At 65.2% G+C, this 55,673-nt stretch carries 53 protein-coding genes, 3 tRNA genes and 1 pseudogene (2 of these 57 only partly in view); 29 read left to right on the top strand and 28 right to left on the bottom strand.

What is annotated here, in order from left to right; genetic code table 11:
* The 4 genes from hutI to hutU all read left to right on the top strand — a co-directional run.
* Positions 1-508, top strand: the 3' end of a protein-coding gene (hutI, locus tag V7066_RS08290; RefSeq protein WP_334182580.1) for an imidazolonepropionase. Its footprint begins 692 nt before the window's first position; only the last 508 of its 1,200 coding nucleotides appear in the window; its start codon lies off the left edge, out of view; it ends in the stop codon at positions 506-508.
* Positions 505-2,034 carry a histidine ammonia-lyase gene (hutH, locus tag V7066_RS08285; RefSeq protein WP_334182579.1) on the top strand — a complete coding sequence of 510 codons (1,530 nt, stop codon included), beginning with the start codon at positions 505-507 and terminating at the stop codon, positions 2,032-2,034. Before hutI ends, hutH begins: the two co-directional genes overlap by 4 nt.
* 133 nt (positions 2,035-2,167) lie before the next feature.
* A complete protein-coding gene (gene hutG, locus V7066_RS08280; protein WP_334182578.1) occupies positions 2,168-2,974 on the top strand; it encodes an N-formylglutamate deformylase in 807 nt (268 codons plus the stop codon).
* A gap of 14 nt (positions 2,975-2,988) precedes the next feature.
* A complete protein-coding gene (gene hutU, locus V7066_RS08275; RefSeq protein ID WP_334182577.1) occupies positions 2,989-4,653 on the top strand; it encodes a urocanate hydratase in 1,665 nt (554 codons plus the stop codon).
* Positions 4,654-4,833: 180 nt separating this feature from the next.
* On the opposite strand, the gene V7066_RS08270 is transcribed toward hutU, so the two are convergent.
* Positions 4,834-5,874: a patatin-like phospholipase family protein gene (locus tag V7066_RS08270; protein ID WP_334182576.1), complete on the bottom strand. Its 1,041-nt coding sequence runs from the start codon at positions 5,872-5,874 to the stop codon at positions 4,834-4,836.
* Between the two features lie 76 nt (positions 5,875-5,950).
* A complete protein-coding gene (locus V7066_RS08265; protein ID WP_334182575.1) occupies positions 5,951-6,700 on the bottom strand; it encodes an SDR family oxidoreductase in 750 nt (249 codons plus the stop codon).
* 103 nt (positions 6,701-6,803) lie between these two features.
* Here V7066_RS08265 and V7066_RS08260 point away from each other — a divergent pair, with 103 nt between their 5' ends.
* Positions 6,804-7,184: a winged helix-turn-helix transcriptional regulator gene (locus tag V7066_RS08260; protein ID WP_334182574.1), complete on the top strand. Its 381-nt coding sequence runs from the start codon at positions 6,804-6,806 to the stop codon at positions 7,182-7,184.
* Between the two features lie 128 nt (positions 7,185-7,312).
* On the top strand, positions 7,313-7,978 hold the full coding sequence (gene mtgA, locus V7066_RS08255) for a monofunctional biosynthetic peptidoglycan transglycosylase (RefSeq protein ID WP_334182601.1): 666 nt from the start codon (positions 7,313-7,315) through the stop codon (positions 7,976-7,978).
* A 6-nt stretch (positions 7,979-7,984) separates the two neighbouring features.
* Here the strand turns inward: mtgA and V7066_RS08250 are convergent, their stop codons facing one another.
* Positions 7,985-8,377 carry a DUF1801 domain-containing protein gene (locus tag V7066_RS08250; RefSeq protein WP_334182573.1) on the bottom strand — a complete coding sequence of 131 codons (393 nt, stop codon included), beginning with the start codon at positions 8,375-8,377 and terminating at the stop codon, positions 7,985-7,987.
* A 116-nt stretch (positions 8,378-8,493) separates the two neighbouring features.
* Positions 8,494-10,962, bottom strand: a complete 2,469-nt coding sequence (locus tag V7066_RS08245; protein WP_334182572.1) for a TonB-dependent receptor — start codon at positions 10,960-10,962, stop codon at positions 8,494-8,496.
* A 346-nt stretch (positions 10,963-11,308) separates the two neighbouring features.
* On the opposite strand from V7066_RS08245, the gene V7066_RS08240 reads away from it, so the two are divergent.
* Entirely contained in the window at positions 11,309-12,301 is a 993-nt protein-coding gene (locus V7066_RS08240) for a cation diffusion facilitator family transporter (protein WP_334182571.1), read from the top strand.
* A 126-nt stretch (positions 12,302-12,427) separates the two neighbouring features.
* On the opposite strand, the gene clpX is transcribed toward V7066_RS08240, so the two are convergent.
* The 4 genes from clpX to V7066_RS08220 all read right to left on the bottom strand — a co-directional run bounded on the left by clpX (position 12,428) and on the right by V7066_RS08220 (position 16,406).
* The gene (gene clpX / locus V7066_RS08235; RefSeq protein WP_147215686.1) at positions 12,428-13,690 is read right to left on the bottom strand and encodes an ATP-dependent Clp protease ATP-binding subunit ClpX; all 1,263 of its coding nucleotides are present in this window, start codon (positions 13,688-13,690) and stop codon (positions 12,428-12,430) included.
* Between the two features lie 151 nt (positions 13,691-13,841).
* The gene (gene clpP, locus V7066_RS08230) at positions 13,842-14,510 is read right to left on the bottom strand and encodes an ATP-dependent Clp endopeptidase proteolytic subunit ClpP (protein ID WP_334182570.1); all 669 of its coding nucleotides are present in this window, start codon (positions 14,508-14,510) and stop codon (positions 13,842-13,844) included.
* Positions 14,511-14,686: 176 nt separating this feature from the next.
* Entirely contained in the window at positions 14,687-16,246 is a 1,560-nt protein-coding gene (tig, locus tag V7066_RS08225; RefSeq protein WP_334182569.1) for a trigger factor, read from the bottom strand.
* 76 nt (positions 16,247-16,322) lie between these two features.
* Positions 16,323-16,406 (bottom strand) — tRNA-Leu (locus tag V7066_RS08220).
* Positions 16,407-16,549: 143 nt separating this feature from the next.
* On the opposite strand from V7066_RS08220, the gene V7066_RS08215 reads away from it, so the two are divergent.
* Positions 16,550-16,711, top strand: coding sequence for a hypothetical protein (locus V7066_RS08215; protein ID WP_334182568.1), 162 nt, complete (start codon positions 16,550-16,552; stop codon positions 16,709-16,711).
* A gap of 63 nt (positions 16,712-16,774) precedes the next feature.
* Here V7066_RS08215 and sppA read toward each other — a convergent pair whose 3' ends face one another.
* On the bottom strand, positions 16,775-18,670 hold the full coding sequence (gene sppA / locus V7066_RS08210) for a signal peptide peptidase SppA (protein ID WP_334182567.1): 1,896 nt from the start codon (positions 18,668-18,670) through the stop codon (positions 16,775-16,777).
* A gap of 146 nt (positions 18,671-18,816) precedes the next feature.
* Here sppA and V7066_RS08205 point away from each other — a divergent pair, with 146 nt between their 5' ends.
* Both V7066_RS08205 and V7066_RS08200 read left to right on the top strand, forming a co-directional pair.
* Entirely contained in the window at positions 18,817-19,797 is a 981-nt protein-coding gene (locus tag V7066_RS08205; protein WP_334182566.1) for an aspartate carbamoyltransferase catalytic subunit, read from the top strand.
* Entirely contained in the window at positions 19,794-21,035 is a 1,242-nt protein-coding gene (locus V7066_RS08200; RefSeq protein ID WP_334182565.1) for a dihydroorotase, read from the top strand. The genes V7066_RS08205 and V7066_RS08200 overlap by 4 nt, the downstream gene beginning before the upstream one ends.
* Before the next feature lie 297 nt (positions 21,036-21,332).
* On the opposite strand, the gene V7066_RS08195 is transcribed toward V7066_RS08200, so the two are convergent.
* Positions 21,333-22,598 carry a tetratricopeptide repeat protein gene (locus V7066_RS08195; RefSeq protein WP_334182564.1) on the bottom strand — a complete coding sequence of 422 codons (1,266 nt, stop codon included), beginning with the start codon at positions 22,596-22,598 and terminating at the stop codon, positions 21,333-21,335.
* A 2-nt stretch (positions 22,599-22,600) separates the two neighbouring features.
* Positions 22,601-23,326, bottom strand: a complete 726-nt coding sequence (locus V7066_RS08190) for a ParA family protein (RefSeq protein ID WP_334182563.1) — start codon at positions 23,324-23,326, stop codon at positions 22,601-22,603.
* Positions 23,327-23,566: 240 nt separating this feature from the next.
* Here V7066_RS08190 and V7066_RS08185 point away from each other — a divergent pair, with 240 nt between their 5' ends.
* From V7066_RS08185 to V7066_RS08165, 5 genes are all read left to right on the top strand, one after another.
* Positions 23,567-24,610, top strand: coding sequence for an SPOR domain-containing protein (locus tag V7066_RS08185; protein ID WP_334182562.1), 1,044 nt, complete (start codon positions 23,567-23,569; stop codon positions 24,608-24,610).
* A gap of 75 nt (positions 24,611-24,685) precedes the next feature.
* Entirely contained in the window at positions 24,686-25,987 is a 1,302-nt protein-coding gene (locus tag V7066_RS08180; RefSeq protein WP_334182561.1) for a DUF418 domain-containing protein, read from the top strand.
* 69 nt (positions 25,988-26,056) lie between these two features.
* Positions 26,057-26,251, top strand: coding sequence for a (2Fe-2S)-binding protein (locus V7066_RS08175; RefSeq protein ID WP_086493477.1), 195 nt, complete (start codon positions 26,057-26,059; stop codon positions 26,249-26,251).
* A 113-nt stretch (positions 26,252-26,364) separates the two neighbouring features.
* The gene (gene bfr, locus V7066_RS08170; protein WP_334182560.1) at positions 26,365-26,850 is read left to right on the top strand and encodes a bacterioferritin; all 486 of its coding nucleotides are present in this window, start codon (positions 26,365-26,367) and stop codon (positions 26,848-26,850) included.
* A gap of 33 nt (positions 26,851-26,883) precedes the next feature.
* On the top strand, positions 26,884-27,936 hold the full coding sequence (locus V7066_RS08165; RefSeq protein WP_334182559.1) for an NAD(P)H-dependent flavin oxidoreductase: 1,053 nt from the start codon (positions 26,884-26,886) through the stop codon (positions 27,934-27,936).
* On the opposite strand, the gene V7066_RS08160 is transcribed toward V7066_RS08165, so the two are convergent.
* Positions 27,929-30,007 (bottom strand): S9 family peptidase, encoded by a 2,079-nt coding sequence (locus V7066_RS08160; RefSeq protein WP_334182600.1) that lies wholly within the window; start codon positions 30,005-30,007, stop codon positions 27,929-27,931. The genes V7066_RS08165 and V7066_RS08160 overlap by 8 nt on opposite strands.
* A gap of 170 nt (positions 30,008-30,177) precedes the next feature.
* On the opposite strand from V7066_RS08160, the gene V7066_RS08155 reads away from it, so the two are divergent.
* Positions 30,178-31,332, top strand: coding sequence for an AI-2E family transporter (locus V7066_RS08155; RefSeq protein WP_334182558.1), 1,155 nt, complete (start codon positions 30,178-30,180; stop codon positions 31,330-31,332).
* A gap of 42 nt (positions 31,333-31,374) precedes the next feature.
* Here V7066_RS08155 and der read toward each other — a convergent pair whose 3' ends face one another.
* Entirely contained in the window at positions 31,375-32,751 is a 1,377-nt protein-coding gene (gene der / locus V7066_RS08150; protein WP_147215707.1) for a ribosome biogenesis GTPase Der, read from the bottom strand.
* Positions 32,752-32,914: 163 nt separating this feature from the next.
* On the opposite strand from der, the gene V7066_RS08145 reads away from it, so the two are divergent.
* A complete protein-coding gene (locus V7066_RS08145) occupies positions 32,915-33,520 on the top strand; it encodes a CHAP domain-containing protein (protein WP_334182557.1) in 606 nt (201 codons plus the stop codon).
* A 110-nt stretch (positions 33,521-33,630) separates the two neighbouring features.
* Here the strand turns inward: V7066_RS08145 and V7066_RS08140 are convergent, their stop codons facing one another.
* Complete coding sequence (locus V7066_RS08140) at positions 33,631-33,918, bottom strand: DUF3297 family protein (protein ID WP_147215711.1); 288 nt, start codon at positions 33,916-33,918, stop codon at positions 33,631-33,633.
* 90 nt (positions 33,919-34,008) lie between these two features.
* On the opposite strand from V7066_RS08140, the gene V7066_RS08135 reads away from it, so the two are divergent.
* From V7066_RS08135 to V7066_RS08115, 5 genes are all read left to right on the top strand, one after another.
* A tRNA-Val gene (locus tag V7066_RS08135) sits at positions 34,009-34,083 on the top strand.
* A gap of 131 nt (positions 34,084-34,214) precedes the next feature.
* A complete protein-coding gene (gene serS / locus V7066_RS08130; protein WP_334182556.1) occupies positions 34,215-35,495 on the top strand; it encodes a serine--tRNA ligase in 1,281 nt (426 codons plus the stop codon).
* Between the two features lie 140 nt (positions 35,496-35,635).
* Positions 35,636-36,400, top strand: coding sequence for a 5'/3'-nucleotidase SurE (gene surE, locus V7066_RS08125; RefSeq protein WP_334182555.1), 765 nt, complete (start codon positions 35,636-35,638; stop codon positions 36,398-36,400).
* A complete protein-coding gene (locus V7066_RS08120) occupies positions 36,397-37,551 on the top strand; it encodes a LysM peptidoglycan-binding domain-containing M23 family metallopeptidase (protein WP_334182554.1) in 1,155 nt (384 codons plus the stop codon). The genes surE and V7066_RS08120 overlap by 4 nt, the downstream gene beginning before the upstream one ends.
* A gap of 126 nt (positions 37,552-37,677) precedes the next feature.
* Positions 37,678-38,754 (top strand): potassium channel family protein, encoded by a 1,077-nt coding sequence (locus tag V7066_RS08115; protein WP_334182553.1) that lies wholly within the window; start codon positions 37,678-37,680, stop codon positions 38,752-38,754.
* On the opposite strand, the gene V7066_RS08110 is transcribed toward V7066_RS08115, so the two are convergent.
* Positions 38,746-39,138: a DUF1761 domain-containing protein gene (locus V7066_RS08110; protein ID WP_334182552.1), complete on the bottom strand. Its 393-nt coding sequence runs from the start codon at positions 39,136-39,138 to the stop codon at positions 38,746-38,748. The two genes, V7066_RS08115 and V7066_RS08110, sit on opposite strands and share 9 nt — an antisense overlap.
* Before the next feature lie 159 nt (positions 39,139-39,297).
* On the opposite strand from V7066_RS08110, the gene rimO reads away from it, so the two are divergent.
* The 3 genes from rimO to V7066_RS08095 all read left to right on the top strand — a co-directional run bounded on the left by rimO (position 39,298) and on the right by V7066_RS08095 (position 42,577).
* Positions 39,298-40,680 carry a 30S ribosomal protein S12 methylthiotransferase RimO gene (rimO, locus tag V7066_RS08105; RefSeq protein WP_334182551.1) on the top strand — a complete coding sequence of 461 codons (1,383 nt, stop codon included), beginning with the start codon at positions 39,298-39,300 and terminating at the stop codon, positions 40,678-40,680.
* A gap of 588 nt (positions 40,681-41,268) precedes the next feature.
* Complete coding sequence (locus V7066_RS08100; protein WP_334182550.1) at positions 41,269-42,030, top strand: competence/damage-inducible protein A; 762 nt, start codon at positions 41,269-41,271, stop codon at positions 42,028-42,030.
* The gene (locus V7066_RS08095; RefSeq protein WP_334182549.1) at positions 42,020-42,577 is read left to right on the top strand and encodes a hypothetical protein; all 558 of its coding nucleotides are present in this window, start codon (positions 42,020-42,022) and stop codon (positions 42,575-42,577) included. Before V7066_RS08100 ends, V7066_RS08095 begins: the two co-directional genes overlap by 11 nt.
* Positions 42,578-42,584: 7 nt before the next feature.
* On the opposite strand, the gene V7066_RS08090 is transcribed toward V7066_RS08095, so the two are convergent.
* The 3 genes from V7066_RS08090 to rplK form a co-directional block, all read right to left on the bottom strand.
* The gene (locus V7066_RS08090) at positions 42,585-43,433 is read right to left on the bottom strand and encodes a TauD/TfdA dioxygenase family protein (RefSeq protein ID WP_334182548.1); all 849 of its coding nucleotides are present in this window, start codon (positions 43,431-43,433) and stop codon (positions 42,585-42,587) included.
* 175 nt (positions 43,434-43,608) lie between these two features.
* On the bottom strand, positions 43,609-44,310 hold the full coding sequence (gene rplA / locus V7066_RS08085) for a 50S ribosomal protein L1 (protein WP_132469337.1): 702 nt from the start codon (positions 44,308-44,310) through the stop codon (positions 43,609-43,611).
* Positions 44,311-44,314: 4 nt separating this feature from the next.
* On the bottom strand, positions 44,315-44,746 hold the full coding sequence (gene rplK, locus V7066_RS08080; RefSeq protein WP_021232774.1) for a 50S ribosomal protein L11: 432 nt from the start codon (positions 44,744-44,746) through the stop codon (positions 44,315-44,317).
* A 205-nt stretch (positions 44,747-44,951) separates the two neighbouring features.
* Here rplK and V7066_RS08075 point away from each other — a divergent pair, with 205 nt between their 5' ends.
* Positions 44,952-45,674 carry a GNAT family N-acetyltransferase gene (locus V7066_RS08075; RefSeq protein WP_334182547.1) on the top strand — a complete coding sequence of 241 codons (723 nt, stop codon included), beginning with the start codon at positions 44,952-44,954 and terminating at the stop codon, positions 45,672-45,674.
* 48 nt (positions 45,675-45,722) lie between these two features.
* On the opposite strand, the gene nusG is transcribed toward V7066_RS08075, so the two are convergent.
* The 4 genes from nusG to V7066_RS08055 form a co-directional block, all read right to left on the bottom strand.
* A complete protein-coding gene (gene nusG, locus V7066_RS08070) occupies positions 45,723-46,259 on the bottom strand; it encodes a transcription termination/antitermination protein NusG (RefSeq protein ID WP_021232775.1) in 537 nt (178 codons plus the stop codon).
* Positions 46,260-46,289: 30 nt separating this feature from the next.
* Positions 46,290-46,484 carry a preprotein translocase subunit SecE gene (gene secE / locus V7066_RS08065; protein ID WP_086493495.1) on the bottom strand — a complete coding sequence of 65 codons (195 nt, stop codon included), beginning with the start codon at positions 46,482-46,484 and terminating at the stop codon, positions 46,290-46,292.
* A gap of 175 nt (positions 46,485-46,659) precedes the next feature.
* A complete protein-coding gene (locus tag V7066_RS08060; RefSeq protein ID WP_334182546.1) occupies positions 46,660-48,150 on the bottom strand; it encodes a hypothetical protein in 1,491 nt (496 codons plus the stop codon).
* Positions 48,151-48,410: 260 nt separating this feature from the next.
* Positions 48,411-48,486 (bottom strand) — tRNA-Trp (locus V7066_RS08055).
* Positions 48,487-48,694: 208 nt separating this feature from the next.
* Here V7066_RS08055 and aat point away from each other — a divergent pair.
* A complete protein-coding gene (aat, locus tag V7066_RS08050) occupies positions 48,695-49,501 on the top strand; it encodes a leucyl/phenylalanyl-tRNA--protein transferase (RefSeq protein WP_334182545.1) in 807 nt (268 codons plus the stop codon).
* A gap of 35 nt (positions 49,502-49,536) precedes the next feature.
* Here aat and V7066_RS08045 read toward each other — a convergent pair.
* Positions 49,537-49,719: pseudogene (locus tag V7066_RS08045) on the bottom strand (DUF2155 domain-containing protein); the annotation flags it as partial.
* Positions 49,720-49,964: 245 nt separating this feature from the next.
* The gene (locus V7066_RS08040; protein WP_147215739.1) at positions 49,965-50,372 is read right to left on the bottom strand and encodes an NADH:ubiquinone oxidoreductase subunit NDUFA12; all 408 of its coding nucleotides are present in this window, start codon (positions 50,370-50,372) and stop codon (positions 49,965-49,967) included.
* A gap of 224 nt (positions 50,373-50,596) precedes the next feature.
* On the opposite strand from V7066_RS08040, the gene V7066_RS08035 reads away from it, so the two are divergent.
* Positions 50,597-51,655, top strand: a complete 1,059-nt coding sequence (locus tag V7066_RS08035; RefSeq protein WP_334182544.1) for an extracellular catalytic domain type 2 short-chain-length polyhydroxyalkanoate depolymerase — start codon at positions 50,597-50,599, stop codon at positions 51,653-51,655.
* A 5-nt stretch (positions 51,656-51,660) separates the two neighbouring features.
* Here V7066_RS08035 and V7066_RS08030 read toward each other — a convergent pair whose 3' ends face one another.
* Positions 51,661-52,158: a DUF192 domain-containing protein gene (locus V7066_RS08030; protein WP_334182543.1), complete on the bottom strand. Its 498-nt coding sequence runs from the start codon at positions 52,156-52,158 to the stop codon at positions 51,661-51,663.
* A 4-nt stretch (positions 52,159-52,162) separates the two neighbouring features.
* Entirely contained in the window at positions 52,163-52,717 is a 555-nt protein-coding gene (locus V7066_RS08025; protein ID WP_334182542.1) for a regulatory protein RecX, read from the bottom strand.
* Positions 52,718-52,865: 148 nt separating this feature from the next.
* Between V7066_RS08025 and V7066_RS08020 the strand changes: the two genes are divergently transcribed.
* A complete protein-coding gene (locus V7066_RS08020) occupies positions 52,866-54,626 on the top strand; it encodes a fatty acyl-AMP ligase (RefSeq protein ID WP_334182541.1) in 1,761 nt (586 codons plus the stop codon).
* A gap of 116 nt (positions 54,627-54,742) precedes the next feature.
* On the opposite strand, the gene V7066_RS08015 is transcribed toward V7066_RS08020, so the two are convergent.
* Positions 54,743-55,204: a DUF2721 domain-containing protein gene (locus tag V7066_RS08015; RefSeq protein ID WP_334182540.1), complete on the bottom strand. Its 462-nt coding sequence runs from the start codon at positions 55,202-55,204 to the stop codon at positions 54,743-54,745.
* Between the two features lie 3 nt (positions 55,205-55,207).
* On the bottom strand, positions 55,208-55,673 hold the 3' portion of the coding sequence (locus V7066_RS08010; RefSeq protein WP_334182539.1) for a class I mannose-6-phosphate isomerase. 350 nt of this gene lie beyond the right edge of the window; the window shows 466 of its 816 coding nt (coding positions 351-816); its start codon lies beyond the right edge, outside the window; its stop codon occupies positions 55,208-55,210.

The raw sequence follows: 55,673 nt of genomic DNA, 5'->3' as shown, positions 1-55,673 counted from the left end.
CGGGCTGCCGGTAAAGCTCCACGCCGAACAACTTTCCAACCTCCACGGCGCCGCCCTCGCCGCCCGGCACGGCGCACTTTCGGCGGACCATCTGGAACACCTCGACGGCACAGGCATCGCCGCCATGGCCGCATCCGGCACTGTCGCCACCCTGCTGCCCGGCGCCTACTATTTCTGCCGCGAAACGGTGCTGCCGCCGGTCGCAGCCTTGCGCGAAGCCCGCGTGCCGATCGCGCTGGCCACGGACTGTAACCCCGGCACCTCGCCGCTGACCTCGCTGCTGCTGGCGATGAACATGGGCGCGACACTGTTCCGCCTTACCGTGCCCGAATGCCTCGCCGCCGTGACGCGCCATGCCGCGCAGGCGCTGGGCCTATCTCACCGGCTCGGCACGCTCGAACCCGGCAAGGCCTGCGACCTTGCGATCTGGGACATCGAGCGCCCGGCCGACCTCGTTTATCGCATGGGCTTCAATCCGCTCCATGCGCGCATCTGGAGTGGACAATGAACGATATCCTTCTCACCCCCGGTGACGTGAGCCTCGCCCAGTGGCGCGCGGTCTATCGCGACGCGGGCGTTAAGCTCGACCCGGCCTGCGCCCCGCGCGTGGCCGAGAGCGCCGCCGCCGTCGCGCGCATTCTTGCCAAGGGCGAGCCGGTCTACGGCATCAACACCGGCTTCGGTAAACTCGCCAGCGTGCGCATCGGCGACGAGGACCTCGCCACGCTCCAGCGCAACATCGTGCTCAGCCATGCGGCGGGCACGGGCGAGCCTTCGCCGGTGCCGGTGATCCGCCTGATGATGGCGCTCAAGCTGGCCAGCCTCGCCCAAGGCGCCTCGGGCGTGCGCCCCGAGACCGTCGCCCTGCTCGAAGCGATGCTGGCGCAGGGCCTGACCCCGGTCGTGCCCTCGCAAGGCTCGGTCGGCGCCAGCGGAGACCTCGCCCCGCTCTCACACATGGCCGCAACGATGATCGGCGTGGGCGAGATCATGCTCGCAGGCGAGCGCCTGCCCGCCGCCGAGGCTCTCGCACGCGCAGGCCTTGTGCCGCTCGAACTCAGCCCGAAGGAAGGCCTCGCGCTGCTCAACGGCACCCAGTTCTCCACCGCAAATGCACTGGCCGGGCTGTTCGAGGCGGAACTGCTGTTCCGCTCCGCCCTCGTCACCGGCGCGCTTTCGACGGAAGCGGCCAAAGGCTCCGACACCCCGTTCGACCCACGCATCCATGCCCTGCGCCGTCATCGCGGCCAGATCGAGGTGGCCGATGCCCTGCGCGGCCTGATGGCCGGTTCCGCGATCCGCGCCAGCCATGTCGAGAACGACGCCCGCGTGCAGGACCCCTATTGCCTGCGCTGCCAGCCGCAGGTCATGGGCGCCGCCCTCGACGTGCTGCGTCAGGCCGCCACGACGCTGGAGATCGAGGCCAACGGCGTTTCCGACAACCCACTGATCTTCCCGGAGGCAGATGAAGCGCTTTCCGGCGGCAACTTCCACGCCGAGCCGGTCGCCTTCGCCGCCGACATGATCGCGCTGGCCGTCTGCGAAATCGGCTCGATCTCCGAACGCCGCATCGCCATGCTGGTGGACCCGGCGCTCTCCGGCCTGCCCGCCTTCCTGACGCCGCGCCCCGGTCTCAATTCCGGCTTCATGATCCCGCAGGTCACCGCCGCCGCTCTGGTCTCCGAGAACAAGCAGAAGGCCTATCCGGCTTCTGTCGATTCGATCCCGACCTCGGCCAATCAGGAAGACCACGTTTCGATGGCCGCCCACGGCGCCCGCCGCCTGCTCTCGATGGTGGAGAACGCGACCGCCGTGATCGGCATCGAACTGCTCGCCGCCGCTCAGGGCATCGAGTTCCACGCCCCGCTTTCCTCCAGCACCTGGCTCGAAGCCGCCCGTGGCGTGCTGCGCGCCAAGGTTCCTGCGCTGGACGACGACCGCCATTTCCACCCAGACATGGAAGCGGCCAATCTGCTGATCCGATCCGGCGCGCTGGCGGACACGGCGACGGACCTGCTTCCGGCGATCTCGTGATGAACCACGTTCCCGCCGCCCCCATCGTCGTCATTGCGAGGAAGCGAAGCCGACGCGGCAATCCAGAGCGGCTCTGCGCGACTCTGGATTGCTTCGCTACGCTCGCAATGACGAGCGATGGGGAAGTGCCAGCATGAGCCAGAGCTTTACCCTCCATCGCGGAGAAGCACCGCTTATTGTCGCCTTTCCGCATGTCGGCACCGATCTGGCCGATCTTGGCCCGTCATTCCGTTCGGAATGGCTGGCCCGCCGCGATGCCGACTGGTGGGTGGACGACCTCTACGCCTTCGCCCGCGACCTTGGTGCCACCACGATTGCCGCCCGCGTCTCGCGCAGCGTGATCGACCTCAACCGCGATCCCTCCGGCGCCTCGCTCTACCCCGGGCAGGCAACGACGGAACTCTGCCCGACGACCACGTTCGACGGCGAACCGCTCTACAAGGAGCAAGCACCGGATGAGGCGGAGATCGCCCGCCGCCGCGCGCTCTGGTTCGATCCCTACCACGCTGCGCTTCGCTCCGAGATCGAGCGGCTGCGCGGCATCCAGGGCAAAGTCGTGCTCTACGACGCCCACTCGATCCGCAGCCACGTGCCGCGCCTGTTCGATGGCGAATTGCCGCAGTTCAACATTGGCACCAACCTCGGCCAGACCTGCGATCCAGCGCTTTCCGCCGCCGTGGTGGAAGTCTGCAAGGCAAGCGGGCTCAGCCACGTTCTCGACGGCCGTTTCCGCGGCGGCTGGACGACGCGGCACTATGGCCAACCCGCAAGCGGCGTCCATGCGATCCAGATGGAACTCGCCATTCGCGGCTACATGGACGAGCCCGAGGTGCCCGATGAAACCAACTGGCCCGTGCCGTTCTCGGCAGGCCGTGCCGCCGCTCTCACCCCGATCCTGCAAGACGTGCTGAAGGCTGCCCTCGCCTTCGCCCGCACCTGACTTAAGGAACCGACATGACCCGCCTCGACAACAGCCGCGTCATCAAGCCCGCGACCGGCACCGAACTTTCCGCGAAGTCCTGGCTCACCGAAGCCCCGCTGCGCATGCTGATGAATAACCTCCACCCCGACGTGGCCGAGCGCCCGGAAGAGCTGGTGGTCTACGGCGGCATCGGCCGCGCCGCGCGCGACTGGGAAAGCTACGACAAGATCGTCGAAACCCTGCGCCGCCTGAACGAGGATGAGACGCTGCTGGTCCAGTCCGGCAAGCCGGTGGGCGTATTCCGCACCCATGCCGATGCTCCGCGCGTGCTGATCGCCAATTCCAACCTCGTGCCGGAATGGGCGAACTGGGAGCACTTCAACGAACTCGATAAGCGCGGCCTTGCCATGTACGGCCAGATGACCGCCGGTTCGTGGATCTACATCGGCACGCAGGGCATCGTTCAGGGCACCTACGAGACCTTCGTCGAGATGGGCCGCCAGCACTACGACGGCGACCTTTCGGGCAAGTGGCTGCTGACGGCAGGCCTCGGCGGCATGGGCGGCGCGCAGCCGCTGGCGGCGGTAATGGCGGGTGCTTCCTGCCTTGCCATCGAATGCCAGCCCAGCCGCATCGAAATGCGCCTGCGCACCGGCTATCTCGACGTTGCCGCCGAGACCATCGAAGAGGCCATGGCGATCATCGAGAAGGCCAATGCCGATAGGAAGCCGGTCTCGGTCGGCCTGCTCGGCAATGCGGCGGAACTGCTGCCGGAGATGTTCGCGCGCGGCATTCGCCCGGACATGCTGACCGACCAGACTTCCGCCCACGATCCCGTCAACGGCTACCTTCCCGCCGGCTGGACCGTCGCCGAATGGATCGAGAAGCGCGAGCGGGAGCCGGAAGCGGTCGCCAAGGCGGCCAAGGCCTCGATGGCGGTCCACGTGCAGGCCATGCTGGACTTCCAGGCGGCGGGCGTACCCACCACCGATTACGGCAACAACATCCGCCAGATGGCGAAGAACGAAGGCGTCGAGAACGCATTCGACTTCCCCGGCTTCGTCCCCGCCTATATCCGCCCGCTGTTCTGCCGGGGCGTGGGTCCCTTCCGCTGGGCCGCGCTTTCGGGCGATCCCGAGGATATCTACAAGACCGACGCCAAGGTGAAGGAGCTGCTGCCCGACCACGCACACCTCCACAACTGGCTCGACATGGCGCGCGAGAAGATCCAGTTCCAGGGCCTGCCCGCACGCATCTGCTGGGTCGGCCTGGGCGACCGCCACCGGCTTGGCCTTGCCTTCAACGAGATGGTAGCGAAGGGCGAACTGAAGGCCCCGGTCGTGATCGGCCGCGACCACCTCGACAGCGGCTCGGTCGCCTCGCCCAACCGCGAGACCGAAGCCATGCGCGACGGTTCGGACGCCGTTTCGGACTGGCCGCTGCTCAATGCCCTGCTCAACACCGCCAGCGGCGCAACCTGGGTTTCGCTGCACCACGGCGGCGGCGTCGGCATGGGCTATTCGCAGCATTCGGGCATGGTGATCGTCGCCGACGGCACCGAAGCGGCAGCGGAGCGTCTGGAGCGCGTGCTGTGGAACGACCCGGCGACCGGCGTCATGCGTCACGCCGATGCGGGATACGATATCGCGCTGGATTGTGCGCGGGAGAAGGGGCTGGACCTGCCCGGGATTCTCTGAGTATCCGATGGGAAAGGGCGCTGGCCTGCACACGGCCCCCGCGCCCTCCCACTCCGTCATCCTGAACTTGTTTCAGGATCCATTTCTCACAATCAGCGGCGGCCTGTTCGGCACGATGGATCCTGAAACAAGTTCAGGATGACGGAGCTTATGGTTCGACGGGAGCGTGGGAAACGAGGGCTACCCCGGCCCGAACCGGCTCGCCAGATCGACGGTGCTCTCCTTGCCGAGCCGCTCGATCGACATCTCGCACCAGCGCTTGGCCGCCGCCTCGCCCGCATCGCGCAGGGTCAGCAGCAGATGCCGCACCGGCAGCAACTTGCTCTGCGCGGGCATGGCGGCGAGCGTTTCCTCGTCGTGGATCTCGTGGAAACGCAGACGCTCTACTTGCGCAATCAGGCCGTCCTTCGCACGGGTCCGCCCGATCGAGGATTGCAACAGGAACAGCCCCTGCAATTCCTTGCGCATCGACTGGTTGAAGCCGATCTCCGTGATCCGGTCGACGATCCCAGCGGCATTACGCGGGGTCTGGTCACGCACTTGCGGATTGACGGTGATCAGCAGCAGATCGTCATTCGCGCTCTCCAGCACCAGCGGCACGAGCGGCGGATTGGCGCTGTAGCCGCCGTCCCAGTAATCCTTGCCGTCTATCGTCACCGGCGGAAAATAGAGCGGCAGGCAGGCCGAAGCGAGCAAGGCCTCGGTCGTCAGGTCCTGCTTGTGAAAGATACGCGCCGTACCGCTCTGCGCGTTGGTGGCGGAAATGAACACCGGCGGGGCCTCGGCACTGGCGATCGCCGCGAAGTCGACGTGCTCCTCGATGACCTTGCGCAGGATCTCCTGCAATTCGCGGCCCATTTCCGGCGAAATATGAGCCGTACCCAAATCGCCGAACATCGTGTTCCACCACGAGGACATCGCGCGCGAGGTCTCGGGAAACGCCTCGATCATCGGGATCAGCGGCCCCGCCTCGCGACCCGAGCGATTGAGTTCCTTCCAGAACGAGCGCAGCCGCTCCCGCGCGCCTTCCGCACCGCCGCAGACGAGGCCCGAGACCAGCACTGCGGCATTCATCGCCCCCGCACTCGCCCCGCTGACCGCGCCCACGGCAAGGCGCGGTTCCTGGAGCAGTCCGTCCAGCACACCCCAGGTGAAGGCGCCATGCGCGCCTCCGCCCTGGAGCGCGAGATCGAGGCTATGAGGCTTGTCTGTGCGGGCCATTTGCGTGCTCACTCATGCTGCATTGCAACATGGAATTCATAGCAGCCGCGCTTGTTCCTTACCAGCGCAAGAACGCTCAATGTCCCGGAGCGTTCAGCACGGCAAAGGTCTGCGCATAGCGCCCTTCCGCTTCGGCGTTGCGCAGGAACGAAAGGCGCTCGACGCCGATCAGTTCCGGCGTCGGCACCGCCGCGAACAGCTCCATCACTTCGTCGATGAAAGCGTCCAGCGGCATATAGCCCTCGCGGGTGGACTGACCGGGCGTCAGTTCGGTCTGCACGGCAGGGGGAGCCAGTTCGATCACCTCGACCGAGTCCTGCAAGGCGAAGCGCAGCGAATCGGTCCAGGAATGGATCGCCGCCTTGGTCGCCGAATAGACCGCCGCGCTCACCAGCGGCACGAAGGCAAGGCCCGAACTGACATTGACGATCGCCGCATCGCCCTGCCCGCGCAAATGATCGATCAAGGCATCGGTCATGCGGATCGGGCCGAGCAGGTTCGTCACCACGCAGGCTTCGGCACGGGACAAGTCGCGCGACACCGAAACGTCCTCCAGCGGCATGACCCCGGCATTGTTGACCAGCACATTGAGCGCAGGGAAGCGCGCGAGGATTTCCGCCACGAAAGCGGCGATTCCCGCCGGATCGGCCACGTCGAGCGCAAAGGCATGGATGTTCTCCCGTCCCTTCGCGGTTTCCTCAAGGCTGGCGAGCGTGCGCCCGGTGACGATCACGACATTGCCGGCATCGTGCCAGCGCTGGGCCAGTTCGCGCCCGATGCCGGTGCCGCCGCCGGTGAGAAGTAAGGTGTTGCCGCTGGTCTTCATGGAACTCGCTCCTGTGACAAGAGATTGCGAGAAGGGATGTAAACCTATACTCTCTTTTGGAAAGTAGGCACCTGAAAGTGCTGTAGTTACCCATGAGTAAGAAATGGAAAATCCACCGATCACCCGCTACTCGAACGTGCCCGGCGTCGATGCTCTCGTCAACGAGCTGATCGGCCGCGTCGCCGACAAGTGGACGCTGCTGGTGCTGGAGGCGCTGGAAGAGAACGGCGAGAGCCGCTTCAGCGTGCTGGCTCGTGCCGTGCAGGGAATCAGCCAGAAGATGCTCACGCAGACGCTACGCCAGATGGAGCGCGACGGCTTCGTCCATCGCACCGTTCATCCGGTGATCCCGCCCCATGTCGATTACCGGCTGACGCCACTCGGCCACAGCCTGGGCGAGGCCTTCTGCAGCGTCTGGCTCTGGGCCGAGGCCAATCTCGAAACCGTCGCCGCCGCTCGCGCAGATTTCGACACGCGCGACTGATTTTTACGCCGCGCCGTGGAAAGCCCCCACGCAGGCATCTTTTCCGCCACGCCCGATATCGCTAGTCAGGGCGCCGGACGGCCGCATTCCCGCGTGCCGGTCGCCGTATACGGGGCTTCCTTCCTTTGCTGCGCATCCTTGCCAAGACCGTCTTCTGGTTCGTCGCGATCAGCGTGGGGCTCACCGTGCTCTACCGCTTCGTTCCCCCGCCGGTGACGGTGACGATGCTAGTCGACGGAAACGGCATCACCAAGGACTGGCAGCCGCTGAGCCGGATCGACCGCAACATGGTCGCCGCCGCCATCGCCGCCGAGGACGGCAAGTTCTGCACCCACAATGGCTTCGACACCACGGCGATCGAGAAGGCCTTCGAGCGCAACGCCGCGGGCGGCCGCCTGCGCGGCGGCTCGACGATAAGCCAGCAAACCGCGAAGAACGTCTTCCTCTGGCAGGGCGACGGCTGGACCCGCTATCTGCGCAAGGGCCTGGAAGTGTGGTTCACCTTCCTGATCGAGCACTTGTGGGACAAGCGCCGGATCATGGAAATCTACCTCAACGTCGCGGAGACCGGCATCGGCACTTACGGCGTGGAAGCGGGCGCCCAGCGCTACTGGGGCCAGTCGGCCTCGAACCTGACGACCATCGAGGCAGGCCGCATGGCTGCCGCCCTGCCCAGCCCCAAGACCCGCAGCGTGAAGAGCCCCTCCGGCTTCACCCGCCGCTACGGCAACACGATCGCCGCCCGCATCGGCACGGTGAAAACCCAGGGCCTCGATTCCTGCGTCTACGACTGACCAGACTTAGCCCCGGCTGCGCGCGGGCTTACCGGAGAGATTGAGCACGATCGCCTCGCGAATCAGCGCCGTCAGAGCTACCTCGTCCACGGTGTCGCCCTCATGGAAATCGATGGCGCGGCGCTGATTGCCGTCGAGGCTGGCGTTGAAGAGCCCGGCCGGATCGTCCAGCGCCGCGCCCTTGGCGAAAGTCATCTTCACCGCGGCCTTGTAGGTCTCGCCGGAGCAGATCATGCCGCCGCGATACCACACCGGCACCCCGCGCCACTTCCAGTCCTCGGTGATCTCTGGATCGGCTGCGAGGATCACCCCACGCAACCGCGCCAGCACCTCACCCCGCCAATCGCCGAGTTCGTCAATGCGGGCATCGATGCGCTGCGATGGTCCGGGCTCAGTCATTACCGCTCCCCCCTCACTGTTTTTGAATCGAGAGTTTCGGGGAGTGTATAGCAGATACGAAAAAAGGGAGGGAACTCGCGTTCCCTCCCTTTCCGATGTCTAACTCTCGGTTGGGCTTAGAAGCCCATGATGAGAGTGGCGCTGATGGCGCGCGGCGAACCGAAGTTCACGAACGCCGAGGCCGGAGCAGTGGCAACCGCACCGCTGAAGGAACCGACGTAATACTCGTCGAACAGGTTAGAAACGTTGAGCTGAATCTCACTGTTCGCAAGACCGACCTTCTCGAGCTTGTAGCGCAAGTTCATGTCAACAACCGTGTAGCCACCGAACTTCACCGTGTTGATGTCGTTCAGGTAACGGCTACCGGTATACTTAGCCTGCGCGCCGAGCTGGACATCACCGAGGTTCAACTCAGCACGACCACCGACCAGCCAGTCGGGCGCGCCGCGCTCACGGTTGCCAGCAGTATTCAGGAGAACACCGCCAGCACCGAGGATGTCGTTCTGGATCTCCGACTTGATGTACGAAGCGAAGGCATAAAGTGACAGCGGCTGGATCGGCTGCACACCGAGGCTGGCATCGATACCGTACTTCTTGACCGGCCCCAGGTTGGTGTCGGTCGAATTACCGTCGATATCGACAGTAGTCGCGATGCGGTTCTTGTACTTCGAATACCAGCCAACCAGAGCAGCCTGAACGACCGGCGTGCTGTAACGGAGGCTGAGATCGAAGCTGTCCGAGGTCTCGGGGATACGGTTCGCCAGCGGATCGTTGGCGTTATAGAAGAACGTACCGTAGAGCGCATCGGTGCTCGGCGATGAGATGTTCTTGGCGTAACTGCCCGCGATGCTGACTTCCGGGGTGATCTTGTAGATCGCGCCGACGTTCGGGAGAACCTTGTTATAGTCAAGCGTGCGCGACATCGGGCCACGAGCAGCCGGATTGGCGGCCAGATAGTCGTTGACTTGGCTGGCTGCCACGCAGTTCACGTTGCCGCTGGCATCGGTGGTAACGCAGTTCTGATTCAGCTCACGCTTGAAGAACGGTGCGCGAACACCCAGCAGGACGGTCAGCGATTCGTCGAAGAAGCGACCACGATATTCGCCCGAAATCTGGTTCAGCGTCGCGTAGGACAGGCGGTCGCGCTTGTCGAGGCGATTGCCGAACTCGTCAAGGATCGGGTCGTTGATCGGGAAGACGTCGAACGGCTCACCATTAGCCTTCAGGAAGCCGCCCGGACCGGTCTGACGGTGACGCGCACGGTCGAAGCTGTACGACAGGCGAACGCTGTTGGTGTCATTGATCTCATAGGCGAGGTTGGCGATGGCCACCCAACGACGAGTGTTCGTTTGGCTCGGCGTCAGGATGCGGACGGCATCACCGGAGCCGGTCACACCGTCACCGTTGAGGTCAACGTTACCGTAGTAATAGTAAGTCGAGTTGCGGCTGCTGACCGGAGCGAAGGTGTCGAAGAACACGCCGGTATAGCCTTGCGAGTTGTACCCCTCGACCGCGATGCTGGTGCCGCCACCATTGGCCTTGACCGTCTGGTAGGCCGCGTCGACCGAGAGGGTCAGCTTATCGCTCAGATGGAACAACGAGTTCAGGCGAATGTTGCCGGTGTTTGACGGGTTATAGCGACGCTCGAACTGCGAACCACACGCGTTGGGAAGGCTGCCAGTGCTGGTCGTGCAAGGCACACCGCCTGCGACGTCGTAGAAACGTTCGCTCTTGTCCAGCGTGATCGCCTGCGCGCTAAGCGGCGAACCACCGAAATTGTTGCGGTTGACGTTATAATGGCCGGCAATCGAGACGAAGTCGCCGTTGTCGCCGATCGGCTGATAGATCTTACCGTTGAACTGCTTCTTTTCGACCTTGCCATAGTTGGCGAAGGTAGCACCGTTACGAGCATACGAGCCCGAGAACCAGGCCTTGGTACCGATCGACGTGAAGGTGCCGGTCTCCACCTTAGCGAAGAAGCGCTGGAACGAACGGTCTTCGCCGCCCGAACCTTCAGCGGCGATATCGCCGTACGACATGCTGGTCATCACGCCGAAATCGTCCGACGGAACCAAGGTCTTGATGTTCACCGTACCGCCGACCGCAGCCGGGGTAGGGCTATCGACGTCGGTCGAGCCCAGATTAACGTTGATGTTTTGGATTACCTCGGCGTCAACCTGCTGATTTGTATAAATCGCGTAGTTGCCCGAATCATTCAGCGGAATACCGTCGAAGGTCTGCGAGATACGGCTGGAGTCGAAGCCGCGGATGGTGAACGAACCGCCCGCAGAACCCCAAGGGTCGTTGTTGGTGAAGCTGACGCCCGGAACCAGGTTGATGATTTCGTTGACGGTCTGGCCGGCACGCTGCGACGCGATGAATTCCTGGCCGATCTCTACCTTCGCCTTGGGCGAATCGGGAGTGCGAATACCGACAGTCTCGTTGACGCGCCCGCCGGTCACGATGATGGAATCACCGTCGAAGTCCTGCGAACCGGTCGACTGCGCGAATGCCGGGACGGCCAGGAACGCGGCGCCGACGGCGAGCGTGCTGGTCGCGGTGGAGAGAATGGTTTGAAACTTCATCTTAGCCCCCTGGAAAACTTCAGGTTGGTTGAAACCGAATACGGAAGAGATTGCCCCGCCGCGAGTTTGCTGCGGCTGCTAAGAGCAGCGCAATATGACAATCCCCTGACACACGGGATTCATTTCCGATCTCGACCGCGCAATTTTCTGTCGCAAATTTCGGACCCATATGGGTTATGACTATTTTTCCTGAGATTTCCGCCATTTATGCGCCAGTATGACGATATCGGGTGAGGCATAAATGTCACGCGATGAGACTTACCCGCCTCAGCTCCAGGAGGCCGCCCAGCATGTAATGATACGTCATCGCTTGCTGTTAAGGTCCGGCGCATGCGATGAAATTGCCATGGGCGTCGCACACGAGCATCATCACGGCCACTCCGATCACGGACATGGCAAAGGTCATTCGCACGGGCATGGCCATGGGCACTCGCATGGCCATCATCACCACGGCCCTCCCCCTTCCGGCGACGTCGGCAAGGCCTTCGCAATTGCGGTAGGACTCAACGTCGTCTTCGTCGTGGCGGAGGCCGCGGCCGGGTTCTTCAGCGGCTCCATGGCGCTTCTCGCTGATGCGGGACACAACCTCTCGGACGTGCTTTCGCTGCTGCTGGCCTGGGCCGCCAGCGTGCTCGCCGCGCGGCCGCCGTCGGAGCGCTTCACTTACGGGCTGAAGAGTTCCTCCATTCTCGCAGCGATCGCCAATGCTGCGCTGCTCTGGGTCGCCATCGGGGCGATCCTGGTCGAGACGGTCCGCCGGTTCGCGGAACCTGCGCCGGTCATGGGCACGACGATGATCGCCGTCGCCGCGCTCGGCATCGCGGTGAACGCGCTGTCGGCCCTGCTCTTCGCCAAGGGCAGCAAGTCCGACCTCAACTTGCGCGCCGCCTTCGTTCACCTGATGGCCGATGCCGCCGTGTCCGCGGGCGTGGTGATCGCCGGTATCGTCATTCTGTTCACCGGCTGGCAGATCGTCGACCCGATCGCCTCACTGGTCATCACCGCCGTTATCGCCTGGTCGAGCTGGGGACTGCTGCGCGAGTCGCTGACGATGGGCATGATGGCGGTGCCGGAGAGCATCGACATCGCTGCCGTGCGTACCTTCCTGGAAAGCCGGCCCGGCGTCACCCGCGTCCACGACCTCCACGTCTGGCCGATGAGCACAACCGAGACGGCGCTGACCGTCCACCTCGTCATGCCCGGTGCCGACCGGGGCGACGGTTTCCTGCAAGAACTGGCGCACGATCTGGAGCATCGCTTCGGTATCGGCCATCCGACCGTCCAGATCGAAACCGATGCCGAGTCGCCCTGTGCGCTGGAAAGCGAAGCCGTCGTCTAGAACCGCTCCGGTCCAGAGCGGTGAGTAGCCGCTCTGGATCGCTTCGCTTCAAATAAGGTCACGCAAATGAAAAGGCCCGCCCGGACGAACCGGACGGGCCTTTTTCATGGTCCGAACTCAGATACCTCAGGCGGCGGCTTCCGCCTTGTCGCCCTTGAGCACGCGGACAGGTTCCTTGCGGCCTTCGACCACTTCCTTGTCGACCACGACTTCGGCGATATCGCCTTCGGTCGGCAGGTCGAACATGGTGTCGAGCAGCAGGCCTTCTACGATCGAACGCAGGCCGCGCGCGCCAGTCTTGCGGTCGATGGCCTTCTGGGCGATCGCCTCAAGGGCCTCGTCCGTGAAGGTCAGTTCGACGTCTTCGAGATCGAAGAGCTTCGCATACTGCTTGATCAGCGCGTTCTTCGGCTCGCGCAGGATCTTGACCAGCGCCTCGATGTCGAGGTCGTTGAGGGTCGCGATCACCGGCAGACGGCCGACGAATTCGGGGATCAGGCCGAACTTGAGCAGATCTTCCGGCTCCGCCTTCTGGAGCAGTTCGCCCACGCGGCGCTTGTCCGGATCGGCGACATGCGCGCCGAAGCCGATCGAACGCTTCTGGAGGCGGTCGGCGATGATCTTCTCAAGGCCCGCGAAAGCGCCGCCGCAGATGAACAGGATGTTGGTCGTGTCCACCTGCAGGAATTCCTGCTGCGGGTGCTTGCGGCCGCCCTGCGGCGGAACCGAGGCGGTCGTGCCTTCCATCAGCTTCAGCAGCGCCTGCTGCACGCCCTCGCCCGAAACGTCGCGCGTGATCGACGGGTTTTCGGCCTTGCGGCTGATCTTGTCGATCTCGTCGATGTAGACGATGCCATGCTGCGCCTTCTCGACGTTGTAGTCGGAAGCCTGGAGCAGCTTGAGGATGATGTTCTCCACGTCCTCGCCCACGTAACCGGCTTCGGTCAGCGTGGTGGCGTCGGCCATGGTGAAGGGCACGTCGAAGGTCTTGGCGAGAGTCTGCGCGAGCAGCGTCTTGCCCGAACCCGTGGGACCGACGAGCAGGATGTTCGACTTGGACAGTTCCACGTCGCCCTGCTTGCCGCTGTGCTTCAGCCGCTTGTAGTGGTTGTGCACCGCCACCGACAGAACGCGCTTGGCGCGCTCCTGCCCGATCACGTAGTCGTTAAGCGTCTCGCAGATTTCGCGGGGAGACGGCACGCCGCCGTCCTTCTTGCCCGCGATCCCGGCCTTGGTCTCTTCGCGAATGATGTCGTTGCAAAGCTCGACGCATTCGTCGCAGATGAAGACCGTGGGTCCCGCGATCAGCTTGCGCACTTCGTGCTGCGACTTGCCGCAGAAGCTGCAGTAGAGGGTGCTTTTCGCGTCAGATCCGCTCAATTTCGTCATTTTCCGTCTTTAGGCCCATTCGAGGCGACTCGTCGAGTCTACCTTGGACGAGGCCGGTTTTGCAATCCTGAGACCGATATGGGTATCCCCGCAACCGTTGCAAAGGACTGAAGGCGGGAACTCCGGAAGAGTCCCCACCTTGCGGTCATGCTCAGGCTTCGGTCGGCTTGTCGCCGTCAGGGCGAGTTTCGAAGACCTTGTCGACGAGGCCGAACGCCAGCGCTTCCTCGGCTTCGAGGAAGGTGTCGCGGTCCATCGCCTTTTCGATCTCGTCGAGCGACTTGCCGGTGTACTTCACGTAGAGATCGTTGAGACGCTTGCGCATCCGCAGGATCTCGCGCGCCTGGATCTCGATATCCGACGCCATGCCCTGGGCGCCGCCCGAGGGCTGGTGCACCATGATGCGGGCATTCGGCAGCGCGATGCGCATGCCCGGTTCGCCGGCGGCGAGCAGGAAGCTGCCCATCGAGGCGGCCTGACCGATACATACGGTCGAGACGCGCGGCTTGATGTACTGCATGGTGTCGTGGATGGCCATGCCGGCCGTCACCACGCCGCCCGGCGAGTTGATGTACATCGAGATGTCCTTCGAGGGATTTTCCGACTCGAGGAACAGGAGCTGCGCGACGATCAGCGAGGCCATGTGATCCTCGACCTGGCCGGTCACGAAGACGATGCGCTCACGCAGGAGGCGCGAATAGATGTCGAAGCTGCGCTCACCGCGGCTGGTCTGCTCGACGACCATCGGCACCAGCGCGCCGGTCACGGGATCGGTAGTGAACTTTCCTTGGGCGCCCGAAGCGCCAAACAGGTCGAGCATGGGAGTCCTCTTCTGGTTTGGACCGCCTATGTCGCGTGCCCTTCGCCGATGTTCAAGGGCTTTAACGATCTAACGCGGATGGACTTGGGATAACCTCGCCCGATAGCCGGTACGAAAACGGCCCGGCGCATTGTTGCACCGGGCCGCTTCGTGACGATCAGGTCCCGTGAAGGAGATCAGTCCTTCTTGGCGGCAGCCTTCTTGGCCGGAGCCTTCTTGGCAGGCTTGGCTTCCGCCTCGCCCTCGGCAGCGTCGTCCTTCTTGGCGGCAGCCTTCTTGGCGGGAGCCTTCTTCGGCTTTTCCTCGGCAGCAGCTTCTTCGGCCGGAGCCTCGGCAGCGTCTTCCTTCTTGGCGGCAGCCTTCTTCGCCGGAGCCTTCTTGGCCGGCTTCTTGGCTTCCACCTTGTCGCCGTCGGTGTCGGCTTCGATGGCGGCCTGCAGCTCGTCGCGGGTCACTTCACGCTCGGTGACTTCGGCCTTCTCGATCAGGAAATCGACGACCTTGTCCTCGTAGAGCGGCGCGCGCAGCTGGGCGGCCATCATCGGGTCCTGCTGGACATATTCGAAGAAGCGCTGGCGGTCTTCCGGACGGTACTGCTGAGCGGCCTGCGAGACCAGCATCTGCATTTCCTGCGCGGTCACCTCGACGCCGTTCGACTGGCCGATTTCCGACAGGAGCAGGCCCAGGCGCACGCGGCGCTCGGCGATCTTGCGGTAGTCGTCCTTCTCGGCCTCGATCTCGGCGAGAGCGGCAGCGGGGTCTTCCTCGTGGCTCGCTTCGTGGGTCAGCTGCTGCCAGATCTGCGAGAATTCGGCTTCCACCATGGTCGGCGGAACGTCGAAGTCATGACCGGCGGCGAGCTGGTCGAGCAGCTGGCGCTTCATCGCGGTGCGGGTCAGGCCGGCAGTTTCCTGCTCGAGCTGGCCCTTGAGCAGGCCCTGGAGCTGTTCGAGGCTTTCGAGGCCCAGTTCCTTGGCGAAATCGTCGTCGATCTGCGATTCGGCCGGAGCCTTCACTTCGTGCGCGACGATGTCGAAGGTGGTTTCCTTGCCGGCGAGGTTCGCGGCCTGGTAATCTTCGGGGAAGGTCACGGTGATGACGCGCTCTTCACCAGCCTTGATGCCGACGAGCTGCTCTTCGAAACCGGGGATGAAGCGGTTCGAACCGATCACCAGCGGAGCCTTCTCGGCCTTGCCGCCGTCGAACTCGACGCCGTCGAGCTTGCCGGTGAAGTCGATGATGACCTGGTCGCCGTCGGCGGCTGCGCCGTCCTTGGTCTCGAAGCGCTGCTGCTGCGAAGCGATGCGCTCCACGGCTTCGGTCACGGCGTCTTCGGCCACGGGCACGATCAGCTTTTCAAGCTTCAGGCCGTCAAGCGAGGGCGCGACGATCGTCGGCAGCACTTCGAGGCTGACGGTCAGCTCGGCGTCCTTGCCCTGCTCGTAACCTTCGCCAAGGGCGACGTCGGGGTTCATCGCGGGGCGCAGGGCGTGGTCGGCGACCAGCTTGTCCATGGCTTCGCGGATCGTGGCGTTCAGCGCATCCTGGTGGATCGCTTCGCCGTGCATCTTCTTGACGAGGTTGGCAGGAACCTTACCGGCGCGGAAGCCGGGCATCTTCACCTGCGGAGCGATCTTCTTGATCTCGCCTTCGACGCGGGCGGTGATGGTCGTGGCCGGAATGGTCACCGTGTAGGCGCGCTTCAGGCCTTCGTTGGTGGTTTCGACGATCTGCATTTCAAATGCCTTCCTGTGCAATTCAACGGGCCTTACGGGGCCAATTCTCGCGGCTCATCCCCCCAGGGCGGCGTAATGGTGCGGGCGAAGGGACTCGAACCCCCACATCTTTCGATACTGGTACCTAAAACCAGCGCGTCTACCATTCCGCCACGCCCGCAAAGATCGAAGCCTGAAACTCAAGGGACGTGCCCTTATAAGGACACGCGGAAAAGGGCAAGCGCCGCGAGTCGCGTGGATGCAACTAGTGCCGCAGTTCCGGGTTACTTGGTGGAAGACCCTGCAACCACCAGAGAGGCGAACATGGCCACCCAGCCTGCCGACAACCCCGGCGACACGCCGCCCGAGACCCCGGTGCCCCCCGCCGATCCGGGCGAACCCACCGCTCCCACCGAAATCCCCGAGACCGGCCCGGATTTCGACCGGCCCGAGACTGGCCCGATCGAAATGCCGCCCCCGGATTGAGCTTTCCGGACGGAACGTTCAGCGCCGCCGCCCGAAAGGACGGCGGCGCTTTTTCTTTTAAGATCAGTTCCCTCCGAAGAACTGCGCCACCCGCTCCAGCATGGACAACTGCCGCGCCGTCACCGTCTGGCTGCGTCCCGGAACCACCGGGCATTCGAGGCAATAGGCCTGCGCGCCGCGAGCCGTGAACATCCCGCCAACCTGCTCGGCCACCTGGGCGAACTGCTGCTGACGACGCAGGGTCACGAAGCTGGCGAAATCGAAGGCCGAGGTGGATTCGCTGGCGGAATCCGATGTCAGCCCGCCCAGGAATTTCGAGAACGAATCCTCGTCTTCCTTCAGGTAGACCGCCTGCCACTTGCCGTTGCCGACGCCGCCGAGACGGGCCGCTTCGGCCAGCGCCGCATCGAGATCGCCGATCTTGTCCACCAGGCCGATGCGCTGGGCTTCCTGGCCCGGCCAGACCCGGCCCTGCGCGATCGAATCGAGCTTCTCCGGCGTCATCCTGCGCGCGGCGGCGGAAAGGCCGACGAACTTGCGGTAGGTGTTCTCGATGGAGGCCTGAAGCATGCCCTCGACTTCGGGCGAGAAGCCGCCGAGAATGTCGGGCTGGCCCGAAAGCGCCGTCGTCTTCACCCCGTCGCTGGTGACGCCGTAATCGCCCAGCGTCTTCTCGAAGCTGGGAATCACCGCGAAGACGCCGATCGAGCCGGTGATCGTCTCGGGCTGCGCGAAGACCTGCTGGCCCGGCGTCGAGACCCAGTAACCGCCGCTCGCCGCCACATTGCCCATCGAGACCACGATCGGGATCTTGCGGTCCTTGTAGCGCACGATGGCACGGCGGATGCGCTCGGCCGCCATGGCCGAACCGCCCGGCGAATCGACCCGCACGACCAGCGCCTTGAAGCCCTGGTCGATATTCTCGTCCAGCAGTTCGGCGATGCGGTCGCCCCCCGCCTTGCCGGGTCCGGCATCGCCGTCGACGATTTCGCCCGCCACGGTGACGACGCCGATCTTCGCGCCTTCGGCCTTCTCCGGATTGGCGGCGAGCCAGGCGGCGAGGCGATTAGCTTTGTACGGCAGGTCGCCGGTGCCCTTTGCGGCCTCGTTCTTGCCCGCGATCGCGGCGATGCGGTTCTGGAATTCGGTGCGGTCGCCGATGCGATCGACGAGACCCGCGGCCTTGGCGCCTTCGGCAAAGTCGCCGCCCGCAGCCTTGGACCAGGCGACGGGATCGCCGGTCATCCGGTCGAGACCAGCCTTGGGCCGCGCCCGGGCGATATCGGCCTTGTAGCCGCTCCAGAGCGCGCCGTAGATATCCTCATAGGCCTCGCGCGCGGCCGGGGACATGTCATTGCGCAGATAAGGCTCGACGAAGCTCTTGTAGGTGCCCGCACGGTAGACGTGGGCATTGACCTTGAAGCGGTCGAGCAGGCCCTTGAAATAGACCTGGTTGCCGCCCGGCCCCGCCACGAAGGCGCCGCCCATCGGATCGACCCAGACTTCGCTGGCGTGAGAGGCCAGCTGCACGCCGTCGTCGGCATAGGCATTGGCGAAAGTCAGCACCGGCTTGCCCGCCTTGCGCACGGCATCGAGCGCCTTGCCGATCTCCTGGATGTGGACCATGCCGCCGCCAAGGAAGCGCGACAGGTCGAGCACGACGACCTTGATCCGCGAATCCGTCGCGGCAAGCCGAAGCGCGCGTTCGATGTCCCGCGCCTGGTACTCGCCCGCCGGGGTTTCCGCACTCATCAGCAGCTTGAGCGGATCGACCTTGCTCTTCTCCTCGACGATGTTGCCGTCGAGATCGAGCAGCAGCGCGCCGTCCACGATCTTGCCCGGTGCGGGCCGCGAAGACAGCGCGGCATAGAGCAGTGCGAAGAACAACAGCAGGAAAATCAGGGCCAGGGCGTCTTTCACACCCACCAGCAGGTTCCAGATCTTGCGCGCGAACGTCATGAATTCACCAGCCTTTCAACGTCTAGCCATAACGTCCTAATTCCCGCGCTGCCAGTGCGGGAGAGGTGGACGGTGCAAGAGATGCTCGCGGAAGGTCAAAATACACCTTGAGCCGACTCCGCCCCGTGCCTAAGGCCTTGTCTTCGATGACAGCTCCAGAATTCATATATCCGGAAGGCTCCGCAGCCTTCCCGCATCGCAGCCTCGTGGGCATCGGCGGCCTGGCCCCGCACGAGATCATGTTCCTCCTCGACGAGGCCCAGCAATGGGTGGAGCTGAACCGCGGCACGCAGAAGCGCCGCGACCTGCTCTCGGGCCTGACGATCATCAACGCCTTCTTCGAGAACTCGACGCGCACGCTGCTGAGCTTCGAGATCGCCGGCAAGCGCCTCGGCGCCGATGTGGTGAACATGGCCGTCGCCACGTCCAGCGTGAAGAAGGGCGAGACCCTGATCGACACGGCGATGACGCTCAACGCCATGCGCGCCGATGCCATCGTCATCCGCCATGCCAGCTCGGGCGCGGTGCACCTGATCTCGAACCTCGTCGACTGCCCGGTGCTCAATGCCGGTGACGGCCAGCACGAGCATCCGACCCAGGCCCTGCTCGACGCGCTGACGATCCGCCAGAACAAGCGCGCCTTCAATGGCCTGCGCGTCACCATCTGCGGCGACATCCTGCACAGCCGCGTCGCCCGTTCGAACATCCTCGCGCTCAACTCGCTGGGCGCCGAAGTGCGCGTCTGCGCGCCGCCCGCGCTGCTGCCCGCCGATATCGAGCGGATGAACGTGCAGGTCTTCCACGACTTCGACGCCGCCCTGAAGAACGCCGACGTGGTGATGATGCTGCGCCTCCAGCTCGAACGCATGGAAGGCCAGTTCATCCCCTCCCCGCGCGAATATCGCCACCTCTACGGCCTCTCGCTGGAGCGCCTCGCCAAAGCCGAAAGCAATGCCCTCGTCATGCACCCCGGCCCGATGAACCGCGGCATCGAGATCGACAGCAATGTCGCCGACCTCGTCGGCCGCTCGCAGATCAACACCCAGGTCGAAATGGGCGTCGCCATGCGCATGGCCTGCCTGGAAGTGCTGACCCGAAGAGCGCGCGGCGTGGAGGGTTGGGCATGAGCAACAACGCCCCCCTGACCGTGACCGGCGGCAAGCTGGTCCTGCCCGACGGCACCATCGCCCCCGGCGCGCTGCGCAGCGAAGGCGGCTTCATCACCGCCCTCGGCGCCGATGTCGCCCCCCAGCCCGGCGATGAAGTCCACGACGCGCGCGGCAAGCTGATCGCACCCGGCCTCGTCGACATCGGCGTCTTCGCCATCGACAAGCCCGCCTTCCACTTCGGCGGCGTGACCCGCGCCGCGCTGATGCCGGACCAGAACCCGCCGCTCGACGTGCCCGCGCGCGTCCGCTTCGCGGCCCAGTCGGGCAAGCCGGACCTCTGGGTCCACCCGCTCGCCGCCGCCACGCAGAACCTCGAAGGCAAGGCCCTCGCCGAGATCGCACTGATGCGCGATGCGGGCGCCAAGGCGGTGACCACCGGCCGCCAGTGGATCGGCGATTCGGGCACCATGCTCCGCCTGCTCCAGTACACCGGCATGCTCGGCATGGTCGTACTGACCCATCCCGAGGATGCCGGAATCACCGGCAAGGCCGTCGCCACGTCCGGCGAGATGGCCACCCGCCTCGGCCTGCCCTCCGCGCCCGCCGAAGCCGAAGCCCTCGCCATCTCGCGCGACATCGCCCTCGCCGAACTGGCAGGCGCGGCCATCCACTTCCGCAAGGTCACGACCGCCAAGGGCCTGGACCTCGTCCGCCGCGCCAAGGATCGCGGACTGAAAGTCACGGCAGGCGTCACGCCCGCCTACTTCATGCTCTCGGACCTCGCCCTGGCGGGCTTCCGCACCTTCGCCCACCTCTCGCCGCCGCTGCGCTCGGAAGACGACCGCAAGGCCGTGATCGCCGCCGTCGGCGACGGCACGATCGACGTCATCGCCTCCGGCCACGACCCGCGTGGCCCCGAGGACAAACGCCTGCCCTTCGCCGACTCCGCCCCGGGCATGGCGGGCGCCGAAACGCTGCTGCCGCTGACGATGAACCTCGTGCGCGACGGCGTGATCTCGCTCTCGCGCGCCTTCGAACTGCTCGCGACCAACCCGGCGCGGCTGCTCGGCGTCAATGCGGGCAAGCTCGAAGTCGGGGCCGAGGCGGATATCGCGGTGATCGACGCCGATCGGCCTTGGATCGTCGATTCGGACAAGATGGCGGCTGCGGCCGGGAATACGCCGTTCGACAAGCAGCCCGTGCAGGGGCGGGTGCTGGCGCTGTTCAAGGGCGGCGTGGCGGTTAAGGCCAAGTAAGACAGGGGATAAAGCAGGGGAGCATAGCCCCCCTGCACCCCCAATACCGTCTAGGTCACGCCCAGCCTATCCGTTCCGCGCCCATGGCGGCGTCGGGAGACTGAATGGCTGCGCCGCAAGGAGTGCGCTACAGATAGGTAGCGCACAACGTCGCCATTCCGAGGGTCTGGGGGATCATCCCCCAGGACTTTCACTTTTTTAACTTCCCCAAAACAAAAAAAGACGGCCCCTGTCCGAAGACAGGAGCCGTTTAGTTCACATGGAACTCAAGTGCGAGGCAACGACCTCGCGGAAACTTCAAAGCTCGGCGCGGCGGGTCTGGCTCATCCGGACACTGCCGGGCAAAGGACGCTGCTGCGCGTAGGCGAGGCAGGGATTGCCGCCCTGTCGCACGCTGGAGCACACCGATTGCGCCGTGCGCTGGTCGAACCCGCCCGCAGCGACGCGGTAGTAGGTAAGGCCGTTCACTTTCGCTTCGGTAATGCGCAGATCATGCCCCTTTAGCGCCGGATTGCGCGACTGGAAAATACCCCAGGCCTTTTTCGCACCATCCATTGTCCGGAACGAGCCGAGCTGGACGAGATGCGTACCCGAAACGGCAGCCTTGGCCGGAGCCGGCAGAGCGCGAGCCGCGACGGCCATCTTGGGCGTGGCTGGCTTCGGCACCGGACGCGCGGCGGCCACGCGCACAGGCGCGGGAGGCGGCGGTGCGGGGGCCTCGTCCTGCGGCTGATAGGCGCCCCAGAAGCTTTCGCCGCTCTGCACAGGCGGCAATTCGGCCTCAGGCGCCCGAGCTTCAGCCTTCGCGAGAACTTCGGCCTTGGCGAACTGCGGCGCGGTAGCGGGAGCGTTCAGCGCCAGCATCGCGGGCTGGCCGGGATCGGTGCGCAGCGGCGCACCGATCAGCCCGGCGATCCGGGCGCGCGACTGGTCGGGGCGGGCTGCTTTCGCCCACTCACCGAGGCGCGAATCGAGCTGGTCGGCGGGAACGTCCTGCGAGGCGATCAGCCGCGCCTCGCGCCAGCGCCCGTCGAGGGCATAGGCATAGGCGAGGTTCTGGCGCGCCTTGGGCGTATTCTCGCCGCCGCGCACCACGTCGGTCAGGACGTCCACACCAACGGCCGGTCGTCCGGCAAGGGCCACGGCAAGGCCATAGTCACTGGCGGGAATCTGGTTCTGGAAGCGCTGGAGCACGGCCATGGCCTCCGCTCCACGACCTGCGCCGATATAGGCGAGCGCCGTGCTGAGGCCGGTGCGCGGGTTCTGGTCACCCAGCGAGATGGCGTCCTCGAAAGTCGTCGCAGCCGAATCGAAGCGTCCGGCCGCAAGATAGGCCTGGGCAAGCGCGGCGCGGGCCGAGGCATCGCGCGGCGAGCGGGCGACGCGCTGTTCGACACGGGCAAGGTCCTTGTCGGCCGGCTTTGCATGGGAAGGTTCGCCGGCAGCCGCCGAAGATCCGGCGCGGGCGAACGGCGCCTGTCCGGCGCAGCTCACCAGCAGCACGGCGCCCATGGCGGTGCAGATCGCAAGAGCCGCATTGCGGGGACGGGAATGCTTCTTCATCGTCATGCCCCTGCGATCCGGCGCCCGAAGCCGCCGACCGGACGCGGCGCGCCGGGCATGACGGGCTGGCCGGTCAGACCCGGTGCCGAAAACACGGTGCGACGGAAATTGCGTTCGAGCCGGTCGGAGACGTAGCTCCACAAAGCCGTTACTTCCTGCGCGGAGCGGCCGTTCGGATCGACTTCCATGACGGTGCGGCCGTCGATCATCGAAGCGGCGAAATCGGTGCGCTGGTGCAACGTGACCGGCGCGACCGTGCCGTGCTGCGAAAGCGCGACGGCGGCCTCGGCGGTGATGCGCGCCTTGGGCGTCGCCGCATTGACCACGAAGATCAGCGGCTTGCCCGCGCGCTCGCAGAGATCGACGGTGGCGCCCACGGCGCGCAAGTCGTGCGGGCTGGGGCGGGTCGGCACGACGATCAGTTCGGCAACCGAAATCACGCTCTGGATCGCCATGGTGATGGCGGGCGGCGTGTCGATAACCGCCAGCTTGAAGCCCTGCTGGCGCAGCACCTGCAAATCATTGGCGAGGCGAGCGACGGTGGTCTGGGCGAATGCGGGATATTCGGCCTCGCGCTCGTTCCACCAGTCGGCGAGCGAGCCTTGTGGATCGATGTCGATCAGCACGACCGGCCCGGCACCGGCGCGCTGCGCCTGCACGGCGAGGTGACCGGAGAGCGTGGTCTTGCCCGAACCACCTTTCTGCGATGCCAATGCCAGTACGCGCAAAGCCGTTACCCCCTGAGCGCCGCAGAAAAATCGGCGCCTCACAAGAGGCTGGATCGCAGATCGTTCCTAATTTAGGGTTAACCCCGGACGCCGTTTCCAGCAGGATCGGTCGCTTTTCATAGCGTCGGAATTAACGCGATTTTCGCTCTTCCCCGGCCATTCTGTGACTTACCAGAGTATTCCGGCAGGAACTTTCGCTTCCATCGCCGGACCCGAACCAGGAATCAGAGGCCGGCCGACGTGCGGAAAAATCGACACTCCCTTTCGCTGGGTCTCGTGCCCCTTGCCTTCACCGTCAGCCTCGCCGCCGCGCCCGTACTCGCGGATGTGAAGGCCGGGGTGGATGCCTGGACCGCAGGCAACTACGCCTCCGCCGTGCAGCAGTGGAGACCGCTGGCGGACAAGGGCGATGCCGACGCCCAGTTCAACCTCGCCCAGGCCTACAAGCTGGGACGCGGGGTGCCAACCGATCTCGCCAAGGCCGAGGACCTTTACGGCAAGGCCGCCGCGCAGGGCCATGTCCAGGCCTCGGACACGTACGGCCTGATGCTGTTCCAACGCGGCGAGCGAGCCCGGGCCATGCCCTATATCCGCAGCTCCGCCGCGCGCGGCGATGCACGGGCCGAGTACATTCTCGGCCTGGCCTATTTCAACGGCGACATCGTGGAGAAGGACTGGGTCCGCGCCTATGCCCTCGTCGGCATGGCGCAGCGCGCGGGCCTGGTGCAGGCCACGGGCGCGCTCGCCCAGATGGACGAGCATGTGCCGCTGGAAGACCGCCAGAAGAGCGTCGCCCTCGCCGCCCAGCTTACCGCGCAGGCCGACGCGACCCGCGTGAGCGAGGCGACCGGCGCGGAACTCGGCACTGTGCCCCGCGCCGTGGCGGCACCGCGAGTCGCCGCAGCACCTGAAGGCCCGGCCCGCGCGGGTGCCGACTACACCCTGCCCACAATCGCTCGCCCTGCGCCTCCGGCTCCGGCGAAGGCACCCCCGAAGGTCGCCGTCGCCCAACCGGCCCCGAAAGCCCCGCCCCGCCCTGCTCCGGTCGCCGCGAGCGGCGGCGTGTGGCGACTCCAACTCGGAGCCTTCGGCGTTCCGGGCAATGCTGAGAAACTCTGGGCCTCGCTGGCAAAGCGGCCGGAAATGACCGGCGCCAAGCGCCAGCTCGTTCCCGCCGGAAAGCTCACCAAGCTCTATGCCGCAGGATTCGCGAGCAAGGCGCAGGCGGACAAGGCCTGCGGCGTGTTGAAGGCCTCAGGCCACGAATGCATCGTCACCTCGTAGCTTTCGGAGGCCCGCGCCGGCCGTCGTGGACGAGACACACCTGATCGCTTACTCTCCCGCACAGGGAGACAGGGAATGCTGGAAGCGATCACGGGCGAAAACGCCCGGACGACTACACCTGCGTCGACGTCATGGCGGCCACCCGATGCGGGAGGACGACTGGCAACGCTCGACCTCATACGCGGCGTGGCCGTGCTGGGGATCCTCGCGATCAACATATCCGGGTTCGCCGGGCCGAGCCTGGGCGCCCTGACGCCTGACTTTCCCACTCCAGCCACCCTGCCCGACGAGGCCGCCTGGGCTTTCGGCTTCCTGTTCTTCGAAGGCAAGATGCGCGCACTCTTCGCCATCCTGTTCGGCGCGGGAATCGCGCTCCAGTGCGAGCGCATGGACGCCGCCGGGCAGGATGGGGACCTGTTGCAATTCCGCCGCCTTTGCTGGCTGATGGTCTTCGGAACGCTCCATTACTTGCTGCTGTGGTGGGGCGATATCCTGTTCGTCTACGGCTGCTGCGGCATCGCTGTGCTGTTCGTGCGGCGCCTGCCCTTCCCCGTGTTGCTGGGCCTGGCAGCGGGGGTGATCGTCACCGCGACGGTAGCGGACTTGTGGTCCATGCTTCCGCTGGTCCGCGCGGAAGAAGCGGTGCGACTCGGCACGGCGAGCGCGGCCCAGCATCAGGAGGTGCTTGCCCGCCTCGATCTCTACCACGCCAATACGGCGGCGCAGGCGCAACTCTACCACGGGAGCTTTCTCGACATCGCCCTGTCGAAACTGCGCGGCGATCCGTTCTGGCTCTTCACCATGACCGCCCATGCCTGGAGCGAAGTCCTGCCGCTCATGCTGCTCGGCGTGGTCATGCTGCGGAGCGGCTTCTTCAACGGAACCTGGCCCGAATCCTGGATGCGGCGCCTGACGATCGGCGCGACCGCCTCCGGCCTCGCGCTTACCGCTCTGGTGCTCGTCTGGGCCTGGCCGCGCCATTTCCCGCCGATCGCCATGGCCATGCTGCTCGGCGAAGCGCTATGGCCCGCGCACCTGCTGACGGCGCTGGGTTACGCCGCCCTGCTCGTATGGGCGACCCCGCGCCTGATCGGGACCCGCCCCGGCATGCGGATCGTCGCGGCGGGCCGCGTGGCCTTTACCAACTACATCGCCACCAGCCTGCTCATGTGCGGCCTGTTCTACGGCTGGGGCCTGAACCTGTTCGGCAAAGTCGGACCGGCTGGGCAATGGACTTTCGTCGCTATCGGCTGGATCATGATGCTGGCCTGGAGCGAGGCTTGGCTGAGTCGCTATCGCAGAGGCCCCCTGGAACTGCTCTGGCGCTGCCTGACCCTGCAAAAACGCCTGAAAAACCGGCGTTCGACAGCGGCTTGAAAGAAAAAACAACAACGCTATTGCGATCCATTTGCATTTGCATATGATGGTCCCCAAGAGGATCGCACCATGTACGTTTGTATCTGCAATGCCATTCGTGAGACCGACCTGCGCACCGTCGCCCGCTGCTGCCGCGGCGATGCGACAGCGCTCTACGGCGCTCTCGGACACGCCCCGCAGTGCGGACAGTGCCTGGACGATGCCGAAGACATTATCGCCGAGGAATCGGCAAGCGCCAACGCGCCGCTGAGCGCAGCAGCCTGACCCTGCAGCAAGGCGGGTTACACCTGGCTTCGGTCGGGTGTTTTCGCGCGCCCGCTTGCCTTGTGCTCCCGAAAGGGCCATAAACCCGCCCGAACAGATTCAGGAGCTTTCCCATGAAGGGCGACCAGCAGGTCATCGATTTTCTCAACAAGGCGCTCTTCAACGAGCTGACCGCGATCAACCAGTACTGGCTGCACTACCGCATGCTGGACAACTGGGGCATCAAGAAGCTCGCCGAATATGAGCGTCATGAATCGATCGACGAGATGAAGCACGCGGACGTGCTGGCCGACCGCATTCTCTACCTCGACGGCCTTCCCAACTTCCAGGCCCTCGGCAAGCTGCGCATCGGCGAAAGCGTCGAGGAAATCCTGAAGGCCGACCTCGCGCTCGAACACGACGCGATCCCGCTCCTCAAGGACGCGATCGCCCACTGCGAAACCGTGCGCGACTTCGTCAGCCGCGAAATCTTCGCCCGCATCCTCGAAAGCGAGGAAGAGCACGTCGACTTCCTCGAAAAGCAGTTCGACATGATCGCCCGCATGGGCATCCAGAACTACTGCCAGCTCCAGAGCAAGCCGGCGGGCGAGGGAGAGTAAGTCCGGACAGCGCGCGGAAAGGCATCCTCTGGCATGGACTTTCTCGCGCGCCTCGGTCTTTCGATACCCCTGATACAGGCGCCGATGGCGGGCACCTCGACGCCCGTCCTCGCCGCCGAAGTCTGCAATGCCGGCGCACTCGGCTCGCTCGCGCTCGGCGCCATCAGCCCCGACGAAGCCCGGCGTCAGATTGCCGAACTGCGCAGCCTCACTGCCCGGCCCTTCAATCTCAACCTCTTCGTGCACGCAGCGCCGCGCCTCGATCCCGAGGGCGAAGCGGCATGGCTGGACGCGCTCGCGCCGATCTTCGCCGAGTATGACGCCCAGCCCCCCGCCGCGCTGGAGACGATCTATCAGAGCTTCGCAGATAACGCGGCCATGCTCGATGTCGTGCTCGAAGCGAAAGCCGCCGTCGTCAGCTTTCACTTCGGCCTGCCGGGCGCGGAAACAATCGCAGCACTCAAGCAGGCCGGTTGCCTGCTCCTCGGCAGCGTCACCAGTCTGGCCGAAGCGGAGCTTTCGCTGGCGGCAGGCATCGACGTGGTCGTCGCGCAAGGCTGGGAAGCGGGCGGCCATCGCGGCATGTTCGATCCCGATGCCCGGGACGACCGGCTCGGCACTTTCGCGCTCACCCGCCTGCTGACCCACTGGGGCAAGCTGCCGGTGATTGCGGCGGGCGGCATCATGGACGGCGCCGGTATCCGCGCGGCGCTCGATCTCGGTGCGGTCGCGGCGCAGCTCGGCACCGCCTTCGTCGCCTGCTCCGAAACCCATGCCGACGCCGGTTATCGCGCCCTGCTCGCCTCCGACGCGGCGCAGCACACGGTAATGACCCGCGCCATTTCGGGCCGTCCGGCGCGCTGTCTGGCCAATCGTTTCACGCAGCTCGGCGAACGGCCGGACCTGCCGCCCGTCCCCGCCTATCCGCGCACCTACCACGCCGGGAAGGCGCTCAACGCCGCCGCCAAGGCGCGGGGCGAGGCGCTCTACGGCGCGCAATGGGCGGGACAGGGCGCGCCGCTGTCCCGCGCGATGCCGGCGGCGGAGCTGGTCGCCCTGCTCGCCGCCGAACTTTCGCTTACTTAGCGTCCGCTGCCGGAGCCGCCTTGTCGGTCCGGTACTTGTCGAACCAGGCCAGGATCGCCGAAGCCTTTGCCGCCGACTGCGAGGGCCGCGCGGCAATGCTGCCGTGGCTCGCCCCCGGCACTTTGACCAGCGCCGTCGGAACGCCGCGAATCTGAAGCGCCGCATAATACTGCTCGGCCTCGCTGACCGGGGTGCGGAAGTCGTCCGATCCCACCACCACCATCGTCGGCGTCTTGACGTTGCCGACGAGGCTCAGCGGCGAGCGGCGCCAGTATTCCATGGGATCTTCCCAGGGCTTCTTGTCGAACCAGTAGCGCGAGGTGAACGGCGTGGCGTCCATCGTCAGCGCCTCGCTGATCCAGTTGATCACCGGCTTCTGCGTCACTGCCGCCTTGAAGCGGTCGTTCTTGCCGACGATCCACGCCGTCAGCACGCCGCCGCCCGAACCGCCGGTGACGAAGAGGTTGTTGGGGTCGGCCACCCCGTCGGCGATCGCGGCATCGACCGAGGCCATCAGGTCGTCATAGTCGGTGCCGGGATAGGCGCGGTCGATGAGGTTGGCGAATTCCTCGCCGTAGGACGTGCTGCCGCGCGGGTTCGTATAGAGCACCGCATAGCCATGCGCCGCGTAGAGCTGGTAGTCGGTGGCGAAGCCCGGCGCATAGGCGGTGTTGGGCCCGCCGTGGATTTCGAGGATCAGCGGCGCCTTCTGGCCCGGCGCAAGGCCCGGCGGCGTCACCAGCCAGGCGTCGATCGAACGACCGTCCGGTGCCGTCACTGCCAGCTTTCGCACCGGCGCGAGGGCCTTCGCGTCGAGCCAGGTGCCGTTGAGGTCGGTCAGCTTGCGGCCAGCCCCACCATTACTCACCCAAAGGTCGGCGGGACGCTGCGTGGTTCCCGAAGTATAGGCCACGCGACCGTTCTTCGAGACGCTGAAGGCGCCGCCGGTGTAGGGGCGGTCGAAATGATCGCCGGGGCTGAGGCCCTCGACCACGTTCTTCAGCGCGCCGTCGAGGCCGACGCGGGCCACGTATGTTTTCGCGTGATCGTCGTACTGCACCATGATCGCCGCGTTGCCCGCCCAGTCGAGCGCGTCGATCGAGTGGTCGAAGCCCTTGGTCAGCAGCCGCGAACCCGAACCGTCGCTGTTCATGACGTAAAGGTCGGAATTCTCGTAGGAACGGTTCACGTCGTCATAGCCGAGGTAGGCGATATGCTTGCCGTCGGGCGAGACTTTGGCGCCGGAATCCGGGCCGTTTCGCGAGGTCAGCGCCGTTACCCCGCCGCTGGCGAGGTCGAGCGCGTAGACTTCGGAATTGTTGATGTCGCGCTGCCAGTTCTCGTGGCGGTTGGCGCTGAACACGATGCGCTTGCCGTCCGGCGTCCAGGACAGCGGGCCGCCGTCGTCGAAATCGCCGAACGTCAGCTGGCGCGGGGCGCCGCCGTCGGCGGACACCAGGAAGACGTGGTCGTAGCCCGGCTGCGCATAGCCGCCGCCGTCGAAGCGGTAGGTCACGCGGTCGATCACCTGGAGCGGCTCGGCCCACTGCGCGCCTTCGGGACGGTTCGAGGGCTGCGAGCCCATCTTGAGGCCCTCGCCCGGAACCCGCATGGTATAGGCGATCTGCCGACCGTCCGGCGACCACGCGAGACTTCCCGGGCTGTCTGGCAAGCCCGTCACCTTGACCTTGGCGCCGCCGTCCAGCCAGAGCACATAGAGCTGCGGCGCGCCGCTGCCGTCACTGGAAACGAAAGCCAGACGCTTGCCGTCCGGCGACCAGCGCGGCGAGAAATGCGCGCCTGCGCCGGTGACCAACGGGTGCTGCACGCCGCTCGCCGCATCGACCAGCCAGATCGAGGGCACGACCTTGTCGGTCATCACGTCGGCGGCGGCGCGCACATAGGCGATGCGGCTGCCGTCCGGCGAGATCTGCGGATCGGTGACGCCCGAGAGCTTGAACAGGTCGTCGGGCGTGAAGCCGCGCTCCGGTCCCTTGGCGGCAGGCGGCGCATCGGCGGCCAGCGCGGGAGAGAGCGGAACGACGGCGCAGGACAGCGCGAGAACGGCCATATAGGAGGCCAGGCGGGGAGCCAGGTTACTGGGCAAAATGGGAAACTCCTGCTCGAAAGGCGGATGACCCTGTCTTGCCCAGACTTCTTGAAAAATCCAGACTTCGTGAAAAATCCCGTCACTTCGGCCAGCGGCCTTGCCCAAGGCGAAATCATGCTAAGACGCGAGGCATGGAGCAACCCGAACGCCCCCCCTACACCATCGAGGACTACGGTTTCGGTGTCCTCGTCATTCTCGTCACTGCGGCTTTCGCCTGGCTGCTGCTTCCCTATTTCGGGGCCGTGCTCTGGGGCGTGGTCGCCGCGATCCTGTTCCAGCCGCTGACGGCGAAGCTCGCGAATGCCCTCGGCGGCCGCAAGAGCCTCGCGGCGGGCATCATGCTGCTGGCGCTGCTGGCCCTGTTCATCATCCCCACCATCCTGCTGGGCGTCAGCCTCGTGCAGGAAGTCTCGAACATCTACGAGCGGGTGCGGGACGGTCAGATCGACATTCCGCATATGCTGGAGCAACTCCGCGCCGCCGTGCCGGAATCGCTGGAGCGCCTGATCGACCGCTACGGCCTTGCCGATTTCGAGAACCTGCGGCGCCAGTTCGGTGCCGGCATCGCCAACGGCCTGCAAGGCCTCGCCGCGCGCCTGCTCTCGGTCGGCCAAGGCGCCTTGAGCTTCCTCGCGGCGCTGGGCGTGATGCTCTACCTCACCTTCTTCCTGCTCCGCGACGGCGACCGTTATGGCCGGCTGATCCGCGACGCCATGCCGCTGCGCCCGCACTTGCGCGACCGGCTGGTGGCCAACTTCGTCATCGTCGTGCGCGCGACGATGAAGGGCACGGTGGTCGTGGCGGTGGCACAGGGGCTGGTCGGCGGGATCATCTTCTCGCTGCTGGGCATCCAGGGCTCACTGCTCTGGGGCGTGATGATGGGGTTCTTCTCGCTGCTCCCCGCCGTCGGCACCGGCCTCGTCTGGGTGCCGATGTCCGCCTACCTGCTGGCGACCGGACATATGTGGCAGGGCGCGATCCTGGCGTTCTGCGGCCTGTTCGTGATCGGCATGATCGACAATATCCTGCGCCCGATCCTGGTCGGCCGCGACACCCGCATGCCCGACTTCGTGGTGCTGATCGCGACGCTCGCGGGGCTCCAGATCTTCGGCCTTAACGGCTTCATCGTCGGTCCGGTGATCGCCGCCCTCTTCATCGCGGTCTGGACGCTGATGCGCGAGATCAAGAACAGCGACGGGATGCTGGAACCCGATGCCATCGAGGTGGAGGAACAGCGCGCCGAAGCCCCGATGTCGGACGCGGAAATCGCCGCGCATCCGTCCTGAAACGAAAAGGGCCGCCGGAGACGATCTCCGACGGCCCTTTTGTTATTTGGCGAAGGGGTTCTTCGGCATCCGCAAGTTGAGCCGGATTGGCACCGCCTCGAAGCCCAGTTCGCGGCGCATGCCGTTGATCAGGTAGCGGCGATAGCTTTCCGGCAGCAGGTCGAGACGCGTACCGAACAGCACGAAGCCCGGCGGGCGGGTCTTGGCCTGGGTGATGTAACGCAGCTTGATGCGCTTGCCGCCCGGCGCCGGCGGCGGATTGGCCGAAAGCGCATCGTCGAACCAGCGGTTGAGCGCGGCGGTCGGCACGCGCTTGCTCCAGGCCTCGCGGATCGAGAAGCCGGTGGCGATCAGATCGTCGATGCCCTTGCCGGTCCGCGCCGAAACCGCCAGCAGCGGCACGCCGCGCACTTGCGCGAGGCCCTCGTCCAGCGCGCCGCGAATGCCGTTGAACAGGCCGGAAGGTCCCTCCGCCACGTCCCACTTGTTGATCGCGATGATCAGCGCGCGGCCTTCTTCCAGCACCTTCGAGGCGATCGTCAGGTCCTGGTGCTCCAGCCCGCGCGTCGCATCGAGCAGCAGCACGACCACTTCCGCGAAGTCGATCGCATGGCGGGCGTCGGCCACGGCCATGCGCTCCAGCTTCTCGGTCACGTTCGCGCGCTTGCGCATTCCCGCGGTGTCGATCAGGCTGACCTGGCGGACTTCCTGCGTCTTGGGATCGGTCCATTCCCAGTCTACCGTGATCGAATCGCGGGTAATGCCCGCTTCCGGTCCGGTGAGCAGACGGTCCTCGCCGAGGATGCGATTGATGAGGGTGGACTTGCCCGCATTCGGACGACCGACGACCGCCAGCTTGAGCGGACGGCGCAGCAGCGCTTCCTCGTCCTCTTCCTCGGGGAACTCCGGCTCTTCGGGCTGGAGCGGTTCGAGGTGCGGCAGCAGCGATTCGAACAGGTCGGCAATGCCGACGCCGTGCTCGGCGGAGAAGGTGATCGGATCGCCGAGGCCCAGCGAATAGGCTTCGAGTACACCGCCCTCGCCCGCGCGGCCTTCGGCCTTGTTGGCCAGCACGATCACCGGCACCGTCGAGGCGCGCAGCCACTGGCCGATTTCCTCGTCGAGCGGGGTCAGACCCGCGCGCGCATCGACCACGAAGAGCGCCACATCGGCGGTTTCCAGCGCCGCTTCGGTCTGCTTGCGCATGCGGCCGGGCAGCGTCTGGTCCTCGTCGTCTTCCCAACCTGCGGTATCGACGATCTGGAATTTCAGGCCGAGCAGCTCGGCGTCGCCGAAGCGGCGGTCACGCGTGACGCCGGGCTGATCGTCGACGAGCGCGAGCTTCTTGCCGACGAGCCGGTTGAACAGCGTGGACTTGCCGACGTTCGGTCGGCCGATGATGATCACCTGGGGTAGCATAAATAACTCTATAAGGGATTCCGGCCCCTAGACGAATTCCGCGCAAATGGGAATGTTCGCATTTCCGCGCCGGAGCACGGCCCTGTTCGGGAACAAATTCCTACTTCGCGATTAACCATCCCCTGAAGGATTCCCACAAGCAGACAGGGCCGAATTGAGGGGCATGAAGGGTTACCGGATCGCAATCATGCTGGGACTGGCCGGGGCGACGATGTCGCCTGCCAGCGCCCGTTCCGCCATCGACGACGCACTTGCCGCCATGGATGACGATCGTCCGGCCGCTGCAAAGGGCCCGGATTACCTCGAATGCGTGCCCTATGCCCGGCAGCTTTCGGGCATCCAGATCTTCGGCGATGCGCATACCTGGTGGAAACAGGCCTCGGGCCGCTACGCCACCGGCCATGCGCCGCGCGTCGGTGCGGTCATGGCGATGGAGCCTTACGCGAATTCGCAGCTCGGCCATGTCGCCACGGTCAGCAAAGTGGTCGATTCGCGCACGATCCTGGTCAGCCATGCGAACTGGTCGCCGATCGAGGGGCAGCGCGGACGGATCGAGAAGAACGTCACCGTGCTCGACGTCTCCCCCGCCAACGACTGGAGCGAAGTGCGGGTCTGGTACGAGCCGATCCATAACCTCGGCAATACGCACTGGCCGGTCTCGGGCTTCATCTACAACGACAGGCCCGGCAAGACGGCAACGGTTGCCGCGGCCAAGAAAAAGGGCCGCCGAAGCGACCCCATCGGCGACATCATCGCCGGAAATTACTGAACGATCGCCAACCCCGTCACCCTGAAACAAGTTTGGGGTGACGATGTGGTCGAACGCAAATCTCGCATCATCGCACCTGCCCCAAGAGCAAGGCGATGACGCCGAGACTATCAGATCTTCGCGACGGGCGCGTCCTCGCCGAGGTCTTCGTACCAGGCTTCGACAGGCCCCTGGAGCTTGACGGTCAGCGGATTGCCCTTGCGATCCAGTGTCTTGCCGGCCTGAACGCGTACCCAGCCTTCGGAAATGCAATATTCCTCGACATTGGTGCGCACAGTGCCCTTGAAGCGGATGCCCACGCCGCGCTTCAGCTTGTCCTCATCGAAGAACGGGCTCTTCGGGTTGATGGCGAGGTGATCGGGTGGCACGTCCGCGCCGGTTTTGGTCTCTTCGGTCATGCCCACGCGATTTAATTGCAGATGGGCGCTTGTCAATTCGATCCGACTCATCTAGAGGCGCGCTTCCCCGACGGACACGCTCCGATCGATGGGCGCGTAGCTCAGTGGTAGAGCACACCCTTCACACGGGTGGGGTCGCAGGTTCAATCCCTGCCGCGCCCACCATTCCTCTTCAGGAATGGCACATAAGGCCGGAACTTTCTTTCCGACATTTTCCCCAAGATCACCGTTCATCGCAGGCCCAACCGCAGCCTCGAATCTTGCGCCTCCCGGCCTGAGACGGCATAGCGCGCGCCATGCACGATATCCGCCTTATCCGCGAGAATCCCGAAGGATTCGACGCCGGCCTCGCCCGCCGTGGGGTTGCCCCCGTGGCCGCCGACATCCTCGCCCTCGACGAGCAGCGCCGCTCGGTCGCGACGCGCATGCAGGAAGGGCAGAATCGCCGCAACGAAGCCTCGAAGGCAATCGGCAAGGCCATGGGCCAGGGCGACACCGCCACCGCCGAAGCGCTCAAGGCCGAAGTCGCCCAGCTCAAGGACACCCTCCCCGCGCTCGAAGCCGAGGAGAAGGACCTCTCCGCGCAGCTTCATAACGCACTGGCCGGCCTGCCCAACATTCCGGTCGCCGAAGTGCCCGACGGCGCCGACGAGACCGAGAACTTCGAAGTCGCCAAGTGGGGCACGCCCGGCACGTTCGCGTTCGAGCCCAAGGAACATGCCGACCTCGGCCCGGCGCTCGGCCTCGATTTCGAGACCGGCGCAAAGATCTCCGGCGCGCGGTTCACGTTCCTGAAGGGCCAGATGGCGCGCCTGCACCGTGCACTGGCGCAGTTCATGCTCGACACCCAGACCGCCACCAACGGCTACATGGAATGCATCGTGCCGCTGCTGGTGAAGGACGAGGCGGTGTTCGGCACCGGCCAGCTTCCCAAGTTCGCGGAAGACCTGTTCAGGACCACCGATGGGCGCTGGCTGATCCCCACCGCAGAAGTCTCGCTGACCAACGCCGTGCAGGACGAGATCGTCGATCTGGAAGCCCTGCCGCTGCGCATGACCGCCCTCACCCCCTGCTTCCGCTCGGAAGCGGGCGCGGCGGGCCGCGACACGCGCGGGTTCATCCGCCAGCACCAGTTCGAGAAAGTCGAACTCGTCACCGTCTGCCCGCCCGAGCAATCGGAAGCCGAGCACGAGAAGATGGTCGCCGCCGCCGAATCGATCCTTCAGGCGCTGGAACTGCCCTATCGCAAGGTCCTGCTCTGCTCGGGTGACATGGGCGCGACCGCACGCAAGACTTTCGACCTCGAAGTCTGGCTGCCGGGCCAGGCCGCCTACCGCGAGATCAGCTCGATCTCGAACTGCGGTGACTATCAGGCCCGCCGCATGAACGCGCGCTTCAAGCCGGAAGGCTCGAAAAAGACCGAGTTCCTGCACACCCTCAACGGCTCGGGCCTCGCGGTCGGCCGCACCCTCGTCGCCGTGCTGGAGAACTATCAGCAGGAGGACGGCTCGGTGCTGGTGCCCGAAGCGCTCAAGCCCTGGATGGGCGGGATCGAGAAGCTGGAGCCTTGCTTCTGAAGGGGCTTCGACAGGCTCAGCCTGAGCGGGGTTGAGGGGGAATTCCTCCAATCCTATTCCGTCTGAGCAACCCCTTTCCGCTCATCCTGAGCTTGTCGAAGGATGAATAGGCCAATGCCCGGCCAAGTTAGAGAGACATCATGCGTATCCTGCTCACCAACGACGACGGCATCAACGCCCCCGGCCTCTACGTCCTCGAAAAGATCGCCGCACAGCTTTCGGACGACATCTGGATCTGCGCGCCGAGCGAGGAACAGTCCGGCGCGGGCCACTCGCTGACCCTCGGCCGCCCGGTGCGGATGCGCGAGCACGCACCCAAGCGCTTCTCGGTAACCGGCACGCCCACCGATTCGGTGACGCTCGGCATCAAGAAGGCCATGCCCGGACCGCCCGACCTGATCCTCTCCGGGGTCAATCGCGGCGCCAATCTCGGCGACGACGTGACCTATTCGGGCACCGTCTCCGCCGCGATGGAAGGCGCGCTGGCGGGTATCCGCTCGATCGCGCTGAGCCAGGTCTATGCAGGCGAAGGCCACGGCGACAACGTCAGCTTCTCGGCTGCCGAGGAATGGGGCGCCAAAGTGCTGAAACCCCTGCTCGACGCGCCTTTCGCGCCGCGCACGCTGGTCAACGTGAACTTCCCGCCGGTGGCCGCGGCCGAGGTCAAGGGCATCCGCGTCGTCCGTCAGGGCTTCCATGACTATGCACGCGGCTCGGTGGTTGAAGGCATGGACCCGCGCGGTTTCCCCTACTACTGGTTCGGCCTCCACGGCATCGAGCAGACGCCGGGCCACAGGACCGACCTCGAAGCGATTGCCGAGGGCTACATCTCGGTGACGCCGCTCCAGCTCGACCTCACGCACGACGCCTCGCTGGCCGAGATCGCGAGCCGTTTCGAGGCATGATGCGCAAGGCTGTCTTTCTGCTGGCGGCGCTCGCCCTGCCGCTGGCGCCTGCTGCCGCCGCCGCGCCGCCAAATGCCGGGCAGCAGGCCGAAGCCATGCATGTCGTCAAGGCGGGCGAGACGCTGAACGGCATCGCCAACCGCGCGGGCGTTTCGTCCGAAGCGCTGGCGAAGGCGAACGGGCTGAAGGCGCCTTATGTCGTCAAGCTCGGCCAGAAGCTGACGATTCCGCGCGCCAAGGCGGCTCCGGCGAAAGTTCCGGCGAAGGTTCCGGTTAAGCAGCCCGATCCCGCCGCCCCGGCGCGAAAGGCGGCTGCTGCTGCAAACTCGACCGCCAAGGCCGCCATCGCCGCAGCCGGATCGCCGGAGCAGGCCAGATCTCCTGAACAGGAAAGCGTCCACGTCGTCCAGCCCGGCGAGACCCTCGGCAGCATCGCGCTGGCGGCCAAGGTCCCGCGCGTGCTGATCGCCGAGGCCAACGGCTTGCAGCCCCCCTACAACGTGCGCCTCGGCCAGAAGCTGCAAATCCCCCGCACCCGCCGCCACACGGTGAAGGCGGGCGATACCGGCTTCTCGATCTCCTACAAGTACGCCGTCCCGTGGGAGCAGATCGCCCTCGCCAACGGTCTCGACGCCGGTAAGCCGGTGAAGCCGGGACAGGCGCTGCTGATCCCGACGCTGCTCGATCCGCCCGCGACGAGCGCCGGCCCTGCCCCCGCCCCTGCCCCCACCCCTGCAACGCCGGTGGACGTGCCCCCTCCCCCGGCGGCCCGGTCAAAGCGCTTCGCATGGCCGGTGAACGGCCCCGTCCGCCGCGGCTTCGCGAGCGGGACGAACAACCACGACGGCATCGACATCAAGGCGCCCGAAGGCACCATGGTCCGCGCCGCCGCTGCCGGAACCGTGCGCTTCGCCGGGATGGAGAAGGAGCAGTTCGGCAACCTCGTCGTGCTCGATCACGGCGACGGATGGTTCACCGCCTATGCCTTCCTCAGCCGCGTGACCGTCAAGGACGGCGCGAAAGTGGCGGCCGGGGAACGGGTCGGCCTCGTCGGCCACACCGGCCTCGCCAAGGGCAACGAACTGCACTTCGAAGTCCGGCGGGACGGCAAGCCGGTGGATCCGCTGGACGACTTGCCGAAGGCGCCTTGAGAGGCGTTTGAATTTTGGCGGCACCGGCCCTCTCCCCCACCCGGGAGGTCGGGTGGGGGAGAGGGCCGGTGCCGTCACGAAAATGCCCTTGCGGGCATTTTCCAAACAAGGTCTAAGTCGCGGGGCATGTCGAAAAGGCGCTCCGTCCACAACCTGCTGAAACCGAACGCGATCAAGCCGCTGCGGCGAACGCTGGCGGTGCCGGTCTGGGCAGACGTAGCCCTGCGGCTCGGCGGTGCATTTTTCCTGATCTTCATCGTCATCATGGTCCACTGGAGCGACCGTGCGGGCCTGAACGACGTGCACGACGGGCAGGTCAGCTTCCTCGACGTCGTCTATTTCACGATGATCTCGATCACGACCACCGGCTTCGGCGACATCGCCCCCGTCAGCGACCGCGCGCGGTTGATCGAAGCCGTGCTGGTCACGCCGATCCGGCTGGCGGTCATCACCATCTTCGTCGGCACCGCCTACAACTTCATCATCAAGCGCAGCTGGGAGACATGGCGCATGAAGCGAATCCAGGAGAGGCTGGAGGACCACATCGTCGTGCTCGGCTTCGGCGTCAGCGGCTCGGAAGCGGCCAGGGAACTGATCGAGCGCGGCACCGATCCCGCCTGCATCGTCGTGGTGGACCCCGCGCAGGCCCGCCTCGCCCAAGCCGAGAAAATGGGCTGCAACGTGCTCCAGGGCGACGCCACCCGCGACGAAGTGCAGAACGCCGTCCGGGTGAGCACGGCCAGGACGATCCTCGTCTCGGCCGGCCGGGACGATACTTCGGTGCTGATCGTGCTGACCGCGCGCCATCTCGCGCCGACGGCGCCGATCACCGTCGTCATCCGCGCCGACGACAACGAATTGCTCGCCCGTCAGGCCGGGGCCAACAACGTCATCAACCCCGTCCGCTTCACCGGCCTGCTGCTCGCCGGATCGGCGGAAGGACAGCATGTCGCCGACTACTTCTCCGACCTCGCCTCGGTCGCCGGACGGGTCCAGCTGGTGGAGCGGCCGGTGGAGCCTTCGGAGATCGGCGGATCGCTCGACCACCTCGTCAGCAACGGCAAGGGCCTCAGGATCTACCGCGGCGAGCGGACGATCGGCTTCTGGGAAGACGATGCGAAAGTCCTGAAGGCCGGAGACATCGTGGTCGAAATCCTGCCGACGGCCTCCACTGACCGGCCTCTCGCAGGCGACTCAGCCTAGCAGCCAGAACACCAGGCCCATGGCCAGATAGGCGACCAGCCAGAACAGGCAGTCCATCGCCCGCCGCATCGGCTCGGCGCGGTAGCGCACATGCGTCAGCCAGATCGCCGGAAGCACGAAGGCAATGGCGACGCCGCCGGTCTGCATGAAATAGAGCCAGGGCTTGGCGGCCAGGGTCTCGGCACCTATCCGCGCGAAGTTGTGTCCCAGCATCACCGAGCTGACCAGGAACACGAAGCAGACCAGCCCGTAATTGCCCGCCCGATCCGACTTGCGCGGCGAAAGGCTGCGCCCGTCCTGAAACGGCTGCCCGTTCCAGATAACCCCCAGCACGACGGCGAGCGCCGCTGCGAGAACCACGGCCAACCAGTTCACCGGACCCATTATGATGTTCCTTTTTCCAACAGCTTCTTCCTTGCGCAGGGTCTCCCCGAAGGTGCAAGGGCGCTAACGTCATGCGAGACGGATAGGTGCGAATCATTTTCAGATGATTCGTTTTTCGTGACTCTTGCCCGCAATGCGCGTATCGGGCGCGCCATTCCTATGGCTATCGAAATCCCCTCTCCGCCCAAGGTCGGCATGGTCAGCCTCGGCTGCCCCAAGGCGCTTGTCGACTCCGAACGCATCCTCACCCGCCTGCGCGCCGACGGCTACACGATGAGTCCCGACTATGCCGGGGCCGATGTCGTGCTCGTCAATACGTGCGGATTCCTCGATTCCGCGAAGGAAGAGAGCCTCTCCGCGATCGGTGAAGCCATTGCCGAAAACGGCCGCGTGATCGTCACCGGCTGCATGGGCAACGAGGCCGACGTGATCCGCGCTCGCTTCCCGGACGTGCTCGCCGTCACCGGCGCGCACCAGTACGAAGCCGTGGTCGAGGCCGTGCACGAAGCCGCCCCGCCCGAGATTTCACCTTACGTCGACCTGATTCCGCAGGCTTACGACGATGCGGGCGTGAAGCTCACGCCCCGTCACTACGGCTATCTGAAGATCTCGGAAGGCTGCAACCACGCTTGCTCTTTCTGCATCATCCCCAGCCTGCGCGGCAAGCTGGCGAGCCGCCGCATCGACGCGGTGCTGCGCGAGGCGGAAAAGCTGGTTCAGGCAGGGACCCGCGAACTGCTGGTCATCAGCCAGGACACTTCGGCCTATGGCGTCGACGTGCGCCATGAGACGCGCACGTGGAAGGACCGCGAGGTCCGCACCCATATGACCGATCTCGCCCGCGAACTGGGCCAGCTTAGCGATTCGCAGGGCCGCAAGCCCTGGGTGCGCCTGCACTACGTCTATCCCTACCCGCATGTCGACGCTGTGATTCCGCTGATGGCGGAAGGGCTGATCACGCCTTACCTCGACATTCCGTTCCAGCATGCGGCGCCCTCGGTGCTCAAGTCGATGAAGCGCCCGGCCAACGAGGCCAAGGTGCTGGATCGCCTGCGCAAGTGGCGCGAGATTTGCCCGGATATCGCCATCCGCTCCAGCTTCGTGGTCGGCTTCCCCGGCGAGACCGAGGCGGACTTCCAGTACCTGCTCGACTGGCTGGACGAAGCCCAGCTCGACCGCGTCGGCGCGTTCCGTTTCGAGCCGGTCGAAGGCGCCAGCGCCAACGATCTGCCGAACGCGGTGCCCGAAGAGGTCAAGGAAGAGCGTTACGCCCGCATCATGGAAAAGACCGCCGCGATCAGCGCCGCCAAACTCCAGGCCAAAGTCGGCCGCATCCTGCCCGTCATCATCGACGAAGTGGGCGAGCCGGATGAGGATGGCGACATCGGTGCAACCGGCCGCTCGCAGGCCGATGCCCCCGAAATCGACGGTAACGTCTTCCTGCGCGGGGCTGGCAACGACCTGCAAGTCGGTGATATCGTTGACGTCCTTATCGAGGATGCCGACGAGCACGACCTTTACGGCGCCGTTACCGAGGTCTGAATGGGGATCGGGCGATAGTTGCACGTCTTGCAACTTTGCCCAATCTTTTCGCATTTGCAGCGAATCAGTGTCGGGAGCATATGGAGCAGGCCTTTCAGGCATCCTCTCCCAAAAACTTTCCAAGGGCTGGTCTTCGGACCGGCCTTTTTTTTTTGCGCCATGCGCGGAGAGGTCGCGATCCTTCCGGCGTTCCGGTGGCTCGTCGTCATCATCCACCCATCATCGTTGCGAAGCACAAAAGAATCCAGAGTCTCTCGAAGTCGCTCCGGGTTGCTTCTTCGCGCGCGACCTGACGGATCAGGGAATCTGCTGGCCCCGTCGCACATGCAGTTACGACAACTCGCCAGAGCGTCTGAAACCCCCAAAAAACGCCGCCCCAGCGATGGGTTGCACACTACGCAATCACACCCCATTTTTTCGCATTTGCAGCAAAACGTGTCCAAGGTCATAAGGATCGGGCCTTTCAGGCATCCTCTCCCAAAAACTTTTCATAGGGCTGGTCTTCGGATCGGCCCTTTTTTTTGCCCGTTTTCCAGGCAAGCGCTGCCATGGCTGGCAGTCGGCGCGGCTTTGTCCTAGCCATGCGGCATGGCCGAATCCTCGCGAATCTACACCGCCGCCCTCGCCGTCATCGGTGACGAGATCCTCTCCGGTCGCACGCACGACAAGAACATCGCGCAAGTGGCAGCCTGGCTTCAGGTGCAAGGCATCCGCCTCAAGGAGGTTCGCGTGGTCGCGGACGACACGGCCGCCATTGTCGAGGCGGTGAACACGCTTCGTGCCCGCAACGACTATCTTTTCACCACCGGCGGCATCGGCCCGACCCACGACGACATCACCGTGGACGCGATCGCGGAAGCGCTCGGGGTGCCGGTGATCGTCCATCCCGAAGCCCGCGCCATCCTCGAAACCTATTACGAGACACGCGGCGGCCTGACCGAAGCGCGGCTGCGCATGGCTCGCACCCCCGAAGGCGCCAGCCTGATCCCCAACCGCTACACCGGCGCGCCCGGCATCCGTTATGACAACGTCTTCATCATGGCCGGTGTCCCCAGCATCACCGCGGGCATGCTCGATGCCCTGTCCGGACAGCTGGAAGGCGGCGCGCCGCTGCTTTCGGAGACGATCGGCTGCTGGGTTGGCGAAAGCGAGGTCGCCGAACTGCTCCGCCAGACCGAGAAGGCCCACGAGACCTGCCAGATCGGCTCCTACCCCTTCTGGGGCGAAGGCCGGACCGGCGCCAACTTCGTGATCCGCTCGGTCAGCGCGGAAGATCTTGCCGCCTGCACGCGCGCGCTGGTTCAGGGACTGGAGGCCATGGGCCGCCCGGCCGTGCCCGGTGGCATTTGAAATCGTCGCCACCATCGCCCTGATGGCCTCCTCCGTCCCTGCCCCGCTTTCAGCCGCACCGACCCTCGAAGCCTTCGAGCAGGTCCTCAGCCGCCATGACAGCGCCACGCTGGCACTGGAGGAATGGTGCGCGGCGCGTGGCTTCGCGCAGCCTGCAGGCGTGACCGCGAAGCAAGTCACGGACGGCGAACAGACCCCTGCCCGCGGGATCGACACCCGCCTCGGCCTAGCCAAAGGCGAAACCGTCGCCCTTCGCAACGTCAGGCTGAGCTGCGGCTCCAGAGTGCTGTCGGTCGCGTGGAACTGGTACGTCCCCGAACGCCTGACGCCGGAGATGAACGAGACGCTGCGATCGAGCGACGTGCCGTTCGGCAAAGTCGTCGCCCCGCTACACTTTCGGCGCAAGGCGCTGGCCGTGATCGCCGGTCCGGCGGCGAATTGCCCCGCCGGGACGATCTCGACGCATCAGGCGATGCTCGTCCTGCCGGACGGTCGACCGCTGGCCTATCTGGTGGAATGCTACACGGCCGCGAACCTCGAGCCCTGAATTCCGCTCAGGCTGCTACCGTCTCGCTCCCGGCGATCGAGGTTCGGTGCATCATGCGACCGGTCGACTTGTCGTAGGGGATCGCCCGGTGCATCGCGCCGGTATTGTCCCAGATCACGAAGTCCCCCTTGGTCCATTTGTGTCGCAGCGAGAACGCGGGCTGCGCGGCCCACTCCTGCAAGCGGATCAGCATCGCCCGACCCGCAGGCACTTCCATGCCGACGATATGGTCCGCCGTCGTGCCGATCACCAGCGACTTGCGGCCGGACTCGTGGGTCCAGACCAGCGGATGTTCCTTGACCAGACCGATGCCCAGCACGCGCTCACGATGCTTCTCGGGAATGGCATCGGCGATAGGCGACAGGCTCGCACGCACCGAATGGACCGCCTTAAGGCCTTCCAACGCCCGCTTCTCTTCCTCGGGAAGCCCTTCATAGGCGGCATAGGTACTGGCGAACTCGGTCTCGCCGCCGATGGCCGGGGCGATGCGGCAGGACAGCAGCGTCGCGAAAGGCGGCGGCATGTCCACGGTAATGCCGTCCATGTGCCAGAAGAAAGTGCCCAGCACATATTCCGGCTGCGGGTTGATCTTCTCGTCCAGCGTGACCTGGTAGACGTCTTCGTTGTTGCTCTGGACGTTGTTGCGGGCGGTCAGGCGGACCTTTTCACCCATGGCTCCGGTGATCGCGAGCTGCTCGGCATCGGTGAGGTCCAGTTCGGGGAACACCACGACTGTGCGCTCCTCCACCTTCGCTCGGATCGCCCGCGCGGCTTCCGGCGTGAAGATATCCCCACGGTCGTCCCAGACGACACGCGAGCCGATGTGTTCCTTGATGTCCTCGAATCGGATGGCCATGGCGGCACGCTCTCCAGCATATCGTTTTGAACAGTTGTTCAGCACGAATTACACCGGCGAGCGAAGCGGCGCAAGGCGGGAGCATCGGCAAGGGATCGCCGCAACGAAAAAGGGCCGGAGGTTTCCCTCCGACCCTTCTATCCGTTTCGCATGATCCCGAAGGATCAGGTGCCTATCAGGCGCCGGCGATCTCGGTCGTGTCGATCTTCAGGCCGGGGCCCATCGACGACGAGAGCGAGATCTTGCGAACGTACTTGCCCTTGGAGCCCGAGGGCTTGGCCTTGACGATCGCATCGACGAACGCGCTGAAGTTGGTCAGCAGGTCGGCGTCCGAGAACGACATCTTGCCGATGCCGGCGTGGATGATGCCCTGCTTTTCGACGCGGAACTCGATCTGGCCGCCCTTGGCGTCCTTCACGGCCTGCGTGACGTTCGGGGTCACGGTGCCGAGCTTCGGGTTCGGCATCAGGCCCTTCGGACCCAGCAGCTTACCGAGACGGCCGACGACGCCCATCATGTCCGGGGTGGCAATGACGCGGTCGTAGTCGAGGTTGCCGGCCTGCATGTCGTCCATGAGGTCTTCGGCGCCAACCTTGTCCGCACCGGCGGCCAGAGCTTCGGCAGCCTTGTCGCCCTTGGCGAACACGGCGACGCGAACGGTCTTGCCGGTACCGGCCGGAAGCGAAACCATGCCACGGACCATCTGGTCGGCGTGACGCGGATCGACACCCAGGTTCATCGCAACTTCGACGGTTTCGTCGAACTTGGTGGTCTTGAGGTCGCGCAGGGTCTGCAGCGCTTCAGCAACGGGGTAGTGCTTGAGGTTTTCGCCGAGCTTTTCGGTCAGCGACTTCTGCTTCTTGGTCACCTTGGCCATGAAATCAGCCCTCCACCACTTCGAGGCCCATCGCGCGGGCCGAACCTTCGATGATCTTGGTGGCGGCATCAATGTCGTTGGCATTGAGGTCGGCCATCTTGACCTGGGCGATCTCGGCAAGCTGCGAGCGCTTTACCGTACCGGCGCTGATCTTGCCCGGCTCCTTCGAGCCCGACTTCAGGTTCACGGCCTTCTTGATGAGGAAGGTCGCCGGGGGCGTCTTGGTGACGAACGTGAAGCTGCGATCCGCATAGACCGTGATGATGGTCGGGATCGGCATGCCCTTTTCGAGTTCCTGCGTGGCGGCGTTGAAAGCCTTGCAGAACTCCATGATGTTCACGCCGCGCTGACCCAGCGCAGGGCCGATCGGCGGGGACGGCGTGGCGCTGCCGGCCTTGACCTGCAGCTTGATGTAACCTTCGATCTTCTTGGCCATGTGGCCACTCCTTTCACACTTTCACACCTGCCGGGCAGATGCTCATGTTTAGCGGTCTTACGGACGCCGGGGCATCCTCCCGCAGGGAATCGGGGGGCACGAGGCCGCTCCGAAGGGCGCGCCCCTAAACCATATCCGCCCAAAAGGAAAGAGCGGGATTTGCCGCTTCCTTCTGCCGGAACACCGCGCCATAGCGCCGGGCGATATGACAGACGACGAACTCGACAATCTCTTCTGGAATGCCCTGTCCGGCGCGCAGGCCCCCTTCTCCATAGGCAACGATCGCGTCCGGCGCTTCCATCCCTCGATCGGCCCGCTGGCGGGCTTGCGCGACATGTCGCCCGAAAGCCTCGACGCCTTCGGAGAGCTGGTGCGGACGACCGGCGTTGCCGCGCTAGGCCTCATCGGCGTGATCGAGGACGTTCCGGTCCCTGGTACGGAAATCCTGCGCGGCGCCGAAGGGGTGCAGATGGTTTTCGACGGCGACGCCGCCGCTCTCGCGGAAATCGAACGCGCCCTGGACGACCCGCGGATCGTACCGCTGGGCGAGAGCGACTATCCGGAAATGCTGGAACTCGCCCTGCTGACCCAGCCCGGCCCCTTCGCCGAGCGCACCGGCGACCTCGGCCGGTTCTGGGGTGTACGGGAGGACCAGCGCCAGGACGGCCGCCTTTTGGCCATGGCGGGTCAGCGGGTTCGGACGGCGAGCCATGTGGAAGTGAGCGGCGTCTGCACCCACCCCGAGGGGCGCGGCAACGGCTATGCGGCCCTGCTCTCGCGCCGGGTGGCCGCTGCGATCCTCGCGGACGGCCAATGCCCGCTGCTCCACAGCTACGCCGACAACGAGACGGCACTGGCGCTTTACCGGAGGCTGGGCTTCGTCGAACGCGCCCGCGTGCGCTTCACGATATACGGCCCGCCAGCCTGAAACAGGCGGCCTGAAACAAAAAGGCCGGGCGATTGCCCGGCCTTTCGATCACTTGCTGAGTTCGACGTGCTCGAAGTCGAGTTCGACCGGCGTTGCGCGGCCGAAGATCGAAACCGCGACCTTGACCTTGTTCTTGTCGAAGTCGAGTTCCTCGACGAGGCCGTTGAAGCTGGCGAAAGGACCGTCGAGGACCTTCACCGAATCGCCGATCTCGTAATCGATGCTGACGGTCTTGCGCGGTGCGGCGGCGGCGGCTTCAGCGGCACCGAAGTAACGCGCGGCCTCGCTCTCGCTGATCGCCTGCGGCTTGCCGCTCGAACCCAGGAAGCCGGTGACCTTCGGGGTGTTCTTGACGAGGTGGTAGACGTCGTCGTTCAGCGCGAGCTTGGCGAGCACGTAACCGGGCATGGTCTTGCGTTCGGTCTGGACCTTCTTGCCGCGCTTGACCTCAGTGATGGTCTCGTGCGGAACCTGAACGTCCTCGACAAGCTGCGAAAGTCCCATCCGCTCGGCTTCCGAGAGGATGGATTCCTTCACCTTGTTCTCGAAACCGGAATAGGCGTGGATGATGTACCAGCGGGCCATGATTCTCTCTTCGTAAGCTAGTTCAGGCGATCACAGCAGCGACAGGATCGAGCTGACGACCCAGCCGAACAGCGCGTCGATCCCCAGGAAGAACACCGCGAGGAAAACCGTCATGATCCCGACGAAAATCGCCGTGGTCACCGTCTCCTGGCGCGAGGGCCAGTAGATCTTGGAGGTTTCCGTGCGTACCTGCCGGATGAATTCGCCGGGACTGGTCTTGGCCATGACTGTCGTTCTCGCGTCTCTTGCCTGCTGCCTGAGCAGAAAAATTGCATCTCTTCCGGCTAGGGGCCATCGCCGCCCCGGCCGAGGCCGGGAGGGGCAGATGCGATCCTCATGTCGGAAGGAACCGCCGACTTAGCCCCGACCTGCCCGATTTGCAAGGTCTGCCGATGAGGCTTTACGTACCTGGGGCCGAAGGGTCAGCCAGGCGGGCGAGGAACGAATTCTCGCTGGAATAGAGAATTCGCGCGCCGTCCGGCAGCGCCACCGGCTTGATACGGCCGATGTACCAGAGATACTCGGCATGGCGGGCCGGGCCGAACTTGCGCAGATCGATGTGCTGGCGCGGCGAATAGAGGATGCGCTGGCTGGGATCGGCAAAGCGGTACGACAGATCGCGCATCGACAGCATATGCACATCGGGCAGCGCGAAGTTCGAGTTCTCCATCGCGCTGCGGCGCACCACCGCATAGGAGCCGAAGTGCTCGAACGGCCCGAAGCGCCACTGGATGCGCGGGATCGCCACCGCCGTGGCGACGCGCGCCCCTTCCGGAACCTGATCGAGCGCGGCGATGAGCTGGCGCGCGGTCTGCGCGTCCTCATACCACACCACGGTCGTCACCGCCGTGCGCGAGATGAACAGCGATGCAGCCGCCACGACCATCCAGCGCCGGATCGGCAGGTCGATCGCAAGACAAGCCACCATCAGCGCCGTGGTGCTCAGGCGATAGTCCGCATAGTCGCCGCCGAAGATCTGGCGCGGCACGATCAGCGTCAGCACCAGCAGGATCAGCGCTGCCCAGCCGAAGCGGCCGTCGATGCGCTTGCGCAGCAGCGCCCAGCCCAGCACCAGCAGCACCAGATCGAGGCTGATGATGTCGAAATAGAAGTCGAAGCTGCGCATCGACTTGTAGAGGATGCCCCACTTGTATTCGAGCACGTAGCGCCCGTAGGATACCTTGGAATTCGCCCCCATGCCGATCAGCATCGGCAGCAGCGGGAAGATCAGCGGCCAAGGCCGGAAACACGGGCGCCAGTCGAGCCAGCTGCGGCGGCGGGCCCATTCGTAGCCGAACAGCATCACGCCCATCACGCCCCAGCCCGAGACGTGGCAGAGCCAGACCACGAAGCTGAGCGGCACCATGACCGCCCAGCGCCATGGCTTGCCCTCCAGCTTCACCCAGAGTGCGAACGTAAACAGCCCCAGCGCGATCGACAGCGCATAGTTGAGGAAGCCCATCAGCAGCGAGGGCGACCAGATCATCGCAAAGGCGAGAATCGGCCCGACACTCAGCTTGCGGCCGAGCGAGCGGCACGCCGCCACGATCGACAGGCCGGTGAGGAAGGGGATCATCGCCACGATGATCCGCCCGGCCTGCTCCAGCCCGAAGATCGGCGCCATCGGCACCATCAGCAGCTCGACGCCGAGATTGCCGGTCCATTCCCAGTTGAACACGAAATAGCGCGTCAGATAGGGATCGGCCCCGTGATCCAGCGCAACCTTGTAGCCGGCCAGGTGCGAGGGATAGTCCGTCATCTGCGGCGCCCAGGCGACGAGCGCGGGCAAGGCAGCCACTGCCGACAGAACCACGCCCAGAACGAGCGCCTTGTCCTGCCCCAGCAGTTCGGCGAGACGCTGCCACAGGCCGCGCCATCTGCCGTTGTTCAATCCGATCTGTTCCGCTTGCGGTTGCGCGGTTCCGTGCATCAGCGCCTGTATCTTTCTCGAGAAAGCCCCCGAACGATTTTGGTCCGGGCTGCCGACCAGGGTCGACGCAGATGCCCGATTCGCCAAACGCGGCTCTCTAATCGCCGTGCCGCGAATGACAAGGGACGCACGGTATCGCGCTTCTCCGTTTATCGCAATTGCAGCACGAAACGCGAAACGCCCGCTTCCGATAATTCGGTAGCGGGCGTTTCATGAAATGCTGGCAGGAGTGCACGGACTCGAACCGTGGGCCCTCGGTTTTGGAGACCGATGCTCTACCAACTGAGCTACACTCCTGCGGGCGAGGAGGCCTCTAGAAGGAGACGGCGGGGATTACAAGAGGGTTACGCCCGCATGACGGAAGATAATTCACGGGCTTGCATTTTGCCCGCGTAAAACCCCAGATAACGCGGAGAATCCCATGGGTTTCCATGGGCCGTCCGAAGCCGGAACGAAGCGCTTCCTTCCGGCCGCAAGTACATTTCAGGATACCGCTGCCAGGATCATGCACGCCCTCACTACCCCGACCATGATCGAACCCGACCTGCTGATGCTGGCCTATCGCAGCGGAATTTTCCCGATGTCGGACAGCCGGGACGATCCGGAAATCTTCTGGATCGAGCCGCGCTTGCGGGCGATTCTCCCGCTGGACGGCTTTCACCTCTCGCATTCGCTGGCGCGGACGCTGCGCCGGGGACGATTCTCGGTCACCTGCAACACCGCCTTTTCCGAGGTCATGGACGCCTGCGCCGCACCGCGTCAGGTGCGGGAAGATAGCGACGATGAAGGCGGAAGCTGGATCAGCCACCGCATCCAGGCGAGCTACGAGCACCTGCACGCGCTGGGCCATGCCCATTCGGTCGAAGTCTGGCAGGATGACCGCGAGGGCCGACGCGAACTGGTGGGCGGTCTCTACGGTGTCGGCTTCGACCGGGTATTCTGCGGCGAGAGCATGTTCTCGCGCCGGACCGATTCGTCGAAAGTGGCGCTGGCGTGGCTCGTCGCCGCATTGCGCCGCGCCGGAGCGACTCTGCTCGATTGCCAGTTCATGACGCCGCACCTCGCCTCGCTGGGGGCGGTAGAAATGCCGCAGAAGCGCTATCTTACGCTTCTGCGGGAGGCTCAGTTGACTGTCGGTGCCTCGACGGGCGCTGGACTCGGCAAGGCCGGAGCAGCAGCGGAAGGCGCCTCGGAAGGTGCGGCGCTCGGCTTGCCTGCGGCTTTTGCAGGGCTCTTCGCGGAATTGCCGGAAGGCGCCGATTCTTCCTCGCCCGGGAAAGTCATCGCGCAGCTCTTGACCCAGACGTCATAGACCGGGTGCTCGACCGCGTTGAGCGCGGGCGAATTCTTGAACAGCCAGCCCGAGAAGACCTTGTGCCAGCCGAGCTTCTCGGCGGCGCTGCGGCGTTCCTCGACGAATGCCTGAACGAAGGCGCCCTCTTCCTGGGGCTGCTCCCAGGGAAGCGACTTCTCGCAAGTGGCGACCTTGACCACGAGGTTGCCGATCCGGCGTGCCTCGCCCGGCTTCATCACCAGGTCCTGGGTCAGGTTGTTGCGCTTGTTGAGGACGCCCAGCGTGACCACGCGGTCCTTGTTGGGCGTGCCGATCTGCTGGCCCTTGGCGGCCTGGGCAGGCCCTGCCTGCATCCCGGCGATCGCATCGGGAACGCCGGTATCCTGCGCCTCGGGCGCCGGCTCGCCCTTGCCGCAGCCGGACAGCAGCGGCAGCAGGACGAGAATCGGCGCAAAGGCGGAAAATCGCTTCACGAAAGCTCTCAGGCCTCGGGAGACCAGGCCTCGTAGTCGCCCGTAGCCGCGGCGCGCTTGCCGCCACGCTCCAGGGCGCCCTGCGGACGATAGGCCGTGGCCGTGCCGGTGGCATTGGGAGTGTAGTCCACTTCCCAGATGCGCGCGGGCGCCAGATGGCTCTCGGGCACGCCGTCATAGGAGTGGTGCAGCCACCCATGCCATTCGGAAGGCACGTTGCTGGCGTCGTTGGCGCCGGCATAGATCACCCAGCGGCGTTCCCATCCCTCGGTCGTGCGCACTTTGGCGGACTTCGAGCGATAGTACTTGTTGCCCTGCGCGTCGGTGCCGACGTGCTCGCCGTTACGCGAGCTCCAGAGCGAGGTGCCGATGGTGGCGCCGTCCCACCAGGTGAAGATCTTGGACAGGATTCCCATGAGCCGCGCGTTAGCGCTGTTCACCGCCGATGCCAAGCATGTTCCCGAACGAAAACGACAAGCCTCGCGGCTATCCCCGGAGCCTTTCCTCCATTCCGGACACATCTGCCCTCTCCAACATATCGATTGCATGCTGGACACGCCGCCCCGCCCGCATCACGCTGCACTGCGGGAGAGACGCTTGAAGGCGCTTGTTTTGGCAACGACCCTGGGGAGGGTTCCGCATGCGTAAACAGACTTTCTCACGACTTGCATTTGCCGCTCTGGCTCCTTTGGCTTTTTCAATTGCCGCACCTTCATCCGGCGCCAAGCCCGCAGGCACACTTTCGAAATTGCCCGCACTCGGCGTGGACGCGAATCACGTAACGGTCTCGGGACTGTCTTCGGGCGGTTTCATGGCCGCGCAGTTTTCGGTGATCCATTCTTCAAAAGTCAGCGGCGTGGGCATCGTCGCGGGCGGCCCCTACGGCTGCGGGCTGCTCGGGCTGACGGTGGTTCAGACCTGCATGACCGGCTCGCCTTCCGGCTCGGGAGCGAGACTCGCCGCACAGATCAACGAGATGAGCGGCCTGATCGATCCGCTCGCCAACGTGAAGGGGCAGCGCGTCTATCTGTTCCGCGGCGCCTCTGACACGGTGGTGGGGCAAGGCGCGCTCGATGCTCTGCGCGATTTCTACAAAGGCGTCGGGGTGCCGACGGAGAATCTCCAGTACCTTGCGAGTTTCCCGGCGGAACACGCCTTCCTCTCGCTGACCGCCAGGTCGACTTGCGCATACCTCGGCGGGCCTTACGTCAATCACTGCGGCGCCGACGGCACCGTCGGCGGCCTGCCTCGCTACGACCAGCCGGGCGCGATTCTCACCAAGGTCCTCGGGGGCACCATCACGCCGCCCGCCACCAAGCTGTCGAGTACGCCGCAGGCCTTTGCGCAGTCGCCCTACCTCTCGCCGCTCAGCGCCATGGCGACGACGGGCTATGTCTATGTTCCCAAGCCATGCAGCACGGCCGGTGCCAATTGCCGCATCCATGTGGTCTTCCACGGCTGCGAGCAGGCGGCCGCCTACACGGGCGATGCCGTCTATGGACAGCTGGGCTACAACGCATGGGCCGACACCAATCGGGTCGTCGTGCTCTATCCGCAAGTCGAGAAGAGCACGCTGTCAGGCAATCCCATGGGTTGCTGGGACTGGTGGGGCTACACCGGGGCTTTCGCCACACGCTACGGCCCGCAGACGCAATCGGTACAGGCCATGATCGACCAGCTCGCCCAGACCGGCAGCTGACCGGCCTACCAGTCCACCTTGTCGCCGGGCGCGATGCCAAGTTCGGCCGCGCGCCCGGCGTTCAACTCCAGTACCGCGATTACCGGCCCTGCCGAGGGCAACGGCGTCTCGTCATAGGGCACGGCATCGGCGGCGATATTGAGAACGCGGTGGTCCGGACCGATGAACAAGAGGTCGAGCGGGATCACCGTGTTCCTCATCCAGAACGCAGCCTTGCGCGGGGCCTTTTCGGGGAAGATCATGCCTTCGTCCGCCCCCATGGCGGTGCGGAACATCAGCCCCTTGGCCTGCTCCGCCTCGCTCGCCGCGACTTCGACGTGAAAGACATGCGACTTGCCGCCCGATACGACGGTGAGCGGGATCACGGCCAATCCCGATTCGGGGTGGAGTGATTTTGCTTCCGTTGTCGCGCGCCCAGCCTCCGCCCCGCCTTTCGAGCAGGCAGCGGGGAAGAGAAGCACCGGCACCAACAGGCCGAGGACAAAACTCCGTTGCAGGGCCATGACTCTAGTCCTCTTCAGCCTCGGACACCCAGGCCTCGGCATCTTCCGGAGTCTCGGCATCGATGATCGCGCGCGCCACGTCGAGCCGGTGCCCGGCCCGCAGCATCGCGCCCATATGCTTTTCCCGCAGCGGCCGATCCGCCTCCTGGGCGCTAAACGGCCCGAACCGCCGTCGCCGCGCCAGCACCAGCGCCGCCCGCCGCTCGGTGGCCTCGTCGGGGCGAACATCCTCACGCAGAGCCTCGTCCAACCCGGCATGACCCAGCGCCTCGCCCACCCGCCGCGCGCCGTAGCCGCGACGCAGCAGGCTGCCCGCCTTCATCCGCGCCCAGCCCGCATCGTCCACGTAACCGAGTTCGACATAGCGGCCGATCAGCCGCTCCAGATCGGGGCCCGAATCGCCATCGCCCTCCCCATCCCAGCCGCGCTCCCGCAGCTTGCGTTGCAGATAATCGCGCAGCTTCCCTTGCGTCGTGGCGAAACGCGCGACATAGGCCAGCGCCAATTCTTCCAGGCGCGGTTCGGAAAGAGGTTGCGGATTGCGACGCTTAACGGACATCTTGCCCTATTCGTGCCACACTCGGCTTGGATTGGGGAGAGCGCACGGAACCACGTCGTGCGGATTTGCTGCCTCCGGTACAGGAAACCGGATGTCAGCGCGGGGTTCCGGTGAGAATAAACGGTATAACAACAACGGGTTAAACGAAATGAACGACACCATCAGCATGGTGCCGCAAGCGATCGAAGCACTTGTCGCCACCCCGAACGAGGACGCGCTTGCCCGCCGCTTTGCCGATTTCGACACCTTCTGCGATGCGCTCGACTATGCGGCGCAGGGCCAGCGTGGATTCAATTTCCATGATCCGCGCGGCACGCTGAAGCAGGTCTATCCGTTCCGCCAGCTGCGCACGGATTCGCTCAAGGTCGCGCATGCGCTGATCGCGCGTGGCGTGAAACCGAACGACCGCGTGGCCCTGATCGCCGAGACCGGCCCGGACTTCGCAGCCCTGTTCTGCGGCGTCGTCTATGCCGGCGCCTGGCCTGTTCCCCTGCCTCTGCCCACCAGCTTCGGCGGCAAGGACAACTATATCGAACAGCTCGCCGTCCAGCTTTCCAGCTCGGATCCGATGCTGCTGGTCGGCCCGGACGAGATCGCCGAGATGACCGCCCAGGCCGCGACCCGCCAGGGCTGCGACCATGCCACCTGGGCCGATTTCGCCGCCAAGGACGCACCCGAAGTCGCGCTGCCCAAGGCCAGCCCGGACGATATCTGCTACCTGCAGTACTCCAGCGGCTCGACCCGCTTCCCGCACGGCGTTGCCGTGACGCACCGCTCGCTCATGTCCAACCTCGCCGCGCATAGCCACGGCATGGAACTGGCCGAAGGCGACCGCTGCATCTCGTGGCTGCCCTGGTACCATGACATGGGCCTGGTCGGCTGCTTCCTCTCGCTGATCGCGAACCAGGTCTCGGGCGACTACCTGAAGACCGAGGACTTCGCCCGCCGCCCGCTGGCATGGCTGGACATGATCACGCGCAACGAGGGCACCTCGATCTCGTATTCGCCGACCTTCGGCTACGACATCTGCGCCCGCCGCATCTCCAGCCAGAGCCATGTCGACGACCGCTTCGACCTGTCGCGCTGGCGGCTTGCCGGCAACGGCGCCGACATGATCCGCCCGGACGTGATGCAGAGCTTCGTCAACGCCTTCGCGCAGGCGGGCTTCAAGGCAAGCGCCTTCCTGCCCAGCTACGGCCTGGCCGAAGCGACGCTGGCCGTCACCATCATGCCCCCGGGCGAAGGCATCCGCGTCGAACTGGTCGAGGAAGAACGCCTCTCCGGCACCCCGCGCGACCTCAGCCGCCCGGCTCGCTACCGCGCCATCGTCAACTGCGGCAAGCCCGTGCGCGACATGGAAGTGGTGATCCGCGGCGAGAACGGCGCAAGCCTTTCCGACCACAAGATCGGCAAGGTGTGGTGCCGTGGCACCAGCGTCATGCACTCCTACTTCCGCGATCCCGAAGCGACCGAGGCCTGCCTCGTCGACGGTTGGCTGGACACCGGCGACATGGGCTACATGGCCGATGGCTACCTGTTCATCGTCGGCCGCGCCAAGGACATGATCATCATCAACGGCAAGAACCACTGGCCCCAGGATATCGAATGGGCCGTGGAACAGCTGCCGGGCTTCAACCACGGCGACATCGCCGCCTTCTCGGTGGAGATGGACAATGGCGAGGAAGCGCCTGCCGTGCTCGTCCACTGCCGCGTCTCCGATCCGGTCAAGCGCATCGAACTGCGCGACCTGATCCGCGACAAGGTGCGCTCGATCACCGGCATGAACTGCGTGGTCGAACTGGTGCCGCCCAAGAGCCTGCCGCGCACCAGCTCGGGCAAGCTCAGCCGCGCCAAGGCGAAGAAGCTCTACCTTTCGGGCGAGATCGAGCCGTTCAAGCTCGCGGCCTAATCGGGGCTTTCTGATAAGACACGGGCCGGAGAGCAGTTTGCTTTCCGGCCCGTTTTCTTTTCAAGACAAGAGAGAAGCAGGGGAGCATAGCTCCCCTGCTCTTCCCTTTTCTTCACTCAAATAGTCCGATGCAATTCCAGATAATCCCGCGGAATGCTCAGGGCTTCCTTCGCCACCTGCGTTTCCCGCAGGAACAGCACCAGCGCCACCAGCAACAGCACGATCGAGGCGAGGAAGATCACCGCCGCGACGCCGTGGAGGTTCAGACCCGCCAGTCCCTGGAGGAACAGCACCGCTACGGTCGTCCCGATGCACAGTGCCGAGAGCACCATGAAGCGGATCGCGTTGGTGATGATGTTGATGCGTTTGTCGACCAGGCGGATTTCCAGGACGACCATGTCGTGCTCGGCCCCTTCCGTGTGGTTGTGCCGCTGCTGAAGCTCGCGCGCACGGTCGACCACCCGGCCGAGACGGCTGGAGAGGATGTTCAGGATATTGCCGATGGCGACGAGCACGAAAACGGGCGTCAGCGCCAACTGGATGGTCTGGACGATCATGGCATCGTTTATGTCTGACACGCGTCAGTCTGCACAGGCGCGGGCGAGCAGGCAGACGCCGTTTTCCGCAAATTCCACCTCGTCCAGCGACGAGGCCAGCCCGCAACCGCCGGGCGCCACGGTTTCGCCGCCGATGGTCACCGAACCCTCGCGCGGGATCACCAGCAGGGCCTGCGGATAGCGGGCCGCGACTCCCGGCGACGGCTTGCCGGCGACCTGGTCGAGCAGGAACAGCGGCCCATCGACGAGGACCGCGCTGCCTTCGGCGGGAATGCGCTTGTGCCAGCGGGCGAGATCGTAGACCTCGCCGCGCGAGACGGCCATACCCTCGTCGAGATGCAGTTCGCGCGGGCGGCCATAGTCGTAGAGGCGATAGGTGATGTCGCTGTTCTGCTGGACTTCGATCAGGCTGACCCCGACGCCGATGGCGTGGACGGTGTTGGCGGGGATGTAGAAGAAGTCGCCCGGCACCACTTCGTGCCAGGTCATC

Source organism: Novosphingobium sp. (genome assembly GCF_036820275.1).
Lineage (GTDB): Bacteria > Pseudomonadota > Alphaproteobacteria > Sphingomonadales > Sphingomonadaceae > Novosphingobium.
The sequence above is the reverse complement of the archived record's forward strand: the minus strand, read 5'-3'. Positions and strand labels throughout refer to the sequence as shown.

What these genes read in the sequence shown, in the direction of transcription:
- rimO (WP_334182551.1), top strand. Translation starts at nt 39,298, where the DNA reads ATGGCTATCGAAATCCCCTCTCCGCCCAAGGTCGGCATGGTCAGCCTC.
- V7066_RS08245 (WP_334182572.1), bottom strand. Translation starts at nt 10,962, where the DNA reads ATGAAGTTTCAAACCATTCTCTCCACCGCGACCAGCACGCTCGCCGTC.
- V7066_RS08160 (WP_334182600.1), bottom strand. Translation starts at nt 30,007, where the DNA reads ATGGCCGTTCTCGCGCTGTCCTGCGCCGTCGTTCCGCTCTCTCCCGCG.
- V7066_RS08075 (WP_334182547.1), top strand. Translation starts at nt 44,952, where the DNA reads ATGACAGACGACGAACTCGACAATCTCTTCTGGAATGCCCTGTCCGGC.
- hutU (WP_334182577.1), top strand. Translation starts at nt 2,989, where the DNA reads ATGACCCGCCTCGACAACAGCCGCGTCATCAAGCCCGCGACCGGCACC.
- V7066_RS08250 (WP_334182573.1), bottom strand. Translation starts at nt 8,377, where the DNA reads ATGACTGAGCCCGGACCATCGCAGCGCATCGATGCCCGCATTGACGAA.
- V7066_RS08025 (WP_334182542.1), bottom strand. Translation starts at nt 52,717, where the DNA reads ATGTCCGTTAAGCGTCGCAATCCGCAACCTCTTTCCGAACCGCGCCTG.
- V7066_RS08115 (WP_334182553.1), top strand. Translation starts at nt 37,678, where the DNA reads ATGTCGAAAAGGCGCTCCGTCCACAACCTGCTGAAACCGAACGCGATC.
- V7066_RS08205 (WP_334182566.1), top strand. Translation starts at nt 18,817, where the DNA reads ATGACAGCTCCAGAATTCATATATCCGGAAGGCTCCGCAGCCTTCCCG.
- V7066_RS08020 (WP_334182541.1), top strand. Translation starts at nt 52,866, where the DNA reads ATGAACGACACCATCAGCATGGTGCCGCAAGCGATCGAAGCACTTGTC.
- V7066_RS08100 (WP_334182550.1), top strand. Translation starts at nt 41,269, where the DNA reads ATGGCCGAATCCTCGCGAATCTACACCGCCGCCCTCGCCGTCATCGGT.
- der (WP_147215707.1), bottom strand. Translation starts at nt 32,751, where the DNA reads ATGCTACCCCAGGTGATCATCATCGGCCGACCGAACGTCGGCAAGTCC.
- V7066_RS08175 (WP_086493477.1), top strand. Translation starts at nt 26,057, where the DNA reads ATGTACGTTTGTATCTGCAATGCCATTCGTGAGACCGACCTGCGCACC.
- V7066_RS08155 (WP_334182558.1), top strand. Translation starts at nt 30,178, where the DNA reads ATGGAGCAACCCGAACGCCCCCCCTACACCATCGAGGACTACGGTTTC.
- V7066_RS08035 (WP_334182544.1), top strand. Translation starts at nt 50,597, where the DNA reads ATGCGTAAACAGACTTTCTCACGACTTGCATTTGCCGCTCTGGCTCCT.
- V7066_RS08260 (WP_334182574.1), top strand. Translation starts at nt 6,804, where the DNA reads ATGGAAAATCCACCGATCACCCGCTACTCGAACGTGCCCGGCGTCGAT.
- V7066_RS08240 (WP_334182571.1), top strand. Translation starts at nt 11,309, where the DNA reads ATGGGCGTCGCACACGAGCATCATCACGGCCACTCCGATCACGGACAT.
- V7066_RS08120 (WP_334182554.1), top strand. Translation starts at nt 36,397, where the DNA reads ATGATGCGCAAGGCTGTCTTTCTGCTGGCGGCGCTCGCCCTGCCGCTG.
- hutH (WP_334182579.1), top strand. Translation starts at nt 505, where the DNA reads ATGAACGATATCCTTCTCACCCCCGGTGACGTGAGCCTCGCCCAGTGG.
- V7066_RS08165 (WP_334182559.1), top strand. Translation starts at nt 26,884, where the DNA reads ATGGACTTTCTCGCGCGCCTCGGTCTTTCGATACCCCTGATACAGGCG.
- clpP (WP_334182570.1), bottom strand. Translation starts at nt 14,510, where the DNA reads ATGCTCGACCTGTTTGGCGCTTCGGGCGCCCAAGGAAAGTTCACTACC.
- secE (WP_086493495.1), bottom strand. Translation starts at nt 46,484, where the DNA reads ATGGCCAAGACCAGTCCCGGCGAATTCATCCGGCAGGTACGCACGGAA.
- sppA (WP_334182567.1), bottom strand. Translation starts at nt 18,670, where the DNA reads ATGACGTTCGCGCGCAAGATCTGGAACCTGCTGGTGGGTGTGAAAGAC.
- V7066_RS08200 (WP_334182565.1), top strand. Translation starts at nt 19,794, where the DNA reads ATGAGCAACAACGCCCCCCTGACCGTGACCGGCGGCAAGCTGGTCCTG.
- V7066_RS08215 (WP_334182568.1), top strand. Translation starts at nt 16,550, where the DNA reads ATGGCCACCCAGCCTGCCGACAACCCCGGCGACACGCCGCCCGAGACC.
- hutG (WP_334182578.1), top strand. Translation starts at nt 2,168, where the DNA reads ATGAGCCAGAGCTTTACCCTCCATCGCGGAGAAGCACCGCTTATTGTC.
- V7066_RS08040 (WP_147215739.1), bottom strand. Translation starts at nt 50,372, where the DNA reads ATGGGAATCCTGTCCAAGATCTTCACCTGGTGGGACGGCGCCACCATC.
- V7066_RS08270 (WP_334182576.1), bottom strand. Translation starts at nt 5,874, where the DNA reads ATGGCCCGCACAGACAAGCCTCATAGCCTCGATCTCGCGCTCCAGGGC.
- aat (WP_334182545.1), top strand. Translation starts at nt 48,695, where the DNA reads ATGCACGCCCTCACTACCCCGACCATGATCGAACCCGACCTGCTGATG.
- V7066_RS08195 (WP_334182564.1), bottom strand. Translation starts at nt 22,598, where the DNA reads ATGAAGAAGCATTCCCGTCCCCGCAATGCGGCTCTTGCGATCTGCACC.
- V7066_RS08145 (WP_334182557.1), top strand. Translation starts at nt 32,915, where the DNA reads ATGAAGGGTTACCGGATCGCAATCATGCTGGGACTGGCCGGGGCGACG.
- rplA (WP_132469337.1), bottom strand. Translation starts at nt 44,310, where the DNA reads ATGGCCAAGGTGACCAAGAAGCAGAAGTCGCTGACCGAAAAGCTCGGC.
- V7066_RS08180 (WP_334182561.1), top strand. Translation starts at nt 24,686, where the DNA reads ATGCTGGAAGCGATCACGGGCGAAAACGCCCGGACGACTACACCTGCG.
- V7066_RS08030 (WP_334182543.1), bottom strand. Translation starts at nt 52,158, where the DNA reads ATGGCCCTGCAACGGAGTTTTGTCCTCGGCCTGTTGGTGCCGGTGCTT.
- V7066_RS08265 (WP_334182575.1), bottom strand. Translation starts at nt 6,700, where the DNA reads ATGAAGACCAGCGGCAACACCTTACTTCTCACCGGCGGCGGCACCGGC.
- nusG (WP_021232775.1), bottom strand. Translation starts at nt 46,259, where the DNA reads ATGGCCCGCTGGTACATCATCCACGCCTATTCCGGTTTCGAGAACAAG.
- clpX (WP_147215686.1), bottom strand. Translation starts at nt 13,690, where the DNA reads ATGACGAAATTGAGCGGATCTGACGCGAAAAGCACCCTCTACTGCAGC.
- bfr (WP_334182560.1), top strand. Translation starts at nt 26,365, where the DNA reads ATGAAGGGCGACCAGCAGGTCATCGATTTTCTCAACAAGGCGCTCTTC.
- V7066_RS08140 (WP_147215711.1), bottom strand. Translation starts at nt 33,918, where the DNA reads ATGACCGAAGAGACCAAAACCGGCGCGGACGTGCCACCCGATCACCTC.
- serS (WP_334182556.1), top strand. Translation starts at nt 34,215, where the DNA reads ATGCACGATATCCGCCTTATCCGCGAGAATCCCGAAGGATTCGACGCC.
- V7066_RS08110 (WP_334182552.1), bottom strand. Translation starts at nt 39,138, where the DNA reads ATGGGTCCGGTGAACTGGTTGGCCGTGGTTCTCGCAGCGGCGCTCGCC.
- rplK (WP_021232774.1), bottom strand. Translation starts at nt 44,746, where the DNA reads ATGGCCAAGAAGATCGAAGGTTACATCAAGCTGCAGGTCAAGGCCGGC.
- V7066_RS08090 (WP_334182548.1), bottom strand. Translation starts at nt 43,433, where the DNA reads ATGGCCATCCGATTCGAGGACATCAAGGAACACATCGGCTCGCGTGTC.
- surE (WP_334182555.1), top strand. Translation starts at nt 35,636, where the DNA reads ATGCGTATCCTGCTCACCAACGACGACGGCATCAACGCCCCCGGCCTC.
- tig (WP_334182569.1), bottom strand. Translation starts at nt 16,246, where the DNA reads ATGCAGATCGTCGAAACCACCAACGAAGGCCTGAAGCGCGCCTACACG.